The sequence below is a fragment of the Streptomyces sp. NPDC104096 genome (assembly GCF_055584385.1).
The window spans coordinates 1-57671 of the sequence record NZ_JBVJMD010000031.1; the positions used below are offsets into that span (position 1 = coordinate 1).

Genomic DNA, 57671 nt, shown 5'->3' on the forward strand with positions numbered 1-57671 from the left:
TCCGCCTCGCGTCCGCCCGGGTCCGCCTCGCGTCCGCCCGGGTCCGCCTCGCGTCCGCCCGGGTCCGCCTCGCGTCCGCCCGGGTCCGCCTCGCGCCTGCTCCGCGTCCACCTCGCGTCCGCCCGGGTCCGCCTCGCGCCTGCTCCGCGTCCACCTCGCGGGCCCCGGGGATTCCGGGCTTCCCCTAGGGGACACCCCTCCCACCTCGGAGGAGTCCGCTCGGTCCACGGGTGTACGCCGGGTCGGCGCGGGTCGCCCCCTCGACCGATGCCTCTTTCGTCCCGGGAAGGCCACTATGGAGGTATGAGTGCAGCCATAGTCACCCCAGTCCCGAACCGCCCCTCCGGGGCCACCCCGCTCACCGGGAGCCACCCGCACCGCCTCGGCGACGCCCTGCGCGCCGTGAAGGTGTTCCTGGGGGCCGCCTTCGACGTGATCATCCTCGGGGAGTACGGCGAGGAGACGGGCGTCCGCCACAAGTGACACTAGGGTCACTGCGTGACCCGTCGATCACCCTCCGCGACCTCTCTTCTCCTGTCGGCGGTCTCCCTCGCCGCTTTCGTCGCCCTGTGCGTCGTGCAGCGCGCCCCGATGGCCGACGCGCTGGTCTACCGGGCTGAGGGCGCGGCCGTCCTGGACGGTGGCGGCGACCTCTACGGCTTCACCGTCACCCGGTGGCACCTCCCGGCCACCTACCCGCCCTTCGCGGCGCTGCTGTTCACCCCGGCCGCCTGGCTGCCCGTCCCCGCCGTGAAGGCGGTCTTCCTCGCGGGCAACGCACTCCTGCTGGCCCGGCTGGTCCAGCTCTCCGCCCGGCTCGCGGGCCGTCCGCTCGGATCCTCCGCCCTGTGCGCCGCCACGGCCCTGGCGCTCTGGCTGGAGCCGGTGTTCCAGACCGTGCTGTTCGGCCAGGTGAACCTCGCCGTGACCGTCCTGGTGCTGTGGGACCTCACCCGCCCGCCGGGCGCCCCGGGCCGGGGCGTCGCCCTCGGGATCGCGGCGGGGATCAAACTCACCCCCGCGCTCTTCGTCGTCCATCTGCTGCTGCGCGGCAGGCGCCGGGAGGCGGCCACCGCGACGGCCGCGTTCGGCGCCACCGTCCTGCTCGGCGCCCTCGCGCTGCCCGCCGCCAGCGCCGACTTCTGGACCCGCCGCCTCTACGACACCGGCCGCGTCGGCAAGCCGTGGATCGTCGACAACCAGTCCCTCCAGGGCCTGACGGCCCGCCTCCTCGGCGACCCGGCGCCCGGCCTCGCCTGGGCGCTCCCGGCGCTCGCCGTCGCCGTCACCGGTCTCTGGCTCGCCGCGCGCGCCGCACGGGAGCGGCACGCGGTGCTGCTCACCGCGTTCACCGCGCTGCTGGTGTCGCCGGTCAGCTGGTCCCACCACTGGGTGTGGTGCGTCCCGCTGATCGCCGTACTGCTGGCGGACGGCCACCTCCGTACGGCGCTGCTGACCACCGCGCTGTTCACCGCCCGCACGATGTGGCTGCTGCCGCACCAGGGCGATCTGGACCTGCGGCTGCCCTGGTGGCAGCAGCCGCCGGCGGCGCCGTACCCGCTGCTGGGCTGCGCGCTGCTGGCGGGCGCGGCCCTCCTCGGACGGCGGGACGCCCGGGGCGCCGCAGCCCCGTGGCGGCCCGGGACGGCGGTCCGGCCCGGAGTCCCGGCGCGGCGGGGCCGGCCGGCCCCGGATCCGGACCCGGTGGAGTGCTCCCCTCAGCCCTCCGACAGCAGCTCGTCCGCGTCCACGATCCGGTAGGAGTACCCCTGCTCGGCGAGGAACCGCTGCCGGTGGGCCGCGAAGTCCTGGTCGATCGTGTCGCGGGCGACGACCGAGTAGAAGTGGGCCTGGTGGCCGTCCGCCTTGGGCCGCAGGACCCGGCCCAGCCGCTGGGCCTCCTCCTGCCGCGAGCCGAACGTGCCCGACACCTGGATGGCGACGGTCGCCTCCGGCAGGTCGATGGAGAAGTTGGCCACCTTCGACACCACCAGCACGCTGATCTCGCCCTCGCGGAAGGCGTCGAACAGCTTCTCGCGCTGGGCGTTCGACGTCTCGCCCTTGATCACGGGCGCGTTCAAGTGCTCGCCCAGCTCGTCGAGCTGGTCGATGTACTGGCCGATGACGAGGATCTGCTGGCCCGCGAAGCGCCGCACGATCGCCTCGGTCACCTTCCGCTTCGTCGCGGTCGTGGCGCAGAAGCGGTACTTCTCCTCGGTCTCGGCAGTCGCGTAGGCCAGCCGCTCGGAGTCGGTGAGGTTCACCCGGACCTCGACACAGTCCGCGGGCGCGATGTAGCCCTGCGCCTCGATCTCCTTCCACGGCGCGTCGAACCGCTTGGGCCCGATCAGCGAGAAGACGTCCGACTCGCGGCCGTCCTCGCGCACCAGGGTCGCGGTGAGGCCGAGCCGGCGCCGGGCCTGGAGGTCGGCGGTGAACTTGAAGACGGGCGCGGGCAGCAGGTGCACCTCGTCGTAGACGATCAGCCCCCAGTCCCGGGAGTCGAACAGCTCCAGGTGCGGGTAGACGCCCTTCCGCCGGGTGGTGAGCACCTGGTACGTGGCGATGGTGACGGGCCGGATCTCCTTGCGCGTACCGCTGTACTCGCCGATCTCGTCCTCGGTGAGCGAGGTCCGCTTCACCAGCTCGTGCTTCCACTGCCGGGCGGAGACGGTGTTGGTGACCAGGATCAGCGTGGTCGACGCGGCCTGCGCCATCGCCCCGGCCCCGACCAGCGTCTTGCCCGCGCCGCACGGCAGCACGACGACACCGCTGCCGCCGTGCCAGAAGTTCTCCACGGCCTGCTTCTGGTACGGCCGCAGCGCCCAGCCGTCCTCGGCCAGCGCGATCGGGTGCGCCTCGCCGTCGACGTACCCGGCGAGGTCCTCGGCCGGCCAGCCCAGCTTCAGCAGCGTCTGCTTGATCTGGCCCCGCTCGGAGGGGTGCACGACGACCGTGTCCGGGTCGATGCGGCTGCCCACGAGCGGCGCGATCCGCTTGGAGCGCAGCACCTCCTCCAGCACCGGCCGGTCGGTGGTGGTCAGGACCAGCCCGTGCGCCGGGTGCTTGGACAGCGTCAGCCGGCCGTAGCGGTCCATCGTCTCCGCGATGTCGACGAGCAGCGCGTGCGGCACGGGGTAACGGCTGTAGTGCACGAGCGCGTCCACGACCTGCTCGGCGTCATGGCCGGCCGCCCGCGCGTTCCACAGGCCGAGCGGGGTCAGCCGGTAGGTGTGGATGTGCTCCGGCGCCCGCTCCAGCTCCGCGAACGGAGCGATGGCCCGGCGGCAGTCGTCGGCCTGCTCGTGGTCGACTTCGAGGAGCAGGGTCTTGTCGGACTGGACGATCAGCGGACCGTTCACTCGGGGGCTGCCTTTCTGGATGGCGCGGCATGGCCAAACGTCCAGTGTGCCCTACCGGCCGTCGGCGCGATCGGTCCCGGGACGAAGGTCCGCCGGCACCCGGGCACGGCCGACGGAGATGTCCGGACCGTTATGAAAAGTGGTTTGTTCATTCTCCCGCGCAACCCTGCCCGCCCGGCGGCTGTCTGACCAGGACGGAAGCGGCGCGGTCCGGGCGGCGCGGTGAGGAGCTCACGGAATGTCGGTACGCAGATGGGGCACCGGCGTGGGAGCCGCGGCGGTGCTGGTGGCGACGGGCTCGTGGGTCATGACGCGTCCGGCGGGCGTCGACGCCGGGCTGTGGCACGAGGTGGGGCCCGTGATCGAGGCCCGGCTGCTGGCGCAGTCGCAGGGCAGCGGGTACGGGGAGAGCGTGCCCGAGCTGGAGGCGCGCTGGTTCTGCCGGGCGAGGGCGCTGGAGATGGAGCGCAGCGGGGACCGGATCCGGGCCGGTGTGGACACGCTGTGCATGGAGTACGGGGTGCGCGACGGCGCTCTGGTGGAGTGCGGCGGCTCCCACGTCCCGCAGGTGGTCCGGCTGGAGCGGGAGCCGGACGGCGGCTACCGCGTGGTGTCGCAGGAGGAACCGCCGGACGGCGCCGGGTACGGGGAGTGGGAGGAGGACCACTTCGGGTTCTCCTCCCGGTCCGCGCTCGACGGCGCGTCCCGGCCGTCGACGCTGGAGGCCGCCGCCCGCAGACACTTCGGCCTGTCCGACGACACCCGCGTCGAGGACTGCTGACCGCGCCCCCGGGCGAGGACCGCCGGGCCGGGGCGCCGGGCGGTCACCGCTGCGTCACTGCTGTTCGTCGGCGAGTTCCGCCACCCCCGTGATCCGGTGCAGCGGATACGTGCGGACCTCGTCGGCCGTGTGGTCGTACGCCGTGACGAAGCCGCCCTCGACCCGCACCGGCGCGATCACCCGCTGGCTCGCGGCGCCCTCGGCGTTGACGTAGCCGATCCACACGGCCTCGCCGGTGAGGACGGCGGCCTGCATGGTGGCGAGGGTCTCGGCGGACCCGGTGCGCGGGAGTTCGCCGCCGGCCGGCCGGACCGTGTCGCCGGCCGAGGCCTTCCGCGGGGCCGTGGAGGCCAGGTCGCCCGCCCGGACCGCCCGGATCGCCGCCGCCAGCAGCGTCGGGTCGGGCACCGGCGGGCCCTCGGGGACCGGCTCGGGGGCCGTGCGGGGCGGGGTGCGGTGGGCGTGCGCGCGGGCGATCAGCACGTCGCCCTCGGCGGACTCGGCGGCGGGCGCGTACCCCATCGCCCGCAGCCCCTCCAGCAGTGTCGCCGGGTCGGCCTCGGCGGCCAGCACGGTCGGCGCGAGGCGGCGCAGCCGCAGGGCGGCGGCGCGCTTGTCGGCGATGATCTCGTTCAGCAGGGCGTCGTCGTCGCAGCGCACGTACGCCGAGGCCGCACCGACCCGCAGATGACCGTGTCTGCGGGCGACGTCGTCGATCAGGTACGCGAGCGGCTGCGGGACCGGGGTACGGGAGTGGGTGGCGAGGAAGGCGTGCAGATCGCTCGCGGTCCGGCCGGCGTCCAGCGCGCGCCGCACCGAGCCCGGCGTGAACCGGTACACCGTCGCCCCGCCCTTCGACTCGACGTCCGCGAGCACGCCCAGCGTGTCGGCCAGCGGGCGGCGCAGCGGTCCGGGTGCCACCGCCGTGAGGTCGGCCTGGAGCAGCACATGGTCCAGCGGCTCGGGAAGCAGCGGGGCGAGCAGCCGGGCCGCGGCCGCGGAGGCGACGGTCTGCTCGGCGGGGGAGAGGGGTTCGAGGCGGGCGGCCCGGTGGTGCGGGAAGGGCAGCCTGCCGCCCGGCCCGGCGGGACCGTCGGCGTCGGCCGCCCTCGGCCCGGGCGCCCCCAGCAGCGCCCGCCCGTGCGCCGACAGCGCGCCCCGGCCGGTCACACCCAGCGTCTCCGCCTCCGACAGCGTCCAGCGCACCAGCCGGGTGCGCAGGTCGTCGTCCTCGTTCCCGGTCCCGCCGGGGCGGGCGACGGCGCCGCCGCGGGCGCGCAGCGGACGTTCCCAGCGCAGCCGGGCGAGCACCACGTCGGCGGCCGGCGCGGTGCCCTCCGGGAGCCCGGCCAGCAGGGTCAGCACCCGGTGCCGCACCTCGGGCGCGGCGGACCGGTCGAGCCCGGGACCCAGGGCCGACAGCGGCCGCTCCTTCGCGTCCCGTCCGCCGACGACTCCCGCCGTCCGGGTCGCGAGCAGCCATGCCTCGGCGAGCCGCGCCCAGCGTTCGGCCGGCGGCTGCTCCAGCCACTCGTCGTAGGCCGGGGTGGCCGCGTACCGTTCGTCGGCCTCGCCGTCGGAGGCCAGCAGCCCGGCCGCGTAGGCGAGTTCGACCCAGAACGCGGCCATGGGCTCGGACGCGTCCAGGGCGACCGCGGTCCGCTTCAGGTCGCGCACGCTCAGCCCGCCCGCCCGCAGCACGGCGGGCCCGCCCTCGTCCCAGTCCTTCAGTAGCTCCTCCACGGTCGCCAGCGCCGTGTACGCCTGGCCGGCCGCGGTCGAGTCCACCACCGCAGGGGCGTGCGTACCGGCGGGTTCGACGGCGGGCGGCGCGGGCTCCGGCGCGCGGTGCGCCCGCCCGGCCCGCAGATGCAGGGCGACCTCGCGGGGCAGTACGACCGTGCCGGGCGCCGTCGGCAGCAGCAGCCCGCGGTCCAGCAGCCAGCGCAGCCGGGCCGCCGGGTCGGCCGTGACCTGCCCGTACGGCGGGCCCCACACCAGCCGGTCCAGGACGTCGAGCGAGTCGGCGGGGGCCTGGCCGAGCAGCGCGTCCATCCGGGCACGGTCGGTGAACAGCGCGGTGAGCGCGGCGGCCGCGGACACGGCGTCGTGCGTCGAGGCCAGCCCGGCGGTGCCGACGATCTCCTGGATCCGGCCGGGCGACATCCCGGCCGTCACCTCCTGCACCGTCGGGCCCAGGCCGGTCGGCGAGGGGTGCTGCGGCGACGGCGCGAGCAGTTCGCGGGCGGTGCGCACCAGCCGCAGCCGGTCGTCGCCGCCCCACACCAGGGCCTGTTCGCGCAGTCCGGCCACGGCACCGGGCAGGGCCGCGGCGACGGCCGGGTCCCCGTCGTCGCCGCCCATCAGACCGAGCAGTTCGCCGTACGACGCCGGGTCCGCCGCGACCGCGAGCGCCTCCGCCGCCTGGAGGGTGAACCGGTCCAGCCGCTCCAGCGCGCGGACCACCGAGGCGCGGGTGCCCGCCCTGGTCGCGAGCTGGGTGAGATCGGTGGGGACGGGGGTGATGAGGTCGGGGCGGCTGCGCAGGAGGGCGGCCAGGGAGTGGTCGTCCCTGGCGCGGAGCGCTTCCGCGAGGGAGCGAGGGGCGGGGTGGTCCGCGGTGCTCATCTGACCCACGGTAGCGGGTCCCCTCGGGCGGCCGACCCCCGCGCGGGCCTGTCGGGCCCGGCACTCCCGGGGCGGCCGCTCGAACCGCCGCGCGGGCCGGGAGATGCCCCGGCCGCGCCGGGAGCGGTAACGTCTGCCACCACGGGGTCAGCCAATACATCCGCCCCGGAGGGGACTTCGTGGGGATCGAGAGCGACCAGGTCGTCTACGAGTATCTGAGCCGGGTCGGAGACGTGGCGCACCAGCGGCAGTTGCCGTCGTCCGCGCGGATGCGGCTGGTGTCGGAGCTGCGCAACGAGATCGACCGGCGGCGCGCCAGGACGCCGGTGGACAGTCCGGCCGCCGTCCGCCGCATCCTGGACCGCCTCGGCAGCCCGGACGACGTCGTCGCGGCCGCCGCCGGCGGCGGGGGCGCCCCGCAGGCATCGGCCGCCGCCGTGCCCGTACAGCGCGACGCGGCGCCGGAACCGGAGGACGGACGGCCGGGCCGACTGCGCCGCGCGGTCCCGCGACCCCGGTCGGGGCGGAGCTCCGGGACGGACGCGCCGCCGCCCTCGGACGCCGCGTCGCCCCCGCACCGCGCGCCCGCGCACGAGCTCGGCGACAGCGCGACGCAGCCCGACTGGTGGCGCACGGACAGCAGCCCCTTCGGTGTCGGCGACGAGGTGCCGGGCTTCGTCGGCGGGGTGGAGATCCCCGAGCTGCTCAAGCCGCCGCCGCGCAAGGACCTGAAGGACCCGAAGGACCCGAAGGACGCGGAGGACCCGGCGGCATCGGCGGACCGGGGCGCGGAGGCGGCGGCCGACGTGCCGGACGGACCCGCCCCCGCCCGCCGCCGCCTGCCGTCCCTGGGCGCGGGCAACTGGAGCAATCCGCTCCTGCTGGTCGCCGCGGGTGCGCTCGTCGTCGGCGCGGTGCTCGGCAACTGGTTCGCGCTGCTGCTCGGCTGGCTGATCGCCTACGCCTCGCGCCGGCTGACCCGGGCGGAGTCGAAGTGGGCGGTCGTGTGGCTGCCCGGCCTGGCGGTCGCGTCCGGTCTGGTGTGGCTGTGGGGCAGGACCGACGGCCGGTGGGGAACCCCCATCGCCGACGGCCGGATGAACGACGCGGTCGCCCAGACCTGGCCCTGGGTGGTGCGGGGCGCGGCCGTCGCGTCGGCACTGTTCCTGGTGTGGCGCTCCCAGCGCAGCCGCTGACCCGCCCCGGCCGCAGCGGTGGGGCGCCCGCCCCCGTCCGCGGGTCGTCGGCGTGGGCACAATGGCCTGCATGGCCTCCACCACCGCTCCCGCGCTGACCGTCGGATTCGATCTCGACATGACGCTGATCGACTCCCGCCCCGGCATCCACGCCTGCTACCGGGCGCTCACCGAGCGGACGGGGACGTACATCGACGCGGACCTGGTGGTCACCCGGCTGGGGCCGCCGCTGGTGGAGGAGCTGGCCAACTGGTTCCCGGCGGAGGAGGTGCCGGCCGCGGTGGAGCTGTACCGGGAGATGTATCCGGCCTTCGCCGTCGCCGCGACCTCCGCGATGCCGGGGGCCCGCGCCGCCATCGAGGCCGTACGGGCGGCCGGCGGGCGGACGATCGTCGTGACCGCGAAGTACGAGCCCAGCGCCAGGCTGCACCTGGAGCACCTGGGCATCGAACCCGACGAGGTGATCGGCGACCTGTGGGCCGAGGCCAAGGCGCAGGCGCTGCGCGCCCACGCGGCGGACGTCTACGTGGGCGACCACGTCGGGGACGTCCGCGGCGCGCGTACGGCCGGCACGCTGTCGGTGGCGGTCGTCACCGGGCCGTGCAGCGCGGCGGAACTGCGCACGGCCGGCGCGGACGTCGTCCTGCCGGACCTCCTGCACTTCCCGGACTGGCTGGCGTCCTACCGCCCGGCCCCGGCGGCCCGCGCCTGACGGCGGCCGGCCGCGATCGACCGGAGCACGCCCGCACCGGCGATCAGGAAGCCGACGCCCATCAGCATGCTCAGTCCGAACATGTACGTCGGGAAGGGCTTCGTCCCGAGCAGCAGCGGGGTCATGGTGACCAGGGTGGCCACGGCGCCGGCGAAGAAGACGAGGGCGCCGGCACGGATCAGCCGGTCGCCGGGCTCGGCGGAATCGGTTCGGGTTTCGTCACGCACCCGAACAGGGTAGTTCCCGGCGCGCGCGGGCAGCCCGGCGACGTCCGCGCGGACGGACGTGTCGGGCGGAGGCGCCGGGCGAAGGTGTCGGGTGGAGGCGCGGGCGGCGAGATCGAGCCGGTCGTCGGGACCACGACAGGGAATTAGGTCAGGGCGAAGTCCCGGCGTTCCCGAAAAGGCGTGCAGCGGCGCACGGGTAAGGGGCGGAAAGGCGAGGTCTCCCCGCACGGGAATCGCCCGGTCGCTATTCCTTCCCCGGCCTTTGTCCGCGACGGAAGGACCGTTCCGGCATTCGGGAAGCCACCGCAGGTCGTCGGCCGCTGCGTGCGGCCCGGACCCGTCCGGAGCCGGGGCCCGCACTAAACCTCTACAACCACTTTGAGCCCTTCCCGCACAGGTAGGGCCTCGGTCCCGTTTTAAGGCGTGTTCCGCTGGAGAGACCCCCGGTAAGGTGGTTCGACGGCAGTTCAAGTGCGTCCGGGCGCGGCGCGTCCAGGACGGATCGAGGGAGCGTGTGCTTTGCCGACTGGCAAGGTCAAGTGGTTCAACAGCGAGAAGGGCTTCGGCTTTCTCTCCCGTGACGACGGCGGCGACGTCTTCGTCCATTCCTCGGTCCTCCCCGCCGGAGTCGAGACACTCAAGCCGGGGCAGCGAGTGGAGTTCGGAGTCGTCGCCGGACAGCGGGGCGACCAGGCGCTCTCGGTCGTCGTGCTGGACCCGACCCCGTCCGTCGCGGCCGCGCAGCGCAAGAAGCCGGACGAACTGGCCTCCATCGTCCAGGACCTGACGACCCTCCTGGAGAGCGTCTCCCAGACCCTGGAGAACGGCCGCTATCCCGACAGGACCGCCGGGAAGCAGGTCGCGGGCCTGCTCCGCGCGGTCGCCGACCAACTGGACGTCTGACGACCGCCGGAGCCCGTCCCGTGGCCTGTTGCGGCCCTAGGGGAAGGCGAGCGCGTCCGGGCCGAGGGGCGGTACCAGTCCCTCGGCCGCCGCACGGGTGAGCAGTCCCCGCACCGCCGCGTAGCCGTCCTCGCCGAGGTCGGCGGTGAACTCGTTGACGTACAGGCCGATGTGCTGGTCGGCGACGGCCGGATCCATTTCCTGCGCGTGTTCCATGACGTAGGGCCGGGAGGCCTCGGGGTCGTCCCAGGCCGCGCGCACGGACGTACGGATGGAATCGGCGAGCCGGGTGAGCTCCTGGGCGCCCAGGGAACGCTTCGCGATGATCGCGCCCAGCGGGATCGGCAGCCCGGTGGTGCTCTCCCAGTGCTCGCCCATGTCCGCGAGCTTGTGCAGCCCGTAGTTCTGATAGGTGAAACGCGCCTCGTGGATGACGAGGCCCGCGTCGACCTTCCCGTCCCGCACCGCGGGCATGATCTCGTGGAAGGGCATCACGACGATCTCCCCGACCCCGCCGGGGACGGTGTCCGCGGCCCACAGCCGGAACAGCAGATAGGCCGTCGACTTCTCGCTCGGCACCGCGACGGTGCGTCCCGTCAGGTCGCTGTCCCCGTCCCGGGTGAGCACCAGCGGCCCGCAGCCGCGGCCCAGCGCGCCGCCGCAGGGCAGCAGCGCGTACTCGTCGAGCACGTACGGCAGCACGGCGTACGACACCTTCAGCACCTCGGACTCGCCGCGCTCGGCCATGCCGTTGGTGACGTCGATGTCGGCGAAGGTCACGTCGAGGGCGGGCGCCCCGGGGACCCGGCCGTGGGCGAGGGCGTCGAAGACGAAGGTGTCGTTGGGGCAGGGGGAGTACGCGATCCGCAGCTTGGACTGCGCGGGCTCACCGGTCATGCGGGTTCCACTTCTCCAGGACGGGTGCGAGCCCCGCGAAGCCCTCGGTGAGGGCCGCGAGGGCGTCGCCGATGCGCCAGGCGGCACGGTCACGCGGACCGACGGGGTTGGAGACGGCGCGGATCTCCAGCACGGGCGTGCCGTGCGCGGCGGCCGCCTCGGCCACCCCGAAGCCCTCCATGGCCTCGGCCAGGGCCCGCGGGTGCCGGGCGCGCAGCCGGGCCGCGCGGTCGGCGGACCCGGTGACGGTCGAGACGGTCAGTACGGCCCCGACGGGCGCGTCCAGCGCCGCCGCGAGGTCTCGTACGAGTGTTTCCGGCGGACGGTGGGTGACGGTCCCGAAGCCGAGCTCGGTGACCGGCAGGAACCCCTCCGCGGTCTCGGCGCCCAGATCGGCGGCCGTGATCTCGTCGGCGACGACGAGCGAGCCGACGGGCGCGCCGGGCAGGAAGCCGCCGGCGATGCCGGCGCTGACCACGAGACCGTAGGGCTCCCCGCCCAGGGCCGCCGCGGTGAGGGCGGTCGCGGTGGAGGCGGCGGCGAGCGCGGGCCCGACACCGGCCGCCAGCAGGTCGTACCGGCCGGCCGTCCGGCGCAGGCTCACCCCGGGCAGCCGCACCTCGTCGACCGGCCCGGCGAACGCCTGTGCCACCGCGTCCCGTTCGGCGGGAACCGCGGTGGCGACGAGGACACGTACGGAGGACGTGGTCAGGCGTCCTTCTTGAGCTTGAAGGACCACAGACCGGTCACGTCCTTCTCGCCCTCCTTGATCGACACCAGCGTGGAGTCGCCGCTGGCGCCGTACTGGGCGTTGAAGAACACGCTGCCGGGGATCGTGCGGTAGGTCTTGGTGCTGGAGTCGGTCAGCGGCTGACCGTTCATCAGGATGGTCCAGCCGTTGTCCGCGATCTCCGGGTCCACCCCGAACCGCACGGTCGCGTCCGGGTCCACGTCGATCGACTTGATCCCGGTGTCCTTCAGGCAGGCCGCCAGCGACTGGACGTCCAGCGTCTTGCCGTCGTTGTAGCAGGTGGCCTGGGAGCTCACCGAGCTCGTGCCCACGGTGATCGTCGAGATCGGCGTCGGCTTGTCGCAGGCGGACAGAACGAGCAGTCCGGCGGAAACGGCGCCGGCGGCTGCGACGGCGCGGCGGCGTCGCACAACGGATTGCAGCGTCTTCATGGGCGAAGGCTATCGGGCACCTCCCATGCTCCGCCCAAGCGGGGTCCGGCGCGGCCGGGGGTTACGCCACTCGCTGGCCGACCGGGCCCCACGAGCCGGGCCGGGCGGCGCGGTCAGGCCGGTTTCGTACGGCCCGCGCCGCCGCGCCGCGCCGAGGCGAGCAGCCCGCGCGCGGTCGTCAGCCAGCCGACGGCCACGATGCAGGCGGCCACCGCGAGGCCCAGCGTGCCGTTCAGCGGCAGCACGATGCCCACCGCGCCGCCGAACACCCAGGACACCTGCAGCAGCGTCTCGGAGCGCGCGAACGCCGAGGTGCGCACCGGCTCGGGCACGTCCCGCTGGATCAGCGCGTCCAGCGACAGCTTGGCCAGCGCCTGGGCGAACCCGGCGATCGCCGTCAGGCACGCCACCAGGAACGCCCCGAAGAACACCGCGGCGGTGATCGCCGCGCCCAGGACGGTCGCGACGACCGTCACGATGATGATCTCCGGTGCCCGTGACCTGAGCCAGGCCCCGACGGCCGTGCCGAGCGCGTTGCCGACGCCCGCGGCGACCCCGACGATCCCCAGCGACACCGCCGCGCTCTGACCGGTCATCGGATGCTCGCGCAGCAGGAAGGCCAGGAAGAAGATCAGGAAGCCGGTCAGGCAGCGCAGCGCGGCGTTGGCGCCCAGCGCGTGGGTGACCGCCGGTCCGACGGTCCGCAGACCGAGCCGTCTGGCCTCCCGGCGGCGCGGCGCGTGCACATGCTCCTCGTCCGAGGCCAGCAGCGCCACGTCCTCGCCCTTGGCCGAGTCGACCTTGTGCGGCAGCGTGAAGGACAGGAACGTCCCCGCCACGAAGATCACGAAGGCGCCGTAGAGCGGCCAGCGCGGCCCGAGCGCCTGGAGCCCTGCTCCGATCGGCGCGGCGACACCGGTCGCCAGGAGTCCGCCGAGGGTGACCCGCGAGTTCGCCTTGACCAGGGAGAAGCCCGGTGGCAGCAGCCGGGGCACGACCGCGCTGCGGACCACCCCGTACGCCTTCGACGCGACCAGCACGCCGAGCGCGGCCGGGTACAGCTCCAGACTGCCGGTGACCACCGCCCCGGACAGCACCAGCGCCAGCAGCGCGCGGGCCAGCATCGCGGCCGCCATGGCCGCGCGGCGGCCGTGCGGCAGCCGGTCCAGGAGCGGGCCGATCACGGGCGCGAGGACCGTGAAGGGTGCCATCGTGATCGCCAGGTAGAGCGCGACGCGGCCACGCGCCTCGTCGGTCGGCACGGAGAAGAACACGGTGGAGGCGAGCGCCACGGTGATCATGACGTCCCCGGCGCCGTTCACCGCGTGCAGCTCGATCAGCTTGCCGAGGCCGGACTCGCCCGCGCCGTGCGCGTGCGTGACCTTGCGGATGCCCCGGGCGGTTCCGGTGAAGGGGAGGTGCAGGGCACGGCCGACCGCGCGGACGGGACCGCCGACCCGGCCCGAACCGCCACCTCGGCTGCTTCCCCTCACCCCGCCGATCCCGGCGGCGCCCTGGGGTGACCTCGCGGCTGCCACGACGTCATAGTGCCCCGATAAAGCTGTGCCTAGTGCGGTAACCGCGCGTATGGCCGCGTTCCTCATGGCCGTACGGCGTTCTCCCGACGCCTCCACGGCACGGTCCGGCGGCCGGGAAACAGCACGAAACCGCATCGTGAGGCCGCGAACAGTCCCGTCGGTGTAGGCCAAGCACACGCGAACAGGTACCGTGCGTAGCGCGCCGTGGCGAACGTTCTCGGCCGCGCGCCTCTCGGACATCCCGCAGAATGGATGACGTAGGTGCGCCCGAGCGCGTCGGGCGCGGACGTCGACGCGGCCCTTCGGTCCGCTCCGTCCGCCCTGCCGCCTTCAGGCCGGCGCACCCGAGAGACGGCGTAGGAGAGAAGCGATACCTGTGAGCGCAGCGACAACGCGAAGCCGCACCCCCGACCGTCTGTGCGCCGAGGCGGTCGATCTCGCCCGCGCCGCCGCCGAGGAGGCCGCCGCGCCGGGCGTGGTCGGCGAGCATGTGGGGCTGGTCTCCGAGGGTGACCGCGTTGTCACGCACTTCTTCGGGTGCAAGGAGCTCGGGTACCGGGGCTGGCGCTGGGCCGTGACCGTGGCGCGGGCGTCCCGCGCGAAGATCGTCACCCTCGACGAGGTGGTCCTGCTGCCCGGCCCCGACGCGGTGCTCGCGCCGGAGTGGGTGCCGTGGAGCGAACGGCTGCGCCCCGGGGACATGGGCCCCGGCGACCTGCTGCCCACCGAGGCCGACGATCTGCGGCTGGAGCCCGGCTACTCCGGCGAGGACGAGCCCCCGCCGAACGCGCCCGTCTCGCACGAGATGGCCGAGCTGGTGGAGGCGGAGGACGCGGAGGTCACCGCGGGCGCGCCCGCGGCACAGCCCGTCGTCCCCGCCCGCGGCTCCCTCGCCGCGCTGGCCGAGGAGCTCGGGATGCGCCGGGCGCGGGTGCTGTCCCGGTACGGCCTGCACGTCGGCGCGGACCGCTGGGAGGAGGCCTTCGGGTCGAAGACCGCGATGGCCCAGGCGGCCCCCGCGTCCTGTGTGAGCTGCGGCTTCCTGGTGCCCATCGGCGGCTCCCTCGGACAGGCGTTCGGTGTCTGCGCCAATGAGTTCTCCCCGGCCGACGGCCGGGTCGTCTCCCTCGCCTACGGCTGCGGCGGCCACTCCGAGGCCGCGGTCATGCCGAAGCCGCCCCGCCCGGCCGAGCCGGTGATCGACGAGACCCGGGTGGACCCCTTCCCGCTCCGCCCGGCACCCGACTCGGGGTCGGTGCCGGCGGTGACGACGGACGAGGAGACGGCGGAACTGGGGCACTCGTAGCCCCGGCCGCGCCGGACACCCGGACCCGTCCCCCTGGGCGCGCCCGACACCCGGACCCGTCCCGGCTCCGCCCGTGCCCCGGTCCCGGTCCGGTCCCTGCCGGGTCCGTCTCTGCCCGTCCCGGTCCGGACCGGTCCCGTCCGGTCCCTGCCGGTCCCGTCCGGTCACGGCCCTGGCCGGCCCCACCCGGCCCCGACGGGCCTACCCGGTCCCGTCCGGTCCCGGCCCTGCCCGGTGCCGTCGACGTGCCGGCACGCGTGAGGCCCGTCGGGGCCGGGGCGCCGTCGGTGTGCGTGGGTCGGCGCGGTGCTGGTGTCCGGCAGGGGGCCGGTGATCGTGGGGGCGGGGGTGTTCTCCTGTGCTTCGGGGTGTCTGCGGCGGAACCCGGGCGGCCGACGGGCCGGGAGCGCGCTGCGCCCGTCGGTCCCGAGGCGTGCGGGTGCTTGTGGGGCCCGGAGGGGCGTGGGCGCCTGTGGGGCCGGGGATGTCTGGGTACGCGTAGCGCCGCGGGTGTGTCGGGTGTGTCGGGTGTGCGCTCCCGGACGCCCGGTCCGCCCGCGCGGGAAAGGCCGGATCTTCGTCGCCCGCGGCGGCGGGACCGGGCTCGGCCGCGCGGTACCTTCGACCTCACGCCGATGAGGAGAGTGTGAACGTGAGCAAGTTCGTGCGGCCGGCACCCGAGGGCGCGGACCCCTTCGGCACGGCCCGTCTGCGCCGCGGTGTGCTCGACGCCTGGGCCACCAGCCCCGCCCGCTTCCGCGAGGACGCCAACGCCGAGGAGGACCTGGTCCTCGGCGGCTACCGCGACCGGCTCGTCGTCGAGCTCGCCCAGAACGCGGCGGACGCCGCGGCCCGTGCGGGCGTACCCGGCCGGCTGCGCCTCACCCTCCGCGACGGCGTCCTCGCCGCCGCCAACACCGGAGCCCCGCTGGACGCGGTCGGCGTCGAGTCGCTGTCCACCCTGCGCGCCTCCGCCAAGCGCGAGGCCCACGACAGCACGGTGGGCCGGTTCGGTGTCGGCTTCGCCGCCGTCCTCGCCGTCACCGACGAACCCGCGGTCCTCGCCCGTCACGGCGGGGTCCGCTGGTCCCTGGCCGAGGCCCGCGAGCTGGCCGCGGAGACGGCCGGGCGCAGTCCCGGCCTGGGCGACGAGATCCGCCGCCGGGACGGCCATGTCCCGTTGCTGCGCCTGCCGTTCTCCGCCGAGGGCACCGCCCCCGACCCGTACGACACCGTCGTCGTCCTCCCGCTGCGCGACACGGCCGCAGCCGACCTCGCCGAGCGTCTCCTCGGCGCCGTGGACGACGCCCTCCTGCTCGCCCTGCCCGGCCTGGCGGAGGTCGTGGTCGAGATCGGCGACGGCAGTCCGCGCACCCTGCGCCGCCGTACCGACGGCGCGCACACGGTCGTGGAGGACTCCCGCGACGGCACCACCCGCTGGCGTACGTCCGCCGCCCACGGCCCGCTCACCCCGGACCTGCTCGCCGACCGCCCCGTGGAGGAGCGGCTGCGCCCCCACTGGTCGGTCACCTGGGCCGTGCCCGTGGCCGGGGACGGCGCGCCCGGCTACCCCCGGACCAGCCCGTTCGTGCACGCCCCCACCCCCAGCGACGAGCCCCTCGGCGTCCCCGCCCTGCTCATCGCGTCCTTCCCGCTGGACACCACCCGGCGCCACGCCGCCCCCGGCCCGCTCACCGACTTCCTCGTGCAGCGCGCGGCCGACGCCTACACCGAACTCCTCGCCGAGTGGCGCCCGGTGGGCGAGGGCGTCATCGACCTCGTGCCCGGCCCGCTCGGCAAGGGCGGCCTCGACGGCGCCCTGCGCCAGGCGATCCTGGAACGCCTGCCCCGCACGGCCTTCCTGCCGCCCGCGGTCCGGCCCGACGGCACGCCCGACTCCGATCTGCCGGAGGCCCTGCGTCCGCGCGACGCCGAAGTGGTCGAGGGCGCGGGCGGCGACACCGTCCGGGTCCTCGCCGAGGTGCTCCCCACCCTGCTGCCCGCCGGCCTCGAACGCCGGGTCGAGCTGCGCACGCTGGGCGTCGCCCGGGTGCCGCTCGCCGACGCGGTGGACCGGCTGGCCGGGCTGGAGAAGGACCCCGACTGGTGGCGGCGGCTGTACGACAGCCTCGCCGGAGTCGACCCCGACCGGCTCACCGGGCTGCCCGTGCCGCTCGCCGACGGGCGCACCACGGTCGGCCCCCGGCAGGTGCTGCTGCCCTCCCCGGACGGCGCCCGGATCGAACCCGAGGTGCTGGCCCGGCTCGGCCTGAAGGTCGCCCACCCGGACGCCGTCCACCCGCTCCTGGAGAAGCTCGGCGCGCTGCCGGCCCTGGCCCGCGCCGTCCTCACCACCCCCCAGGTGCGGGGCGCCGTCGCCGCCTCCCTCGACGACGTCGGCGGGGCGTGGGACGAGGACGTCCTGGACGCCGAGGAACTCGCCGACATCGTCCTCGCCCTGGTCCGGGACGCCGGTATCGAGCCCGGCGACGAACCCTGGCTCGGCGCCCTCGCCCTGCCCGACGAGGACGGCGAACTCGCCCCGGCCGGCGAGCTGGTGCTGCCCGGCAGCCCCTTCGCCCGGGTGATGCGCGAGGACGAACTCGCCTTCGTCGACGCCGAACTGGCCGACAAGTGGGGCGAACAACCGCTGGCCGCCTGTGGCGTGCTGGCCGGCTTCGCCCTGGTCCGCGCCACGGACGTGGTCCTCGACCCGGACGAACTGGAGCCCCGCGAGGGCGACTTCGCCCAGCCCGACGACGCCGGTCTGCTGGACGCCGTCGACGTGTGGTGCGAGGACGTCCTCGACCGGTTCCCGGACACCCCGGTGCCGCCGGTGGCCACCGAACTCGTCGCCGTACGCGATCTCGACCTGGTCGACGAGGACCGCTGGCCGCAGGCGCTCGCCATGCTGGCCCGGCCGCCGCTGCGCGACGCCATCGTCCAGCCGCTGCGCATCCTGCTGGCCGACGGCACCCACGAGGTCGTACGGCCCTACACGGCCTGGTGGCTGCGCGGGCATCCGGTGATCGACGGCAGGCGTCCGGCCGGTCTGCTCTCGGCCGGCGGCGACCCGCTGCTGCGCGGCCTGTACGACGAGGCCGACGCGACCGGGTTCGACGACGAGCAGGTGCTGCGGGCCCTCGGGGTACGCACCTCGGTGGCCGCTCTGCTCGACGAGCCCGGCGGTGCCGCCGAACTGCTCGACCGGCTCGCCGACCCGGAACGCACCGTCACCGGCGCCCAACTGCACGGGCTGTACTGCGCTTTGTCCGAGCTGGACCCCGAGCAGGTGACCCTGCCCGACGAGGTGCGCGCGGTCGTCGACGGCCGGGTGGAGGTGGTGGACGCGGCCGACGCGGTGGTGGTCGACTCGCCCGATCTGCTGCCCTTCACCGAGGGCGTGCCGCTGCTGCCGGTGCGCCCGGCGCTCGCCGATCGGCTGGCCGAGCTGTTCCAGGTGCGGCGGCTGAGCGAGTCCGTCACCGGCGAGGTCGGTTCCGAGGGCGCCGAGCACGACGTACCGGAGCCGGTGCGGGTGCTGCTCGGGCCGCGGACCCCGCGGTCCTACGTCGAGCACGAGGAACTCCTCGTGGACGGCGTGGAGATCGACTGGCGGCTCACCGACGACGGCGTCCTGCACGCCTCGACCCTGGAGGGCGTCGCCGCGGGCCTGGCCTGGGCGGCCGGCCAGTGGCCGCGCCGCTTCGAGGTCGCGGCGCTGCTGGAGGACCCCTCACGGACGGACGAGCTCGCGCGGGACCGCTGGTTCGACTGAGCGGCCGGAACGCCACGAGGATTTCAACTCGTGCACAACCCTTTACACGCGTCACACATCTGACCATGTGAGTCAGCAGACTCCACGATCGATCGGCCCCTGCCGTCCGTCCTCGCGCACCGCGGGCGACGACGGACGGCGGGGCCTCCTTCCACCGGGGGACCGAATGCGTATCCCAGCCACCGTCGCCGTCGTCTCGGGCGCCCTCGCCCTGTCCGCGTCGGCCGTGCCCGTCGCGTCGGCCGCGGACGAACTGCCGAAGGTCTCCAAGGTCTCGGTCAACTCCGGCGCGACCCTCGTCGTCGGCCCGTCGGCCTCGAAGAAGTTCACGGTGTCGGTGACCGCGAGCCACTCCAGCGGCATCCAGGACATCGACGTCGACCTGTGGCACGGCACCAACCTGGACAGCGGCCTCGACGGGCTGCTGCTGGCGAACGAGGGCAGGGCCACCTGCACCGCTGCCAGTGCCACCACCTCGACCTGCACGCTGACCGTCACCGCCGTCCCGGGCAGCAACCTGACCGCCAACCTCCAGGCGGGCACCTGGCACGTGGCGGTGGGGGTGTTCGCCCGTGACGGGAGGGTCTACTGGAACGACTACCAGACGACCCACCGGGTCCAGCGCGCCTCGACCCTGACGGTCAACGCCACGCCGGAGCCGGTGAAGAAGGGCAGGACCATCACGGTCACCGGCAAGCTGGCCCGCGCCAACTGGGAGACCCTGAAGTACGCGGGGTACAGCGGCCAGCCGGTGAAGCTCCAGTTCAAGAAGAAGGGCGCCACCGCCTACACCACGCTCAAGACGGTCAAGACCAGCTCGACCGGCGCCCTGAGCACCACGGTCAAGGCCTCCGCCGACGGCTACTTCCGCTACGTCTTCGCGGGCACCACGACCACCCCGGCGGTCAGCGCCGCCGCCGACTTCATAGACGTGCGGTAGTCGACGTCGTACGGACTGCGTCTCCGCCCGGTCCCGGGGTCTCCCGGGGCCGGGCGTTTTCTCTGCGCTTCGCCATCGGAGCGTAACGCGAACATAAAAACTCGGGTTCCTCCGCATCACGCGTACAACCAGTCGCCTGTCTCACTGATCTCACCCCACGAGTCAACAGACTCACCGATCACTTGGGTCCCGCGCCGACGACGAACCGTGAGGAACGACCAGCGGCGGGACCCCTTCTCCACCTGGGGAACCCCATGCGTATCCGAGCCACTGTGGCCGCCGTCACCGGCGCCCTGGCCCTCTCCGCCTTCGCCGTCCCGGCCGCGCAGGCCGCCGGCAACCCGCTGTCCGCCGTCACGTTCTCCAACGTCGTGGTCAACGCCGGCAAGAACATCGTGGTCGGCCCCACCACGCAGGTCACGGTCACCGCGACCTACACGGTGACGCACCCCGCGAACGTCGCCGCGAGCTCCTTCGAGAGCGGCCCGGTCCTCTACCGCGGCACCACGCTCAGCGAGCAGAGCGACATCTACGCCGGTGACGCCCCCGGCACCTGCACCGCGTCCTCCTCGACCGTACTCAAGTGCACGGCCAAGATCCAGTTCCGTCCGGCGTCCTCCGACGAGAGCCTGGACCTGTTCAACGCCCAGGCCGGCGCCTGGAAGGTCGGCGCGGTCGCGGTCGCCACCAGCGGCAGCAACATCAAGTGGCAGGGCGACCTGGGCGCCAAGAACGTCCAGCGCCTGTCGAAGCTGACGGTCAACGCCTCGCCGGAGCCGGTCAAGAAGGGCAGGACCATCACGGTCACCGGCGCGCTGACCCGCGCGAACTGGGACAGCGGCAAGTACGCCGGCTACGCCGCGCAGCCGGTGAAGCTCCAGTTCAAGAAGAAGGGCGCCACCGCCTACACCACCGTCAAGACGGTCAAGACCAGCTCCACCGGCGCCCTGAAGACGACGGTCACCGCGTCCGCCGACGGCTACTACCGCTACGTCTTCGCGGGCACCACGACGACCCCGGCCGTCAACGCCGCGGGCGACTTCATCGACGTGCAGTAAGAGCCACCCGCACCACCGCCGACACCGGCAGTACCGCCAGTACTGCCGGTGTCGTCGTTCCGTCAGGCGGGAAAGCGGCGGTCGACCCATTTCCACAGCAGTTCCAGGACGACCGCCGACACCGCCGCGATGCCCACCGCCGTCCACGGCATCGCCGTCCCCACCAGCTTCAGCGCGAAGAAGCTCTGGAGCGACGGCACGACCAGCACCACCAGGAACCCGGCGGCCATCGAGGCGACCAGGACGACCCGCCACCAGGTGTAGGGGCGGGCGACGATCGCCAGCACCCACATCGAGATCAGGAACAGGGTCAGCGTGGCCGCGCTCGTCTCCGCGTCCAGCGAGTCCGCCCCGGTGTAGTGGTGACGGGCGAGCAGGTAGGTGACGAAGGTCGCCGCCCCGGCCACCACCCCGCCCGGGATCGCGTACCGCATGACCAGCCGGACGAAGTGCGGCCGGGCGCGTTCCCTGTTGGGGGCGAGGGCGAGGAAGAACGCCGGGACGCCGATGGTCAGGGTGGACAGCAGGGTCAGGTGCCGGGGCAGGAAGGGGTACTCGACCTGCCAGCACACCACCAGCACGGCCAGCAGGACCGAGTAGACGGTCTTCACCAGGAAGAGCGTGGCCACCCGGGTGATGTTGCCGATCACCCGCCGACCCTCGCCGACCACCGAGGGCAGCGTGGCGAAGCTGTTGTTCATCAGCACGATCTGCGCGACGGCCCGGGTCGCCTCGGACCCCGAGCCCATGGACACACCGATGTCGGCGTCCTTGAGCGCGAGTACGTCGTTCACCCCGTCCCCGGTCATCGCGACCGTGTGGCCGCCGGACTGGAGGGCGCCCACCATGTCCCGCTTCTGCTGCGGGGTGACCCGCCCGAACACGGTGCCCTCGTCGAGGGCCCGCGCCATCTCCCGCCGGTCCGCGGGCAGCCTGCGCGCGTCAACGGCGGTGCCGGCGAGCCCGAGCTTGCCGGCGACCGCCCCGACGGACACCGCGTTGTCACCGGAGATCACCTTGGCGTGGACGTTCTGCTCGGCGAAGTAGCCGAGGGTGTCCGCCGCGTCCGGGCGCAGCCGCTGCTCCAGCACGACGAGGGCGGCGGGCCGGACGTCCGTCGCCACGTCGGGTCCGTCGAGGTCGCGGGTGGCCCGGGCGAGCAGCAGGACCCGCAGCCCCTGCGCGTTGAGCCGCTCGGTCTCGGCGAGGGCGGAGTCGGCCTCGGGCAGCAGCACGTCGGGGGCCCCGAGCAGCCAGGTGCTCGACTCGCCGTTGCCCTCGCTGAAGGAGGCGCCGCTGTACTTGCGGGCGGAGGAGAACGGCAGGGACTCGGTGCAGCGCCACTCCTCGGTGTCCGGGTAGGCGTCGATGACGGCCTGGAGGGAGGCGTTGGGCCGTGGGTCGGACTCGCCGAGCGCGCCGAGCACCCTGCGTACGTAGGTCTCCTCGTGGCCGCCGAGCGGGCGCAGCTCGGTGACGTCCATGCCGCCCTCGGTGAGGGTGCCGGTCTTGTCGAGGCAGACGATGTCGACGCGGGCGAGTCCCTCGATGGCCGGCAGCTCCTGGACGAGGCACTGTTTTCGGCCAAGCCGGATGACGCCGATGGCGAAGGCGACGGAGGTGAGCAGCACCAGCCCCTCCGGGACCATCGGGACGATCCCGCCGACCGCCCTGGCGATGGAGTCCTTGAAGCCGTGCTGCTGGACGAAGAACTGGCTGATGATCAGGCCGATGGCGGTCGGGATCATCATCCAGGTCACGTACTTCAGGATCGTGGAGATGCCGGAGCGCAGCTCGGAGTGGACCAGGGTGAAGCGGGAGGCCTCCTCGGCGAGCTGGGCGGCGTAGGCCTCGCGGCCCACCTTGGTGACCTTGAAGGCCCCGCCGCCGGCCACGACGAAGCTGCCGGACAGCACCGGGTCGCCGGGCCGCTTGACGACCGGGTCGGCCTCACCGGTGAGCAGCGACTCGTCGACCTCCATGCCGTCGGCCTCGGCGCAGACGCCGTCGACGGCGACCTTGTCCCCCGGGCCGATCTCCACGAGGTCGTCGAGCACGAGCTCGGAGGTGGCGATCTGGACGGCCGCGCCGTCCCGCCGGACCGTCGGCCGGGTCTCCCCGATGACGGCGAGCGAGTCCAGGGTCTTCTTCGCCCGCCACTCCTGGACGATGCCGATACCGGTGTTGGCGAGGATCACATAGCCGAACAGGCTGTCCTGGAACGGCGCGACGAACAGCATGATCAGCCAGAGCACGCCGATGATCGCGTTGAACCGGGTGAAGACGTTCGCGCGGGCGATCTCGGCCAGGGACCGACTGCTGCGCACGGGGATGTCGTTGACCTGTCCGCGGGCCACGCGCTCGGCGACCTGGGCGGTGCTGAGTCCGGTCGCCGGGGGCGGGGGCATGGGGACGGGGTGCACGGGATCGAGCTCGGCGCCGGCGTCGATGTGCCTCATGCCTTCGACGGTACGTGCGGATTTGACAGTTCACCCGCCGAGTGGACGGAAGTTCCGACCTGAGGACGAGGAGGGCGCGCGGGGACTGATGCCGTGGTCGTACGGGGCGGGAGACACGGACGACCGGTACGGACGACGCGGGCCCGCGGGTGCGGTGGTGCTACTCGGCGGCCGGGGCCGCCACCGCGGCCGCCCGCTTGATCGCCGCGTCGCGCTTGCGTACGTACCAGATGCCGATCAGGCCCAGCCCGCCGCCGGCCAGACAGGTCCAGATCCACCATGCGTGGCCGCGGTCCGCGTACCAGCCGTAGAAGGGGAGCTGTACGAGGAAGAGGACGAACCAGATGATCGTGCCGCCGGTGATGGTGGCGACCACGGGGCCCTCCAGGGGCTCGGGCGCCTCGTGCGTGGGGGTCCATTTGGTCATGCGCACAGCTTACGAGGCCCGCGGGGCGGTATCGCAGGGAGCGGTGGGTCTCCTGTGACACCGGAGGTCTACGCGCGGAGATAGCTAAATCGACTTCATATGTTCATACTGAAACAGTCCGAGCCTGGCCACTTCTTGTCGTAGGAAACACCAACAGCACCGTGGGGGAGCGCTGAAGGTGACCTGGGAGCGGCGAGGCTCGATCATGTTCCCCACCCCCGTCACCCCCTGAGGTCCCGCATGTCCACCTCGGCCCCCGCCAAGGTTCCCGCGCCCGAGCAGCCGGGCGGTACGCCCGCCTTCGGCGCTCTCGACCGCTACTTCAAGATCTCCGAGCGGGGCAGTTCGCTGTCCCGGGAGGTCCGTGGCGGCTTCGCCACCTTCTTCGCGATGGCCTACATCATCGTGCTGAACCCGATCATTCTGGGCAGCGCGAAGGACATGTACGGGCACCAGCTCGACAACGGCCAGCTGGTCACGGCGACCGTGGTCACGGCCGCCTTCACCACCCTCCTCATGGGTGTCATCGGCAACGTGCCCATCGCGCTCGCCGCGGGCCTGGGCGTGAACTCCGTGGTCGCGCTCCAGCTCGCCCCGCGGATGACCTGGCCGGACGCCATGGGCATGGTGGTCCTGGCCGGCTTCGTCGTGATGCTGCTGGTCGCCACCGGTCTGCGCGAGCGCGTCATGAACGCCGTGCCCTACGGGCTGCGCAAGGCCATCGCCATCGGTATCGGCCTGTTCATCATGCTGATCGGCCTGGTCGACTCCGGCTTCGTCTCCCGGATCCCGGACGCCGCCCACACCACCGTCCCGCTCCAGCTGGGCATCGACGGTCACCTCACCGGCTGGCCGGTGCTGGTCTTCATCCTGGGCACGCTGCTGACCCTGGCGCTCATCGTGCGCAAGGTGCCCGGCGCGATCCTGATCTCGATCGTCGCCATGACCGTGCTGGCGATGATCATCGACGCGGTCGCGACGATCCCGTCCTGGGGTCTGACGACGCCGAAGTGGCCGGGCAACCCCGTCGCCACCCCCGACTTCGGTCTGATCGGCAAGTTCAGCCTGTTCGGCGGTTTCGACAAGGTCGGCGTGCTGACCGGTGTGCTCTTCGTCTTCACGGTCCTGCTGTCGTGCTTCTTCGACGCGATGGGCACGATCATGGGCATCAGCGACGAGGCCAAGCTGACGGACGCGCAGGGTCAGATGCCCGGCATCAACAAGGTCCTCTTCGTCGACGGCATCGCGGTCGCCGCGGGTGGCGCGTCCTCCTCCTCGGCCACCACCTGCTTCGTGGAGTCCACGGCCGGCGTCGGCGAGGGCGCCCGCACCGGCTTCGCGAACGTCGTCACCGGCGCCCTGTTCGCCGTGGCCCTGTTCCTCACCCCGATCGCCACGATGGTCCCGTCCCAGGCGGCCACGCCCGCCCTGATCGCGGTCGGCTTCCTGATCCTGGCCGGCTCGGTCAAGGAGATCGACTGGGCCGACTTCACCATCGCCATCCCGGCCTTCGTCACGATGGTGATGATGCCGTTCACCTACTCGATCACCAACGGCATCGGCATGGGCTTCATCACCTTCGTGGTGATGCGTCTGGCGGCGGGCCGGGCCAAGGAGATCCCGGTCGCGATGTACGTCGTCTCGGCGGTGTTCGCCTTCTACTACCTGATGCCGGCCCTCGGGCTGACCTGATGGCGCGGGGTCGTCACGTGACCCCGTAGAACTTCTCCGTCTCCTCGACGGCGGTCTTGAACCGCTCGTCGAAGTCGTCGCGGATGAGCGTCCGGACTACATAGTCCTGGACGCTCATTCCCCTTTTCGCGGCATGTTCCCGGAGCCTCTCGAGCAGCTCCCCGTCCACACGCAGGCTGAGCACGCTGGTCCCCATGCGTACGAGAGTCGCTGCACGCTTCGGTGTGGCGCGAGATGTTCCGCCTGGGGATCACCCGTATGAGTGATATCCGGATTGAGCCGTCCGGGTCACGGGCATCTCCGCGCGTCCCGTCGGCCCTTCGCGCGTCCGTCGGTCCTCGGTGGTCCTCGGTGCGCCCCTCGGTGGTCTTCGGCGTGTTCCCGTCGGTCCTCGGGGCGCGTCCCATTGGTCTTTAGAAAGAGTAATGAGTTACGCTAAAGACCATGTCGGACCTTACCCATGGCGACGACCTTGCCGCCGTGAACTCCCTGCGATCCGCAGTCATGCGGCTGTCCCGTCGCCTCAAGCACCAGCGAGTCGACGAGTCGCTCAGCCCGACCGAGATGTCGGTGCTGGGCACCCTCTCCCTGTGCGGGAGCGCGACCCCGGGCGAACTCGCCCGCAAGGAGCACGTCCAGCCGCCGTCGATGACCCGCATCGTCGCGCTGCTGGAGGCCAAGGGCCTGGTCCGGCTGGAGCCCCACCCCGAGGACCGGCGTCAGAAGGTCGTCACCCAGACCGAACAGGCCACGGCGATGCTCGAGGAGAGCCGCCGCAAGCGGAACGCCTTCCTGGCCTCCCTGGTCGACGGCCTCGACGAGGACGAGTGGGCGAAACTGCGCGCCGCCGCCCCCGTGCTGGAGAAGCTCGCACACCTGTAAGCCAGCACCACCGCGCCGCGAGGAGGCGAATCCTTTTGAGTTCGGGATCCGGAGCACCTTCCGCCCCCGCACCGACCATCCACGACACTTCCCCCGGCGGGGCCCGCAAGTCCTCGATGTTCAGCTCCCTGAAGGTCAGGAACTACCGCCTGTTCTTCGTCGGCCAGGTCGTCTCCAACACGGGGACCTGGATGCAGCGCATCGCCCAGGACTGGCTGGTCCTCAGCCTCACCGGCTCCTCGACGGCCGTCGGCGTCACGACGGCCCTGCAATTCCTGCCGATGCTGCTCTTCGGCCTGTTCGGCGGGGTCCTCGTCGACCGCCTGCCCAAGCGCGGCACCCTGCTCGTCACCCAGTCCGCGATGGCCGTCACCGGCCTCGTGCTGGCCTTCCTGACCCTGTCCGGACACGTCCAGGTCTGGCACGTCTACCTCGCCGCCTTCGCCGTCGGCCTCGCCACGGTCGTCGACAACCCGGCCCGCCAGTCCTTCGTCACCGAACTGGTCGGCCGCGACCAGCTGCAGAACGCGGTCAGCCTGAACTCCGCGAACTTCCAGTCCGCCCGGCTGGTCGGACCCGCCGTGGCGGGTCTGCTGATCACCGGGGTGGGCACGGGCTGGGCGTTCCTCGCCAACGGCCTGTCCTTCGTCGCGCCCATCGCCGGACTGCTGCTGATGCGCGCCCGCGAACTGCACGTCGTCGAGCGCGCCCCGCGCGGCAAGGGCCAGCTCCGCGAGGGCCTGCACTACGTCGCCGGGCGGCCCGAGCTGATCTGGACGATCGCCCTGGTCGGGTTCATCGGCACCTTCGGCTTCAACTTCCCCGTGTACCTCTCGGCCTTCGCCGACGACGTCTTCCACGCGGGGGCGGGGTCGTACAGCCTCTTCAACACGCTGATGGCGGTCGGCTCACTGGCCGGCGCGCTGCTCGCCGCCCGCCGGGGAACGGCGCGGATGCGGGTGCTGGTCGCGGCGGCGGTGGTCTTCGGCGCGGTCGAGATCGTCGCCGCCCTCAGCCCCTCGCTGTGGGTGTTCGCCCTGCTCATGGCCCCGATCGGGATGTTCGGCATGACGGTCAACGTCACCGCCAACACCAGCGTCCAGATGGCCACCGACCCGGCCATGCGCGGCCGGGTGATGGCCCTGTACATGATGGTGTTCATGGGCGGCTCGCCGGTGGGCGCGCCGATCGCCGGCTGGATCACGGACACCTACGGCGTGCGGGCCGGACTCGCGGCGGGCGGCGCCGTCTCGGCCGTCGCCGCCGTCACCATCGGCCTGGTCATGGCCCGCGTCGGCGGACTGCGGCTGGCGGTGGGCTGGAACCACGGCCATCCGCGGGTGGGCTTCGTCCCGAAGGAGCGTCAGGAGGAACTGGCGGCGGTCTGAGCCGCCGAGGCGTACGTGCCGGGCCCGGGGGAGACCGCTCCCCCGGGCCTCCGCTCTCCCCCGGGCGCCGGCCCCGAGCCTCCCGGGCGGGCGGGAGGCTCGCCGGGCGGTCCGTTCCCTGGAAGGGTGACGTCCATGAGACTCTTCGCCGCCGTGCTGCCCCCGCAGGACGTCACCCGCGAACTGGCCGCCGAGGTCGACGCCCTGCGCGGGCTGCCCGGCGCGCAGGGGCTGCGCTGGACGGGCCGCCCCGGCTGGCACTTCACGCTGGCGTTCTACGGCGAGGTCGACGACGACCTCGTACCCGCGCTGTCGGCCCGCCTGGAGCGCGCCGCGCACCGCACGTCCCCCTTCCCGCTGGCACTGCGCGGCGGCGGACAGTTCGGGCACGGACGGGCGCTGTGGACGGGCGCGGCCGGCGATCTGGAGACGCTGCGGCTGCTGGCCGACCGGAGCGAGGCCGCCGCGCGCAAGGCGGGCGTGCCCATGGGCGAGCACCGCCGGTACCAGGCCCATCTGACGGTGGCCCGCAGTCGTGACTCGATCGACACCCGCCCGTACGTCGAGGCCCTCGCCGGGTTCACCAGCGACACCTGGACGGTGACGGACCTGTGCATGGTCCGCAGCAACCTGCCGAAGTCGGGCGTGCCCGGCGAGCAGCCCCGCTACGAGACGGTCGCCCGCTGGCCGCTGGGCGCCGCCCGGCGGACCGGGGACGACGGGAGCGACGAGAGCACCGCGGGTGACGGGGACCACGTGGCCTGAGCGGTCACGGGGTCCCGGTCGGCGGGCGGACGGGGGAGGAAGCCTGCCGACCGGGCGGCTTCGGGACGGTCCGCCGGACGGGTTCGCGCCGGGGCCGGTTACGCTCGGACGCGTGGACCCGAAAACCCGGAACCGGATCATGGCCGGTGTGCTTGTGCTGCTGTTCGTCGTCGTCGCCCTGGCGGCCGCGCTCGGCAGGTGAGTGCGCGGCCGTGCGAGGCCGCAGCCGTAGGGGTCCGCGACCGGGTGGGGCCAGGACCGGGTGAGCCCGTGCCCCTCCGGGCGCCGTGACCGCGCCGCCGTGCGATCCTGCCGTGGCCGCCGGGCCGACGGCCCGGCCCACCGGGGCGATCCCCGGTGGCCGTCCGTCGGCGTTCGTCGGCCGTCCGACGGCGGGCCGCCTACCAGGCGAAGGCCTCCGGGGACGGGCCCGGCCCCGGGAAGACCTCGTCGAGACCCGCCAGCAGCTCCTCGCCCAGCTCCAGCTCGACGGCGCGCAGTGCCGAGGCGAGCTGGTCGGCGGTGCGCGGGCCGACGATCGGGCCGGTCACGCCCGGCCGGGTGAGCAGCCAGGCCAGCGCGGCCTCGCCGGGCTCCAGGCCGTGCTTGTCGAGCAGGTCCTCGTACGCCTGGATCTGCGCGCGCTTGGCCGGGTCGGCGAGGGTGTCGGCGGTCCGGCCGGAGGCCCGGCGGCCGCCCTCGGCCTCCTTCTTGAGCACGCCGCCCAGCAGACCGCCCTGGAGCGGTGACCAGGGGATGACCCCGAGCCCGTACTCCCGCGCGGCCGGGACGACCTCCATCTCGGCGCGCCGCTCGGCGAGGTTGTAGAGGCACTGCTCGCTGACCAGGCCCATGGTGCCGCGGCGGGCGGCGATCTCGTTGGCCTGGGCGATCTTGTATCCGGGGAAGTTGGAGGAGCCGACGTAGAGGATCTTCCCCTGCTGCACCAGTACGTCCATCGCCTGCCAGATCTCCTCGAAGGGAGTCGAGCGGTCGACGTGGTGGAACTGGTAGACGTCGATGTGGTCGGTCCGCAGCCGCTTCAGGCTGGCGTCGACCGCGCGCCGGATGTTGAGCGCGGAGAGCTTGTCGCTGTTGGGCCAGGGGTCGCCCTCGGCGGCCATGTTGCCGTAGACCTTGGTGGCGAGGACGACCTTGTCGCGCCGATCGCCGCCCTGGGCGAACCAGTTCCCGATGATCTCCTCGGTGCGGCCCTTGTTGTCGCCCCAGCCGTAGACGTTCGCCGTGTCGAAGAAGTTGACGCCGGCGTCGAGCGCCGCGTCCATGATCGTGTGGCTGTCGGCCTCGTCCGTCAGGGGGCCGAAGTTCATGGTGCCGAGGACGAGTCGGCTGACCTTGAGTCCGGTGCGTCCGAGCTGCGTGTACTCCATGGTCTCCAAGCCAACGTCTTGGAGTGCGCTCCAGGCAAGGGCGGCACGAAGGAGGGCGGGCGACAGGGTCAGTCGCGGGGGAATTCGCCGGTCCTGAGGGTGAGGCCGAGAGGGGTCGTGGTCAGGTCGACGTCTCCGCCGTAGGTGACGCGCAGTTCGCTGGTGTAGTCGCCCTTCTTGGGGCTGGTGTACACATGGCAGGTGCCCTGGTAGGGGTCGGCCACGAGATACACCGGGACCTCGGCCAGGGCGTACGCGGTCTTCTTGGGGCCGTAGTCGTTCTGGGCGGTCCCCTTGGAGATGACCTCGGCGACGAACTCGATGTCCTCGTGACGCCAGCGGCCCTCGTCGTCCTTGGTGGCTCCCTCGCGCAGCTTGGCGACATCGGGGCAGAAGCCGTTCTCGGGGCCGGGAAAGTCGATACGGACGTCCGAGAGCACCTGTGCGCGCCTTCCGAAGCGGTCTTCGAGTGCCCACAGGATCTCGCGGATGGTGTTCCAGTGGATGTCCCGCTGCGGCGTCATGAAGACATCGCCCCCCACGATCTCGACCTTGTGACCCTCGGGGACGGGCATCCGCTCGAGCCGCTCGAACCACTGGTCCAGGCGCTCGACGTTGTCGTCAGCCATCTCGATCTCGATCCTGTCGTCCAGGACGGTCATGTGGCGCTCCTCCCCGGCCGCTCTCCGCACGAGGGCCGCCGCGCAGTACAACGATACGCAGGGTGACGAGGTCACGGGAGAAGTGGAATATGCCGGAGGCCACGCCGGGGAGACGCACCGGAGCGGGCGGTGCCTCAGCCCTCGTACTCCCCGCCCAGTCCCCACCCCTGGTGCATCGCCTCCGCGAAGGCCTCGGCGATCTTGTGCTCGCCGCTCGCGTTGGGGTGGGTGCCGTCGTAGGTGTCGTGGTTGATGTCGTACCCGGGCGGCGGCGAGGCCAGCAGCAGGGGCGAGCGGGGCTCGTCGAGGTCGGCGACCGCCTTGGCCAGCAGTTCGTTGAAGGCGGAGACCTCCACCGCGAAGTCGGGGTCCTCCAGCGCGCGGGAGTTGGGTATCACCGGCAGGACGACCATCCGCACCCGCGGGTTCGCCGACCGCGCCTCGGCCACGAAGAGCCGCACGTTGTCCGCCGTCTGCCGGGCGTTCGTGTAGAAGCCCAGGTCGATCAGGCCGAGCGCGACCAGCAGGACGTCCGCCCGGTGCGCGCGGACCGCGTCGCCGACCAGCGGGGCCATGTGCAGCCAGCCCTCGCCCCAGCCGGCCAGGTGCGCGCGCGGGAAGTCCGGTTCGGCGTACTCGTACGACGTGGGCGCGTCCGTCGCCTTGTCGTGGAGCGTCTCGCGCGGGCCGACGACGGCGAACGGGCGGCCGTACGTCGTGCGCAGGTGCTGCCACATCCGGTAACGCCAAGTGTGTTCGCCGGCGCTTCCGATCGTCTGGGAGTCGCCGACGGGCATGAACCTGAGCATCCGCTCATGATGGACGATCGGCGGGCCGTCGGCGGACCGGCCCGGGTGTGAGGCCTGCCACGCGGGCGCGGCGGACCTCGGCTGACGCGGCAACAGGTCCGGGATGGCAGTCTTGGGGGCATGCGTCGACCGTTCGCCCTCCTCGCCGGGGCCCTGCTCACGGGTGTGCTGGCCGCGCCCGCCTCCGCCGCCGACGGCGACGAGGGGTTCACCATCAAGGACCCGCGCATCACCGAGTCCAGCGGCCTGGCCGCCTCCCGTCTGCACCCCGGGATCTACTGGACCCACAACGACAGCGACGACGGGCCGTACATCTACGCCGTGGACAGCGCCACCGGAAAGACGGTCGCCACCCTCACGCTGAGCGGCATCGGTTCGCCGCGCGATGTCGAGGCCGTCTCCATCGGACCCGGCAACCAGATCTACGTCGGCGACATCGGCGACAACCTCGACGGGACCTGGCCGTACGTCTGGATCTACCGGCTGCCCGAGCCCAAGGTCCTCGAGGACCAGACGATCAGGGCCACGCAGTACGTGGTGAAGTACTCCGACGGCGCCCGCAACGCCGAGTCGCTCGTCGTCCACCCGAAGACCGGCCGGGTGTACATCATCGACAAGAAGGAGGACGGCGGGCACCTGTACGAGGGCCCGGCCGAGCTGTCGTCCTCCGGCGCCAACATCTTCGAGCCCGTCGCCACGGTCGACCTCTGGGCCACGGACGCCGCCTTCTCGCCCGACGGCGGGCGACTCGCCGTCCGCGGCTACTTCGGGGGCATCTACTACGACTGGAACGGCGGGAAGATCGAGCGGCTGGGCCGGCTGAACGTGCCGTTGCAGGGACAGGGGGAGTCCGTCACCTACTCCGCCGACGGGACCAAGCTCATGTACGGCAGCGAGGGCGCCGACAGCTCCGTGAAGGCGGAGGATGCGCCCGGCGGGGGGTCGGGCGGCAGCGGGTCCGGCTCCGGCAAGCCGTCCGGCGGCGGCGGTCCGGGCGATTCCGCGACGGGCGGCGGCTCCGGCGGCGGCGGTGTCACCTACGGCGCGCTGGCCGTCGCCGCGGTCTGCGCAGGGCTGTTCGGCCTGCGGCGGCTGCGGCGCCGCGACTGAGGTGACGTCACGCGTCTTGACGGGCCCGTGAGTTCTGACTTCCATGGAAGGCGCGGTGTCGTGGGAGCGCTCCCACCTGTTCCGGACCCGCCGCCCCCCACGAGAGGAAGCAGCGACATGTTCCGCAGTCTGCGCAGAGCGCTGTGTGCCGCCGCCGCGGCGCTCCTGTTATCGCCGGCCGGAGTCCAGGCCGCCCACGCGGCCGACACCCCGGCCGCCGCGGCCGCCGCCGGGGCCGGTTACTGGCACACCAGCGGCCGTCAGATCCTGGACGCGTCCGGACAGCCGGTGCGGATCGCCGGCATCAACTGGTTCGGCTTCGAGACCGCCAACTACGTCGTGCACGGCCTCTGGTCGCGCGACTACAAGAGCATGATCGACCAGATGAAGTCGCTGGGCTACAACACCATCCGCCTCCCCTACAGCGACGACATCTTCAAGAGCGCGACCGTCCCGAACAGCATCGACTTCTCCGGCGGCAAGAACGCCGACCTGGCGGGGCTGAACTCGCTGGGCGTCATGGACAGGATCGTGTCGTACGCGGGCCAGGACGGTCTGAAGGTCATCCTGGACCGGCACCGGCCGGACTCGGGCGGGCAGTCGGCGCTCTGGTACACCTCGGCGGTGCCGGAGTCGACCTGGATCGCCGATCTCAAGGCCCTGGCGGCCCGTTACGCGGGCCAGGACACCGTGATCGGCATCGACCTGCACAACGAGCCGCACGACCCGGCCTGCTGGGGCTGCGGTGACCAGGCCACGGACTGGCGGCTGGCGGCGCAGCGCGCGGGCAACGCCGTGCTGTCCGTCAATCCCGCCCTGCTGTTCTTCGTGGAGGGCGTGCAGTCGTTCAACGGGGTCTCCGGCTGGTGGGGCGGCAACCTGATGGGCGTCGGGCAGTACCCCGTGCAACTCGACGTGCCCAACCGGGTGGTGTACTCCGCCCACGACTACGCGACCAGCGTCGCCCAGCAGAGCTGGTTCAGCGACCCGACGTTCCCCGCCAACATGCCGGGCGTCTGGGACAAGTACTGGGGATACATCTTCAAGCAGAACATCGCACCCGTGTGGGTCGGCGAGTTCGGTACGACGCTCCAGTCGACGGTGGACCAGAAGTGGCTGGCCGCGCTGGTGAGTTATCTGCGGCCGACCGCCACCTACGGCGCCGACGGCTTCCACTGGACGTTCTGGTCGTGGAACCCCGACTCCGGTGACACCGGCGGCATCCTGAAGGACGACTGGGCGACCGTGGACACGGTGAAGGACGGGTATCTCGCGAGCATCAAGGCGCCCGGCTTCCCGGCGGGCGGTGGCGGGGGCGGCGGTGGCGGCGGAGGGGGCGGCGGTACGGCCGCGTGCAGCGCCGTCTACAGCGTCAGCAGCGACTGGGGCAGCGGCTTCAACGCCGACGTCAAGGTCACCAACACCGGGACGACCGCGCTCACCTCCTGGAAGGTGACGTGGTCCTGGAGCGGCTCGCAGCAGGTCACCAACATGTGGAACGCCTCGTACACGCAGAGCGGGTCCACGGTGACCGCCGTCAACGCAGCCCACAACGGCGCTGTCGCGGTGGGCGGTTCGGCGAGCTTCGGGTTCGGCGGAGCGCCGGGCGGCGGGGGAGTGCCGAGCCTGAGCTGCACCGCGACCTGAGACGCGGTGAGGGGCGCCCGGTCGGTACCGGGCGTCCCTCACCGTCGTACGGAAGCCGCAATCGGGTGCGGGAAGCGGTCAGAGCTTCTCGATCACGTAGTCGATGCACTTCGTCAGCGCCTCGACGTCCGCCGGGTCGATCGCCGGGAACATCGCGACGCGCAGCTGGTTGCGGCCGAGCTTGCGGTAGGGCTCGGTGTCGACGATGCCGTTGGCGCGCAGCACCTTGGCGATCGCGGCGGCGTCGATCTCGTCCGCGAAGTCGATCGTGCCGATGACCTGGGAGCGCTTGGCCGGGTCCGAGACGAACGGGGTCGCGTGCTTGGAGTCCTCGGCCCAGGAGTACAGGCGGGTGGAGGAGTCCTTCGTGCGCTCCGTCGACCAGGCCAGGCCGCCCTGGCCGTTGATCCACTCCAGCTGCTGGTTGAGCAGGAAGAGGGTGGACAGCGCCGGGGTGTTGTAGGTCTGGTTCTTGCGGGAGTTGTCGATCGCCGTGGGCAGCGAGAAGAACTCCGGGATGTGCCGGCCGGAGGCGTGGACACGCTCGGCGCGCTCGATCGCGGCCGGGGAGAACACGCCGATCCACAGGCCGCCGTCGGAGGCGAACGACTTCTGCGGGGCGAAGTAGTAGACGTCCGTCTCGGCGATGTCGACCGGGAGGCCGCCGGCGCCGGAGGTGGCGTCCACCAGGACGAGGGAGCCCTCGTCGGCGCCCTGCACGCGCTTGAGGGGCGCGGCGACACCGGTGGAGGTCTCGTTGTGGGTGAAGGCGTAGACGTCGACGCCCTCCTCGGCCCGCGCCTCGGGGTGGGTGCCGGGGTCGGAGGAGATCACGGTCGGTTCGCCCAGCCAGGGCGCCAGCTTGGCGGCCTTGGCGAACTTGGAGCTGAACTCGCCGAAGGTGAGGTGCTGCGACCTGTTCTCGATCAGGCCGTGGGTCGCCACGTCCCAGAACGCGGTGGAGCCGCCGTTGCCGAGGACGACCTCGTAGCCGTCCGGGAGCTGGAACAGCTCGGAGATGCCCGCGCGGACCTGGCCGACCAGGTTCTTGACCGGGGCCTGGCGGTGGGAGGTGCCGAGCAGGGACGTACCGGTGGCGGCCAGGGCGTCCAGCGCCTCCACCCGCACCTTGGAGGGACCCGCGCCGAAACGACCGTCCGCGGGCTTCATGTCAGCAGGAATCTGGATCTCAGCCACGAGCCGGAGCGTATCGCCTCGGTGAAACGGGACGGAACCGTGTCCGTTCGATGAGACGATCGCGCCGCCCCGCGGACCTGTGCGTACCTACAGCACGGCGGCCCCGTTCGGTGTCAGGACGTCACCCGTTCGCCCGCCGGGAGTCATCCGGTCGCCGTCCGGTCGCCACCCGCTCGTTCCCGCCGGTGGTTGTGGGCATCCTGGGCGTATGAGGGATCTCGGTGCACGGAAGGGTCCGGGCGGCGCGGGCGGTTCGGTCGGGCCGGCGGATCCGGCGGGTCTCGCCGAGGAGTTGCGGCGGGTCGTGGGCGGCGAGGTCGGCTTCGACGTCACCTCCCGGGCCCTGGTGACGATGGACGCGTCCAACTACCGGCGGGTCCCGCTCGGCGTGGTGGCCCCGCGGGACGCCGACGACGTGGCGGCGGTGCTGGCCGTGTGCCGGGCGCGCGGGGTGCCGGTGGTGGCGCGGGGCGGGGGCACGTCGATCGCGGGGCAGGCGACGGGGACGGGCGTGGTGCTGGACTTCACCCGGCACATGGACCGGCTCGTCTCGCTGGACCCGCACGCGCGGACGGCCGTCGTGCAGCCGGGGCTCGTCCTCGACCGGCTCCAGGCGGCCGCCGCGCCGCACGGGCTGCGCTTCGGCCCGGACCCGTCCACCCACAGCCGCTGCACGCTCGGCGGGATGATCGGCAACAACTCCTGCGGCGCGCACTCGGTGGCCTGGGGGACCACCGCGGACAGCGTGCGCGAGCTGGACGTGGTCACCGCCCGCGGCGTGCGCTCGCGCCTGGGACCGGGTTGGTCCGGCGCGCCGGACGGTCTGCGGGAGCTGGCCGAGGGCGAACTGGCGCGGCTGCGCACCGGCTTCCCCGATCTGCCCCGCCGCATCTCCGGGTACGCCCTGGACGCGCTGCTGCCCGAGCGCGGCGCCGACGTCGCCCGTTCGTTCTGCGGCTCCGAGGGCACCCTCGGTGTGCTGACGGAGGCGGTCGTACGGCTGGTCGAGGCACCCCGCGCCGTCGCCCTCGCCGTGCTGGGGTACGCCGACGAGGGCGCCGCCGCCGAGGCGGCCGCCGGGCTGCTCCCGCTGGGTCCGCTGACGGTGGAGGGGATGGCGGCCGACCTGGTGCGCGGGACGGCCGGTCTGCCCCGGGGCGGGGCCTGGCTGTTCGTGGAGACGGGCGGGGACACGGCGGCCCAGGCGCACGTGCGGGCCCGGGAGGTCGCGCGGGCGGCCGACGCCGTCGACGCGCTGGTGGTCACGGACCCGGCAGGGCAGCGCGCGCTGTGGCGGGTCCGGGAGGACGCGAGCGGTACGGCCACCCGGATGCCGGACGGCTCCGAGGCCTGGCCCGGCTGGGAGGACTGCGCGGTGCCGCCCGCCCGGCTCGGCGCGTATCTGCGGGACTTCCGGGGGCTGCTGTCCTCCCACGGACTGCGGGGCACCCCGTACGGGCACTTCGGGGACGGCTGCATCCATGTCCGGATCGACTTCGACCTGCTCACCGAGGCGGGCGTCGGCCGCTTCCGCCGCTTCTCCGAGGAGCTCGCCGACCTGGTGGTGGCCCACGGCGGCTCGCTCTCCGGCGAGCACGGCGACGGGCAGGCCCGCGCGGAGCTGCTGCCGAGGATGTACGGAGCACCGATGGTGACGCTCTTCGAGCGCGCCAAGGCGGTCTGGGACCCGGACGACCTGCTCAACCCCGGGATGCTGGTGCGCCCGGCCCCGCTGGACGCGAACCTCCGCTTCTCCGTGCTGCCGCGCGACCCCGTGAACGTGGCCTTCGGCTATCCGGCGGACGGCGGCGACTTCTCGGCCGCGGTGCGCCGCTGCGTCGGGGTGGCGAAGTGCCGTACGACCGAGGCGTCCGGGCCCACCGTGATGTGCCCGTCCTTCCGGGCGACCGGCGAGGAGGCGCACTCGACCCGCGGGCGCGCCCGGCTGCTGCACGAGATGCTGGCCGGCGGGCTGGTGACGGACGGCTGGCGCTCCCCGGAGGTCCGGGACGCGCTGGACCTCTGCCTGTCCTGCAAGGGCTGTCGCTCGGACTGCCCGGTCGGCGTCGACATGGCCACGTACAAGGCGGAGTTCCTGCACCACCACTACGCCGGGCGCCGCCGCCCCATGGCCCACTACACGCTCGGACGGCTGCCGGAGTGGCTGCGCCGGGCCGCCCGGACACGCGCGGTACCGGTGCTCAACGCGCTCGCCCGGGTACGGCCGTTGGCGTGGGCGGCGAAACGGCTCGGCGGGATCACCCCGGAACGGGAGATCCCCCGGCTGGCGGCCGAGCCGTTCAGCCGGTGGTGGCGGGGTCGAGGGGCCACCGGCGGCGCGGGGGCCGGTGACGCGGGGGCGGACGGTGCGGGGGCCGGTGACCTGGTGGTGCTGTGGCCGGACACCTTCACCGAGTACCTCTCGCCCGCCGTGGGACGGGCGGCCGTCCGGGTGCTGGAGGCGGCGGGCCTGCGGGTGGTGCTGCCGCCGACGCTGCGGCTGCCGCGGGGCCGGATCGCGGACGGCGGGACGAGGTCGGCGGCCACCCTGCTGACGGCACGTCACGACCGGGTCTGCTGCGGTCTGACGTACCTGTCCACGGGCCAGCTGGACCGTGCCCGGACCGTGCTGCGCCGCACCCTCGACCTGATGGCGCCGGTGCTGGAGACGGCCGCCCCGGTCGTCGTCCTGGAGCCGAGCTGTGCCGCCGCGCTCCGCGGCGACCTGCCGGAACTGCTGCACGACGACCCGCGCGCGGCCCTCCTCGCCGCCCGCGTCCGCACCTTCGCGGAGGTCCTCGAACGGCACGCTCCCGACTGGGCTCCGCCGCGCGTCGGACGCCCGGCCGTCGGCCAGACCCACTGCCATCAGCACGCGGTGCTCGGCGACGGACCGGACCGCCGGCTGCGCACGGCGGCGGGACTGACGGGCGAGCTCAGCGGCGGCTGCTGCGGGCTGGCCGGCGACTTCGGCTTCGAGAAGGGGCACGAGGAGGTGTCCAGGGCGTGCGCCGAGGAACAGCTCCTGCCGTCGGTGCGGGCCGCGGCGCCCGGGACGGTGGTCCTGGCCGACGGGTTCTCCTGCCGGACGCAGCTGGAGCAGCTGGCCGGGGTGCGGGGGAGGCATCTGGCGGAGGTACTGGCGGAGGGCCTGCCGGACGGCCCGGACGGGCGATCGGCCGGACGGTCGACCCGACCGGACGGGGAGCGGTGAGCGGGCGGCACGGTGAGCGGGCCGGACGGACGCGTGGCGCAGGACGAAGCGGGCGAGTCCTCCTAGGCTGGCCGATAAGCCGTGTACCGCGGTGAACCGCACGAGGGAGCCCCGCGCATGACCTTCCGCGTCCAGCCCATCACCCGCGCCCAGCACCTCGCCTTCGTCTCGGCCCGCCCCTCCGTCAGCCATCTCCAGATCCCGTCCTGGGGCGAGGTGAAGCCCGACTGGCGGGCGGAGAGCCTGGGCTGGTTCGACGAGGACGGGCGGCAGGTCGGAGCGGGCCTGGTGCTGCTGCGGCCGCTGCCCAGGCTGAAGCGGTACCTCGCGTATCTGCCGGAGGGGCCGGTGATCGACTGGTTCGCGTCCGACCTGGAGCGATGGCTGCGGCCGATGCTCGCCCATCTGAAGGCGCGGGGCGCGTTCTCGGTCAAGATGGGGCCGCCCGTGGTCGTACGGCGCTGGAGCGCGGACGCGGTGAAGGCGGCGATCGCGGATCCGGGCACCCGACGGCTGGGCGAGGCCGAGGCGACGTCGTACGAGCCGCTCGCCGCCGGGGTCGCGGACCGGCTGCGCCGGATGGGCTGGCGGCAGGCCGCGGCCGGCGGGGAGGACGGGTTCGCGGCCGGGCAGCCGCGCTACGTCTTCCAGGTGCCGTTCGCCGGGCGGTCGCTGGAGGAGATCCACGCGGGCCTCAACCAGCAGTGGCGGCGCAACGTCAAGAAGGCGGAGAAGGCCGGGGTCAAGGTCGTGCCGGGCGGCCCGGAGGACCTGCCGGTGTTCTACGGGCTGTACACCGAGACCGCCGAGCGCGACCGTTTCGCCCCGCGCCCGCTGTCGTACTTCCGGCGCATGTGGACCGCGCTGAACTCCGAGCACCCCGACCGGATGCGGCTCTACCTCGCCCACCACGACGGCGAGGTGCTGGCCGCGGCCACCATGCTGACCGTCGGCGACCACGTCTGGTACTCCTACGGCGCCTCCACCGCCCGCAGGCGCGAGGTCCAGCCCAGCAACGCCGTGCAGTGGCGGATGATGACCGACGCCCACCGGCTGGGCGCCTCCGTCTACGACCTGCGGGGCATCACCGACACGCTGGAGGAGTCCGACCATCTGCTCGGCCTGCTCCGCTTCAAGGTGGGCACCGGCGGGCAGGCGGTCGAGTACCTCGGCGAGTGGGACTTCCCGCTCAACCGGCTGTTGCACCGGACGCTGGAGCTCTACCTGGCCCGCCGCTGACCCGGCACCGTCGCCCGTCATCCGGGCCCTGGGGTCTCGGCATTCAGAACAGTCCCGTAAAAGGTTCACACTCCTGACGGGGTCCATTACCCTGGACTCGGAAGTCCATCACGATGAACGATCCCTGATCCGAGCCAGCCCCCAGGACCGCCTGTGACCACCCCCAGCGCCACCACCCCGTCGTCCTCGCCCACTTCGGCGACGGGCCCCGTGCCCGTCCCCGCGGGTGGCGCGCCCGGCCGGTTCGGCTCGCTCGGGCCGGTCGGACTGGTCCTGGCCGGGGGCGTCTCGGTCCAGTTCGGCGGAGCCCTCGCCGTGACCCTCATGCCACGGGCCGGCGCGCTCGGCGTGGTGAGCCTGCGGCTGCTGGTGGCGGCGCTGGTCCTGCTGCTCGTCTGCCGTCCGCGACTGCGCGGCCACTCGCGCGCCGACTGGGGCACGGTCGTCGTGTTCGGCATCGCGATGTCCGCGATGAACGGCCTCTTCTACCAGGCCGTCGACCGCATCCCGCTGGGCCCGGCCGTCACGCTGGAGGTCCTCGGCCCGCTCGCGCTCTCGGTGGTCTCCTCCCGTCGCGCGCTCAATTTCGTCTGGGCGGGGCTGGCCCTCGCCGGTGTCTTCCTCCTCGGCGGCGGCGGGTTCGGCGACCTCGACCCCGTGGGTGTCGCCTTCGCCCTGGGCGCGGGCGCGATGTGGGCGGCGTACATCGTCTTCAGCGCCCGTACCGGCCGCCGCTTCCCGCAGGCCGACGGGCTCGCCCTCGCGATGGCGGTCGGAGCGCTGCTGTTCCTGCCCCTGGGGCTCGCCGAGTCGGGGGCGAAGCTGTTCGACCCGGTGACGTTCGGCCTGGGCGCCGGGGTGGCCGTGCTCTCCTCCGTCCTGCCCTACACCCTCGAACTCCTCGCCCTGCGCAGGCTGCCCTCCTCCACCTTCGCGATCCTGATGAGCCTGGAGCCGGCCCTGGCCTGCGCCGCGGGCTTCCTCGTCCTGCACCAGGCCCTCACCGCCCTCCAGGCGGCCGCGATCGCCCTGGTCATCGGCGCGAGCATGGGAGCGGTGCGCACCCAGGTGGGCCGCGGGAAGGCGGCGGTTCCGCCGAGCGCTTCCTGACCGTGGGCCGCGGTCGCGCGGTTCGGTGCGGGCGTGGCGCAGGCGGGCGTCACAGTCTCACCGAAAGGTTCCCCACGGTGGCCGTTATGGTCAGCTCGCCGCCGATCGCGTGCAGGTATGCGGCCATGGTCGAGGTGTCCAGGCGGGCGAGGCCCCGCTCGATCTGGCTGATCCGCCCCTGGGTAACTCCCATGGCCTTGGCGACCTGTGCCTGGGTGAGGCCCTGCGCCTTGCGGAGAGCGGCCAGTTCATGACCCCGCTCGGCGTCGACCGTCTCCGCCTTGACGGCGTCGATGCGCTCGCGCTTCTCCGGGGTGATGTCGGCCGTCAGGTCGGCCATGGTGCCGAGCTTCATCTGCCCTGTCCTTCCTTCTTCTCCTGCTCCAGCGCCTCGAGGCAAGCCGTGTACTTGTCGTCCGCTTCCTTGACCGCCCTGGGATACCAGGCTGCCCACTGCCGTCCCGTCGCCTTGTTGCCGGCCACCAGGAAGATGGCCCGCCGCTCGGGATCGAAGACGAACAGCATTCGGGTGCTCACCGTCCCGCCGCTGCGCGGACGCAGCTCCCGCATGTTCCGGTAACGGCTCTTCTCGATCGCGCCGACCGTTGGACGGCGGAGTGCCGGGCCTGCTTCCTGAAGCCGTTCCAGAGTGGCTGTCACGTGGAGATGACTGTCCGGGTCTTCCTTCGCGAGTGTCTTGATCCAGTCCAGCACATCTTCAAAGAACCGCAGCTCATAAGGTCGGCCACATCAAAAAATTAGCACTGACTAATATCCCCGGGCGAGTGGGTTGATCCGAGTGATGCCATGGGCGTGAGCGGGGGCGCAGCCCGCCGGAATAAATTCATGCAAGCATGCTTGATTGTTTCTGGGGGCGCTGGCATGCTCCCCGGCATGTCCGATCCGACGCCAGTGTTCGATGATCTGCGTGACGAGAGTGATGAACTCGACCGGCTCGTCGCCGAGTTGAGCCCGCAGCGGTGGGCGCTCGCGACTCCCGCGCCCGGGTGGACCGTCGCCCACCAGATCGCCCACCTCGCCTGGACCGACCACTCCGCCCACCTCTCCGTCACGGATGCCGACGCCTTCCACGGCCTGGTCGAGAAGGCCCTCGCGGCGCCGGACTCGTTCGTGGACGAGGGCGCCGAGGAGGGCGCCCGGCAGCCGTCCGACGTGCTGCTGGCGGGGTGGCGGGAGGGGCGCGCCGCGCTCGACCGGGCGCTGCGCGAGGCCCCGGCCGGTGCCCGCTTCCCCTGGTACGGCCCGCCCATGTCGGCCGCCTCCATGGCCACCGCCCGGCTGATGGAGACCTGGGCGCACGCCCAGGACGTGGCCGACGCCCTCGGCGTGGTCCGCGAGCCCACCGACCGGCTGCGCCATGTGGCCCGGCTCGGGGTGCGCACCCGCGACTTCGCCTTCGGCGTGCACGGGCTCACCCCGCCCGCCGACGCCTTCCGCGTCGAGCTGGTCCTGCCCTCCGGCGCCGACTGGGCGTACGGCCCCGAGGACGCCCCGCAGCGGGTGAGCGGCCCCGCCCTCGACTTCTGCCTCCTGGTCACCCAGCGCGCCCACCGGTCCGACCTCGACCTGCGCGTCGAGGGTCCCGACGCCGACCGCTGGCTCGACCTCGCCCAGGCCTTCGCCGGACTGCCCGGCACCGGACGTCCCCCGAAGGGCGCCGTGCGGTGACCCTGCGGATAGGCAACGCCTCCGGCTTCTACGGCGACCGCTTCGACGCCCTGCGCGAGATGCTCACCGGCGGCGAGCTCGACGTGCTGACCGGCGACTACCTCGCCGAACTCACCATGCTCATCCTGGGCCGCGACCGGATGAAGGACCCGGCCGCCGGTTACGCCCGCACCTTCCTGCGCCAGCTGGAGGAGGGCCTCGGCCTCGCCCACGAGCGGGGCGTGAAGATCGTGACGAACGCGGGCGGTCTCAACCCGGCCGGACTCGCCGACGCCGTACGGCAGCTGGCGGACCGGCTGGGCATCCCGGTGCGGGTCGCCCATGTCGAGGGCGACGACCTGCTGGCCCGCCACCCCGGCGCCCTCGCCGCCCACGCCTACCTCGGCGGCTTCGGCATCGCGGAGTGCCTGCGGGCGGGCGCGGACGTCGTGGTCACCGGGCGGGTCACCGACGCGGCCCTGGTCACCGGGCCCGCCGCCGCCCACTTCGGCTGGACGCCCGACGACCACGACCGGCTGGCCGGGGCCGTCGTCGCCGGACACGTCCTGGAGTGCGGAACCCAGGCCACCGGCGGAAACTACGCCTTCTTCGGCGGGCGTGGCCGTGACCACGACCTGCGCCGCCCGGGATTTCCCCTCGCCGAACTCCACGCCGACGGCAGCTTCGTGATCACCAAGCACCCCGGCACCGGTGGCTTCGTCGACGTCGGCACGGTCACCGCCCAGCTCCTCTACGAGACCGGGGGCGCCCGGTACGCGGGCCCCGACGTCACCGCCCGGCTGGACACCGTACGGCTCGCCCAGGACGGCCCCGACCGGGTGCGCGTCGAGGGTGTTACCGGCGAGGCCCCGCCGCCGACCCTCAAGGTCGGCCTCAACCGCTTCGGCGGCTTCCGCAACGAGGTCGTCTTCGTCCTCACCGGCCTCGACATCGAGGCGAAGGCCGCGCTGGTGCGGGAGCAGATGGCGGACGCGTTCGCCAAGGCCCCGCCCGCCGAGGTCCGCTGGGACCTGGTCCGCACCGACCGGCCGGACGCCGACACCGAGGAGACCGCGAGCGCGCTGCTGCGGCTGGTCGTGCGCGACCAGGACCAGACGGCCGTGGGCCGGGCGCTGAGCGGCGCGGCCATCGAGCTGGCCCTCGCGAGCTACCCCGGCTTCCATGTGCTGGCCCCGCCGGGGAAGGGCGCGCCCTACGGGGTCTTCGACGCCGCGTACGTCCCCCAGGACACCGTCGGACACCTGGCGGTGCTCCACGACGGACGCCGGGTCGCCGTGCCCGCCGCCCCCGACACCCTCGTACCCGGCGAGGTGCCGGAGCCCGCCCTGCCCGAGCCGTCGCCGGCGGGCGCGGCGACCCGGCGGGCCCCGCTCGGCCTGGTCGCCGGCGCCCGCAGCGGCGACAAGGGCGGCAACGCCAACATCGGGGTCTGGGTGGAGACGGACGACGCCTGGCGGTGGCTGGCCCACACCCTCACCGTCGAGCGGCTGCGCGAACTGCTGCCGGAGACCGCCGGTCTGCGCGTGGTCCGCCATGTCCTGCCCAACCTGCGCGCCCTGAACTTCGTCGTCGAGGGGATCCTCGGCGAGGGCGTCGCCGCCCAGCACCGCTTCGATCCGCAGGCCAAGGCCCTCGGCGAGTGGCTGCGCTCCCGTCACCTGGACATACCGGAGGTGCTGCTGTGACGGTCCTGCCGTCCGCGCTGGACGTCAACGGCCCGGACCACCGGGCGAACCGCGAGGCCATGCTCGCCAAGCTCGCCGACCTGGACGCCGAGCACGCCAAGGCGCTGGCCGGCGGCGGCCCCAAGTACGTCGACCGGCACCGCGGGCGCGGCAAGCTGCTGGCCCGGGAACGCATCGAGCTGCTGCTCGACCCCGACACCCCGTTCCTGGAGCTGTCGCCGCTGGCCGCCTGGGGCAGCGAGTACGCGGTCGGCGCCTCGCTGGTCACCGGCATCGGGGTGGTCGAGGGCGTGGAGTGCCTGATCACCGCCAACGACCCCACCGTGCGCGGCGGTGCCTCCAACCCGTGGAGCCTGAAGAAGGCCCTGCGCGCCAACGACATCGCGCTCGCCAACCGGCTGCCCTGCATCAGCCTGGTGGAGTCCGGCGGCGCCGATCTGCCCTCCCAGAAGGAGATCTTCATCCCGGGCGGCGCGATCTTCCGGGACCTGACCCGGCTGTCGGCCGCCGGGATCCCCACGGTGGCCGTGGTCTTCGGCAACTCGACCGCCGGAGGCGCCTACGTCCCCGGCATGTCCGACCACGTGATCATGGTCAAGGAGCGGGCGAAGGTCTTCCTCGGCGGGCCGCCGCTGGTGAAGATGGCCACCGGCGAGGAGAGCGACGACGAGTCGCTCGGCGGCGCCGAGATGCACGCCCGGGTGTCGGGGCTCGCGGACTACTTCGCGGTCGACGAGCAGGACGCGCTGCGCCAGGCACGGCGGGTCGTGGCCCGGCTCAACCACCGCAAGGCGTACCCCGATCCGGGCCCGGCCGAGCCCCCCAAGTACGACCCGGAGGAGTTGCTGGGGATCGTCCCCGGCGACCTCAAGACCCCCTTCGACCCGCGCGAGGTCGTCGCCCGGATCGTCGACGGCTCCGACTTCGACGAGTTCAAGCCGCTGTACGGGCCCAGCCTGACCACCGGCTGGGCCACCCTGCACGGCTACCCGGTCGGGATCCTGGCGAACGCCCAGGGGGTGTTGTTCAGCGCCGAGTCCCAGAAGGCCGCCCAGTTCATCCAGTTGGCCAACCAGCGCGACATCCCGCTGCTGTTCCTGCACAACACCACCGGCTACATGGTCGGCCGGGAGTACGAGCAGGGCGGCATCATCAAGCACGGCGCGATGATGATCAACGCGGTCAGCAACTCGAAGGTGCCGCACCTGTCCGTCCTGATGGGCGCCTCCTACGGCGCCGGGCACTACGGCATGTGCGGCCGGGCCTACGACCCGCGCTTCCTGTTCGCCTGGCCCAGCGCCAAGTCGGCGGTGATGGGCCCGCAGCAGCTGGCCGGCGTGCTGTCGATCGTCGCCCGCCAGTCGGCCGTCGCGAAGGGGCTGCCGTACGACGACGAGGCGGACGCCGGACTGCGCGCCATGGTCGAGCAGCAGATCGAGTCCGAGTCGCTGCCGATGTTCCTGTCCGGGCGGCTGTACGACGACGGCGTCATCGACCCGCGCGACACCCGCACCGTCCTCGGCCTGTGCCTGTCGGCCGTCCACACCGCGTCCTACGAGGGCGCGCGCGGTGGCTTCGGCGTCTTCCGGATGTGAGGTCCGCAAACGTGATTTCTTCCGTCCTCGTCGCCAACCGCGGCGAGATCGCCTGCCGTGTCTTCCGCACCTGCCGAGAGGCGGGCGTCCGGACGGTCGCCGTGCACTCGGACGCCGACGCGCACGCCCTGCACACCCGCGTCGCCGACACGGCGGTACGGCTGCCCGGGTCGACCCCCGCGGAGACGTATCTGCGCGGCGACCTGATCGTGAAGGCGGCCGTCGCCGCCGGCGCGGACGCCGTGCACCCCGGCTACGGCTTCCTGTCCGAGAACGCCGACTTCGCGCGCGCCGTCCTGGACGCGGGCCTGGTCTGGATCGGTCCGCCGCCGGAGGCGATCGAGGCCATGGCGTCCAAGACCCGCGCCAAGGAACTGATGGGCCTCGCGCCGCTGGGCGAGGTCACCGAGGCCGACCTGCCCGTCCTGGTGAAGGCGGCGGCGGGCGGCGGCGGGCGCGGGATGCGGATCGTGCGCCGGCTCGCCGACCTCGACGGCGCGCTGGAGGGCGCGCGCGCCGAGGCCGCGAGCGCCTTCGGCGACGGCGAGGTGTTCGTGGAGCCCTACGTCGAGAACGGGCGCCATGTCGAGGTGCAGGTCCTCGCCGACACCCACGGCACGGTGTGGACGCTCGGCACCCGCGACTGCTCCCTCCAGCGCCGCCACCAGAAGGTGATCGAGGAGGCGCCCGCGCCCGGCCTGCCCGAGGAGCTGGAGCGCGAACTGCACACGCTGGCCGTGCGCGCCGCCCGTGCCGTCGACTACGTGGGCGCGGGCACGGTCGAGTTCCTGGTCGCCGACGGCCGGGCGCACTTCCTGGAGATGAACACCCGCCTCCAGGTCGAACACCCCGTCACCGAGGCCGTGTTCGGCATCGACCTGGTCGCCGAGCAGATCAGGATCGCCGAGGGCCACGCCCTGGCGAGCACCCTGCCCCGCCCGGACGGCCACGCAGTCGAGGCCCGCCTGTACGCCGAGGACCCGGCCCGCGAGTGGGCCCCGCAGACCGGCACCCTGCACCGCCTCGCCGTCCCCGAGGGCGTCCGGCTGGACACCGGCTACACCGACGGCGACGAGATCGGCGTCCACTACGACCCGATGCTCGCCAAGGTGGTCGCCCACGCCCCCACCCGCGCCGAGGCGCTCCGCCGGCTGGCCGGCGCCCTGGAGCGGACGGCCGTGCACGGCCCCGCCACCAACCGGGACCTCCTCGTACGCTCCCTGCGCCACGAGGAGTTCACCGCCGCCCGCATGGACACCGGCTTCTACGACCGGAACCTCGCCGCCCTCACCGACGGCGGTCCGGCCGACCCGCACGCCCCGCTGGCCGCCGCCCTGGCCGACGCCCACGGCCGCTCCCGCTTCGGCGGCTGGCGCAACCTGCCGTCCCAGCCGCAGACCAGGCGCTACGCCATGGCCGGCGAGGAGCACGAGGTCCACTACCGGCACACCCGCGACGGCCTGACCGCCGAAGGGGTGCGGGTCGTGCACGCCGACGCCGCTCTCGTCGTACTCGAGGTGGACGGTGTGCAACGCAAGTTCGAGGTCGCGCGGTACGGAGACCGGGTCCACGTCAACGCCACCGCGCTGACCGCCCTGCCCCGCTTCCCCGACCCGACCGCCCAGCAGGCGCCCGGCTCCCTCATCGCCCCCATGCCGGGCACGGTGGTGCGGATCGCCGAGGGGCTGGAGCCCGGCGCGGTCGTCACGGCCGGCCGGCCGATCCTCTGGCTGGAGGCGATGAAGATGCAGCACCACATCTCGGCACCCGCCGACGGAATCCTCACCTCCCTCCCCGTGACCGTGGGCCAGCAGGTGCAGGTCGGCACGCTGCTGGCCGTGGTGCAGCAGGCCTGACGGGACGCGGGACCGCATCCCGGTGCGGTCCCGGCGCGCCCGGCCACGACGAATCCGCACTCGAAGGAGCACCATGAGCACCCTCATCGAGCCCGAGGAGCACCAGGACCTCCGCACCGCGGTGGCCGCCTTCGGCAGGCGCTACGGCCGCGACTACCTCGCCCGGGTCGTCGCGGAAGGCGGCTACCCGGCCGAGCTGTGGCAGGAGGCCGCCAAGCTCGGCTACCTGGGCGTCAACCTGCCGGAGGCGTACGGCGGAGGCGGCGGCGGCATCGCCGAGCTCTCCATCGTCCTCGAGGAGCTCGGGGCGGCCGGCGCCCCCCTGCTGATGATGATCGTCTCGCCCGCCATCTGCGGCACGGTCATCTCCCGCTTCGGCACCGAGGAGCAGAAGCGGGAGTGGCTGCCCGCCCTCGCCGACGGCTCCCGCACGATGGCCTTCGGCATCACCGAGCCCGACGCCGGCTCCAACTCGCACCGGATCACCACCACCGCCCGCCGGGACGGCGACAGCGGGGACTGGCTGCTCTCCGGCCGCAAGGTCTTCGTCTCCGGCGTCGACATCGCCGACGCCACCCTGATCGTCGGCCGTACCGAGGACGCCCGCACCGGCAGCCTCAAGCCCTGTCTGTTCATCGTCCCGCGGGACGCCGAGGGCTTCTCCCGGCGGGCGATCGACATGGAACTGCACGGTGCGGAGAAGCAGTTCGAACTGGTCCTGGACGAGGTGCGGCTGCCCGCCGAGGCGCTCGTCGGCGACGAGGACGCCGGGCTGCTCCAGCTCTTCGCCGGCCTCAACCCGGAGCGGATCATGACGGCCGCGTTCGCCATCGGCATGGGGCGCTTCGCCCTGGCCCGGGCGATCGAGTACGCGCGCGAGCGGACCGTCTTCAAGGTCCCGATCGGCGCCCACCAGGCCATCGCCCACCCCCTCGCACAGGCGCACATCGACCTCGAACTCGCCCGGCTGATGATGCAGAAGGCCGCCGCCCTGTACGACGCGGGGGACGACATCGGCGCGGGCGAGGCCGCCAACATGGCCAAGTACGCGGCCGGGGAGGCCTGTGTGAAGGCGGTCGACCAGGCGGTGCACACCCTCGGCGGCAACGGCCTCACCCGTGAATTCGGTCTCGCCACATTGATAACAGCCTCCCGTGTGGCTCGTATTGCTCCGGTGAGCCGGGAAATGATTCTCAACTACATCTCCCACCAGACCCTGGGTCTGCCCAAGTCGTACTGATCCAGCACAACGTTGTGCGAGGAGGAACCGTGTTCCGCAGCGCGTACGCAGACGTCCCTGCCATCGAACTCCCCATCCACGAGGCGGTACTGGGACGGGCCGCCGAGTTCGGGGACACCCCCGCCCTGGTGGACGGCACCGACGGCACCACCCTCACGTACGAACAGGTCGACCGGTTCCACCGGCGGGTCGCGGCCGCGCTGGCCGAGGCGGGGGTGCGCAAGGGCGACGTGCTCGCCCTGCACAGCCCCAACACGGTCGCCTTCCCGGTCGCGTTCTACGGCGCCACGCGCGCGGGGGCCTCCGTCACCACCGTGCACCCGCTCGCCACGGCCGAGGAGTTCGCCAAGCAGCTCCGCGACTCGGCGGCCCGCTGGATCGTCACCGTGTCACCGCTGCTGGCGAGCGCGCGCGAGGCCGCCGAGCTGGCCGGCGGCGTGCGGGAGATCTTCGTCTGCGACAGCGCGCCGGGGCACCGCTCGCTGATCGACATGCTCGCCTCCCAGGCGCCGGAGCCCGAGGTCGCCGTCGACCCGGCCGAGGACGTCGCGGCCCTGCCGTACTCCTCCGGGACCACGGGCGTCCCCAAGGGCGTGATGCTCACCCACCGGCAGATCGCCACCAACCTGGCGCAGCTGGAGCCCGCGGTCGACACCGGCCCCGGCGAACGCATCCTCGCCGTGCTGCCCTTCTTCCACATCTACGGCCTGACCGCGCTGATGAACGCGCCGCTGCGCAAGGGCGCCACCGTCGTCGTCCTCCAGCGCTTCGAGCTGGAGTCCTTCCTCGCGGCGATCCAGAACCACCGCATCACCGGCCTGTACGTGGCCCCGCCGATCGTCCTCGCCCTCGCCAAGCACCCGGCCGTCGCGCAGTACGACCTGTCGTCGCTGAAGTACATCGTCAGCGCCGCCGCCCCGCTGGACGCCGAGCTCGCCGAGGCCTGCTCCCGGCGGCTGGGCCTGCCGCCGGTCGGCCAGGCGTACGGGATGACGGAGCTGTCGCCCGGCACCCATGTCGTCCCACTGGACGCCATGGCCGACGCGCCCCCCGGGACCGTCGGCCGGCTCATCGCGGGCACCGAGATGCGGATCGTCTCCCTCGCCGACCCCGGCAAGGACCTCGGCGTCGGCGAGCCCGGCGAGATCCTGATCCGCGGCCCCCAGGTCATGAAGGGCTACCTGGGCCGCCCCGACGCCACCGCCGAGATGATCGACGCCGACGGCTGGCTGCACACCGGGGACGTCGGCCATGTCGACGACGACGGCTGGCTGTTCGTCGTGGACCGGGTCAAGGAGCTCATCAAGTACAAGGGCTTCCAGGTGGCGCCCGCCGAGCTGGAGGCCATCCTGCTCACCCATCCCGGCATCGCCGACGCCGCCGTCGTCGGCGTCCGCGACGACGACGGCAACGAGATACCGCACGCCTTCGTGGTCGCCCAGCAGGCCGCCGCGGACCTCTCCGAGGGCGAGGTCATGATGTACGTCGCCGAGCGCGTCGCCCCCTACAAGCGGGTCCGGCAGGTCACCTTCATCGACGCGGTGCCGCGGGCCGCCTCCGGGAAGACCCTGCGCCGAGAGCTGAAGGAGCGCGCATGACCCTGGTCGGACGGACCCGCGAGCGGGGCGTGCAGACGCTCAGCCTCGACGCGACGGACACCCGCAACGCGCTCTCCGCGGCGCTCGTCGGCGAGCTCGCCGACGCGCTGGCCGGCTGCGCCGAGGACGACGGCGTGCGCGCGGTCGTCCTCACCCACACCGGCAACACCTTCTGCGCCGGCGCCGACCTGCGCGACCCGCCGCACCCGGACGCGCTGGTCGCCCTGTTGCGGGGGATCGTCGAGCTGCCCAAGCCGGTCGTGGCCCGGGTCACCGGGCACGTACGGGCGGGCGGCCTGGGACTGCTCGGCGCCTGCGACATCGCGGCCGCCTCCGACAGCGCCACGTTCGCGCTCACGGAGGTGCGGATCGGGGTGGCCCCGGCCGTCATCTCGCTCACCCTGCTGCCCCGCGCCGACCCGCGCGCCGTCGCCCGCTACTACCTCACCGGCGAGCGGTTCGACGCCGCCGAGGCGGTCAGGACCGGACTGCTGACCGTGGCGGGCGACGACGTGGACGTCGTGCTGGAACCCGTCCTTGAGGGGCTGCGCAAGGCCGCCCCGGGGGCGCTGGCCGAGACGAAGGCGCTGCTCACGGCTAGGGTGCTGGAGGCATTCGACCAGGACGCGGCCGACCTCACCGCGCTCTCGGCCCGGCTGTTCTCCTCCACGCAGGCCAGGGAGGGGATGACGGCCTTCCTCGAACGACGGGATCCCGCATGGGTGCTGTGACCACAGCCGACCGCGACCGCGCCCCCAAGCAGGACCGCAGCCGGGCCACCCGGCAGCGGCTGCTGGAGGCCGCGGTCGCCTGCCTCGCCGAGCACGGCTGGGCGGGCTCCACGGTCCTGGCCGTCGCCGAGCGCGCCGGGGTCTCCCGGGGCGCCGCCCAGCACCACTTCCCGACCCGCGAGGACCTGTTCACGGCGGCCGTCGAGTACGTCGCCGAGGAACGCTCCGGCGCGCTGCGCGCCCTCTTCCCCGAGGGCGCCGCCCAGGACCGGCGGGAGGTGGTGGCGGTCCTCGTCGACCTCTACACAGGCCCGCTGTTCCGGGCCGCGCTGCACCTGTGGGTGGCCGCCTCGAACGAGGAGCAGCTCAGCCCGCGGGTGACCGAGCTGGAGGCCCGCGTCGGCCGGGAGACCCACCGGATAGCCGTCGACCTGCTGGGCGCGGACGAGTCCCGGCCCGGGGTGCGCGAGACGGTCCAGGGCCTGCTGGACATGGCCCGCGGCCTGGGCCTGGCCAATCTGCTCACCGACGACCGCCAGCGCCGCGAACGGGTCGTGGCGCAGTGGGCGGCCGTCCTCGACGGGGCGCTGCGGGACTGAGGCCCGGGACGCCGGACGGGACCCGGACCGCTCAGGGGCTGAGCCGTTCCGTCCGCCAGCTTCCGTCCGCCTCCGCCACGTACCGCAACCGGTCGTGCAGCCGGTTCTCCCGGCCCTGCCAGAACTCCACCGTGCTCGGGGCCACCCGGAAACCGCCCCAGTGCGGCGGGACCGGGACCTGCTCGCCCTGCGGATAGCGGGCCTCCAGCTCGGCGTACGAGGCGTCGAACTCGGTGCGGGAGGGGACGACGCTGGACTGGGTGCTGGCCCAGGCGCCGAGCTGGGAGCCGTGCGGCCGGGTGCGGAAGTAGGCGGCCGTCTCGTCCCGGCCGGTACGCCGTGCCACGCCCTGGACGATGACCTGGCGGGCCATCGGATGCCAGGGGAACAGCAGCGAGATGTTCGGGTTCCCGGCCAGGTCACGGCCCTTGCGGGAGTCGTAGTTGGTGTAGAAGACGAAACCGTGCTCGTCGAACTGCTTCAGCAGCACCGTACGGGAGCTGGGCCTGCCCTCCGCGTCCACCGTCGAGACGATCATGGCGTTCGGCTCGAACAGGTGCGCCTCCGCGGCGGCCTGCCTGAACCAGTGTGCGAACTGTTCGACGGGCGTGGCGGCCAGATCGGATTCGGCGAGACCCTCGGCCCGGTACTGCTTGCGCATCGAGGCGGGGTCCGGGGCGGTGGCGTCGTGGGCGGCGTTCACGCGGTCATCTTGCCGTATGCGTGTCCACCGCCGGGTGCCGTCCCGCATCATCGAGGTGGCACTCAGTGCCGCAAGCACTCCCCAAAGGTGACACTCGGGGATATGGTGCTGATGGCGTCCTGGTTGGGTGACCGCCGACCGCACGGGGCATCACCAGGGTGGGCGCCCAGGACCGCGAGCCGTCGCAGACGACCGTGGATCCGTGGGGCGTACGCCGACTCAACCGTTCCGCCCGGTCCCCGGTCCCGGTTCCCGGCCCCACAACATCATCCGTCGCACACATCATGAGGAGCCGCCTGATGTCCGACTTCGTACCCGGACTCGAAGGAGTCGTAGCGTTCGAGACGGAGATCGCCGAACCGGACAAGGAGGGCGGCGCGCTGCGGTACCGGGGCGTCGACATCGAGGATCTGGTCGGCCACGTCTCGTTCGGCAATGTCTGGGGCCTCCTCGTCGACGGCGCCTTCAACCCGGGCCTGCCGCCCGCCGAGCCGTTCCCGATCCCGGTGCACTCCGGTGACATCCGGGTGGACGTCCAGTCCGCGCTCGCCATGCTCGCCCCCGTCTGGGGCCTCGAACCGCTGCTGGACATCGATGCCGAGCAGGCGCGCGACGACCTCGCCCGCGCCGCCGTCATGGCGCTGTCCTACGTCGCCCAGTCGGCCCGCGGCCAGGGTCGTCCGATGGTCCCGCAGCGCGAGATCGACAAGGCGCAGTCCGTCGTCGAGCGGTTCATGATCCGCTGGCGTGGCGAGCCCGACCCCAAGCACGTGGCGGCGGTCGACGCCTACTGGACGTCGGCGGCCGAGCACGGCATGAACGCCTCCACCTTCACCGCCCGGGTCATCGCCTCCACCGGCGCGGACGTGGCCGCCGCCCTCTCCGGCGCGGTGGGCGCCATGTCCGGCCCGCTGCACGGCGGCGCCCCCTCCCGGGTGCTCGGCATGATCGAGGAGATCGAGCGCACGGGCGACGCCGAGGCGTACGTCAAGCAGGCCCTCGACCGCGGCGAGCGCCTCATGGGCTTCGGCCACCGCGTCTACCGGGCCGAGGACCCCCGCGCGAGGGTGCTGCGCCGTACGGCCCGCGAGCTCGGCGCCCCGCGCTACGAGATCGCCGAGGCCCTGGAGAAGGCGGCGCTGGAGGAGCTGCACAACCGTCGCCCGGACCGCGTCCTCGCGACCAACGTCGAGTTCTGGGCGGCCATCATGCTGGACTTCGCCGAGGTCCCGGCCCACATGTTCACGTCGATGTTCACCTGCGCCCGTACGGCCGGCTGGTCGGCGCACATCCTGGAGCAGAAGCGCACCGGACGCCTGGTGCGTCCCTCCGCCCGCTACATCGGCCCGGGCTCCCGCGACCCGCGCGAGATCGAGGGCTACGAGGACATCGGCCACTGAGAACGCGGACGACCCGCGAGTCTGGCCCTCCGAAAGAGGGGCCGGCCGGACGTACCGGCGACTCGCGGGTCGGGTGACTGCCTGGGATTGGGCCGGCCGCACGCTTCTGTCACGCGCTGGTCCGGCACCGCACTCGGTGTGGTGACGGGCCGCTAGCCCGCAGCCACCTCACGCGTCCGGGTTTCACTCATGTACCCGATCACCTCCCTTCGGTGTAATCCCCACCCTAAGAAGGCCGTGGCGGACCTTCAACCCCTTTTCCGCGGTCCCCCGCCGTCCCTTGCCGTCCTCCGCCGTCGCGCGCGGGGCAATCCCGTTGACCGGCGGGCGGGGCCACGATTTTCTGCTGCCATGACGGATCAGGTGGATCAGGCGAACCAGACGGACGAGGCGGCCGAGGCGGGCCGGGCCGGGCTTCGGATAGCGCCGGTGGCGGGCGAGGCGATGGTGGAGGAATGGCGGCACGTCCACAACGTGGTGGTGCCGCCCGCGGCGATGTCCCCGGCCGAGGCGCTGGAGCGCGTCGGCCGCTACCGCCTGGAGAACGCCTATCTCGGTGACACGCTGGTCGGCTGCTCGACCGTACGGCCGCCCGAGGGCACGGAGGCGGTCGCCACCGTCATCGCCCGGGTGCTGCCCGCGTTCCGGCGGCGGGGGTTCGGCACGGCGCTGTACGAGCACGGGCTGGCCCACGCGCGGACGCTGGGGGCCCGGAAGGTCGAGGCCGTCGTCCTGGCGGCCAACGAGGACGGCGTCCGGTTCGCCGAGGCGCGCGGGTTCGTCGAGGTCGAGCGCTACGTCCTGGACGGGGAGAGCGACCTGTGGCTGACGTTGCGCCGCGAGTCCTGTGCCGGATAGGCCCCCGCGTACAACGATTCCTTCAATCTTGTGGGAACTCGATGTGTGCTGCATCACGTTCGAGTTGAATGAGGGCAAGTGACGCAGCCGGCAGGGGGTCCAGGTGAGTGCTTCCCGGCGTAGTGGGACCACCGACGAGCTGGGGCCGGACGAGCCCGTGCAGCCCGAGCGGGAGGCCCCGGGCGGTTCGGATCTGCTCGCCGCGCTGCTGGACGGCATGGACGCGGCCCTGTGCGCCTTCGACGCGGACGGGGTCGTCACCCACTGGAACCGGGAGGCCGAGCGGATCCTGGGCTGGACGGCGGCCGAGGCCGTGGGACGGCACGGGTTCGCCGGGTGGGCCGTGCGCCCCGCGGACGCCCAGGAGGTCCAGGCGCGGCTGATGGCCGCCATGCGGGCCCCCGGCCGCCAGGTGCACGAGTTCGCGCTGCTGACCAAGGACGGCGGCCGGGTGCTCGTACGGACCCAGTCGGCCGCCGTGCGCGGCCCCGACGGCGGGCCCGCGGGCCTGTACTGCGCCTTCAGCGAGGTGCACGCGCAGATCGACCTGGAGCGTTCCATCGCGCTGAGCGAGGCCCTGTTCGAGAACGCGAGCTGGGGTGTCGTCCTGGTCGACGCCGATCTGCGGCCCGCCGTCGTGAACGCGCACGCGGCCCGCGCGCTGGGCATCGGGCGCACGGCGGCGCTGGGGCGGCCGCTCGGCGAACTGCTCGCCCAGGGTGTCGAGGAACTGGAGAGCGCGCTCACCCACGTGCTGGCCGAGGGCGCGCCGCCCGCGCCCGCCGAGCTCTGGGTGGCCGTGCGCACGCCCGAGGGCGAGCGTCGGCGCTGCTGGCGCAGCGGCTTCCTGCGGCTGGCCTCGCCGCTCGCGGAGGAGCCGGTCCCGCTCGGCGTCGGCTGGCTGTTCCAGGACGTCACCGAGTCCCGGCAGGGCGAGCAGGAGGCGGCGCTGCTGCGCTTCCGCGGCAACCAGCTGCACCGGGCGGCCCGCGCGGCCGCCGAGTGCGAGGACCCGGCCGAGGCGGTCACCGTCCATCTCGACTTCGCGCTCGCCGGGTTCGCCGACCAGGCCCTGATCGACCGGGTGACGGAGCCGGCCGACGGGCCCGTACGGCTGGTGCGGATCGCCCAGACGCCCGCCGGCACCCCGGGTCCCGCCCTGCTCACCGGGCAGGCCGGGCTGCCCGTGTGCTACGGCCCGGGACATCCGGCGTTGCAGTGCGTGGAGCGGACCGGGTCGGTGCGGTCCGCCGCCGGGACCGTTCCGGCCGAAGAGGCGCGGGAGTGGGCGCTGACCCGGCAGTGGCCGTCCGACACGGTGCACGCGCTGTGCGCGGTGCTGCGCAGCCGGGGGCGGACGCTGGGCGTGGTGACGTTCCTGCGCGCCGGCGGCCGCAGCGCCTTCGAGCGCTCCGACACGGTGTACGCGGAGGACGTCGCGGTACGGATCGCGGGCGCCCTCGACCTCGCGGGACTGCTCGGGACGAAGTAGGCCGTGCCGCGGGAGCGCGCCGAGCCGGTCCGGCCGCTCCCGTCAGTGCTGGTAGAAGATCCGGTCCCGGTACTCCTGCATGATCCGGCGGTTCCAGTCGTGGCCCCCGTCGACGTTGCCGGAGCGCAGCAGCGGCGGCTCGATGCCCCGCTCGGCGAGGGCGCAGGCCGTGGTGGCCATGACCGCCTGGAGCAGCGCCGTGGTGACGACGGTGGAGGCCGGGGCGAAGGGGGCCGGGATGGTGTCCAGGCTGAGTTCGGCGTCGCCGACCGCGATCTTCGAGTCGAGGACGAGGTCGCAGTGGTCCTTGAGGTAGGTCCCCGAGGCGTGCCGGGACGACGTCTGGGCGGCGTACGCCACCGAGGTCACGCCGATGACCTTCACGCCGCGGGCGCGGGCGCTCATGGCCATCTCCACGGGGAGGGCGTTGCGGCCCGAGAGGGAGACGATCACGAGGACGTCGCCCGCGCGCAGCGGGGAGGAGTCCAGGACGGCGTCGGCCAGCCCGTCGACGAGCTCCAGGCGGGAGCCGAGGGTGGCCGGTCTGACGTCGACGCCGACCATGCCCGGCACGGGGAGCAGGTTCATCAGGGCCAGGCCGCCGGCCCGGTAGACGAGGTCCTGGGCGGCGAGCGAGGAGTGTCCGGCGCCGAAGGCGAAGAGCCGGCCGCCGTCGGCCACCGCGTCGGCGAGGAGCGTGCCGGCCGCCTCGACGGCCTCGCCCTCCTCGTCGCGGACCCGTTGCAGCAGGGTGATCGCGGCGTCGAAGAACTGGCCGGCCGGTGTGCTGTCGCCCATGCGATGCCCCTTCACAGCGTCTGTCGGCGTCTGTGCCGCCGATCACCGTGCGGTCTGGACCAGTGCCCTGTCAATACGGCGGCGCGGGGTCGTGCCGACCGGGTGTCCCCGGGGTCCGCGCCTCCCGGGTGTCCGTGCCTCCCGGCCGGGCCGCGGGTGGCCGCGCGCCCCGGCCGGCCGGCGTTCGCCGTGGGTGAGCCCCGCGCACTCCCGCGTGACCGTCCTGTTTCACCGGCGCGGCACGGTTGTCAGTGCTATGCGTCAGAATTGAGCCCAGGGCCAGCGCACGCGCCGCGGAGCCAGCCGCGCTTCCGGCAGATCTCATTTAGGGGCAGGTATGTCCGGACTGATCGACACCACGGAGATGTATCTCCGCACCATCCTCGAGCTGGAGGAGGAAGGCGTGGTCCCGATGCGCGCCCGGATCGCCGAACGGCTCGACCAGAGCGGGCCGACCGTCAGCCAGACGGTGGCACGGATGGAGCGCGACGGACTGGTGTCCGTGGCCAGTGACCGGCACCTGGAGCTGACGGACGAGGGCCGCAGGCTGGCCACCCGGGTGATGCGCAAGCACCGGCTCGCGGAGTGTCTCCTGGTGGACGTGATCGGTCTGGAGTGGGAGCAGGTGCACGCCGAGGCGTGTCGCTGGGAGCACGTGATGAGCGAGGCCGTGGAGCGGCGCGTGCTGGAGCTGCTGCGCCACCCGACCGAGTCGCCCTACGGCAACCCGATCCCCGGTCTGGAGGAGCTCGGCGAGAAGGACGGCGCCGACCCGTTCCTGGACGAGGGCATGGTGTCCCTGGCCGAACTCGACCCGGGCCTGGAGGGCAAGACGGTCGTGGTGCGCCGGATCGGCGAGCCGATCCAGACGGACGCGCAGCTCATGTACACGCTGCGCCGGGCGGGCGTGCAGCCCGGCTCGGTGGT

The 57671-nt window shown here is 73.1% G+C and carries 49 protein-coding genes (1 of these 49 running past the window's edge); 31 read left to right on the forward strand and 18 right to left on the reverse strand.

The window, feature by feature from the left end:
* The first annotated feature begins 303 nt into the window (after positions 1-303).
* Together ACZ60B_RS27100 and ACZ60B_RS27105 are read left to right on the forward strand one after the other, a co-directional pair.
* Complete coding sequence (locus ACZ60B_RS27100; RefSeq protein WP_469391286.1) at positions 304-483, forward strand: hypothetical protein; 180 nt, start codon at positions 304-306, stop codon at positions 481-483.
* Between the two features lie 15 nt (positions 484-498).
* Complete coding sequence (locus ACZ60B_RS27105; RefSeq protein WP_469391288.1) at positions 499-1761, forward strand: glycosyltransferase 87 family protein; 1263 nt, start codon at positions 499-501, stop codon at positions 1759-1761.
* Here ACZ60B_RS27105 and ACZ60B_RS27110 read toward each other — a convergent pair.
* Complete coding sequence (locus ACZ60B_RS27110) at positions 1719-3362, reverse strand: DNA repair helicase XPB (protein WP_469391290.1); 1644 nt, start codon at positions 3360-3362, stop codon at positions 1719-1721. The two genes, ACZ60B_RS27105 and ACZ60B_RS27110, sit on opposite strands and share 43 nt — an antisense overlap.
* A 238-nt stretch (positions 3363-3600) precedes the next feature.
* Here ACZ60B_RS27110 and ACZ60B_RS27115 point away from each other — a divergent pair, with 238 nt between their 5' ends.
* A complete protein-coding gene (locus tag ACZ60B_RS27115; RefSeq protein WP_469391292.1) occupies positions 3601-4143 on the forward strand; it encodes a hypothetical protein in 543 nt (180 codons plus the stop codon).
* 54 nt (positions 4144-4197) lie between these two features.
* Here the strand turns inward: ACZ60B_RS27115 and ACZ60B_RS27120 are convergent, their stop codons facing one another.
* Positions 4198-6771: a helicase-associated domain-containing protein gene (locus ACZ60B_RS27120; RefSeq protein ID WP_469391294.1), complete on the reverse strand. Its 2574-nt coding sequence runs from the start codon at positions 6769-6771 to the stop codon at positions 4198-4200.
* A 179-nt stretch (positions 6772-6950) separates the two neighbouring features.
* Between ACZ60B_RS27120 and ACZ60B_RS27125 the strand changes: the two genes are divergently transcribed.
* Positions 6951-7967, forward strand: a complete 1017-nt coding sequence (locus ACZ60B_RS27125; RefSeq protein WP_469391296.1) for a hypothetical protein — start codon at positions 6951-6953, stop codon at positions 7965-7967.
* A 70-nt stretch (positions 7968-8037) separates the two neighbouring features.
* On the forward strand, positions 8038-8679 hold the full coding sequence (locus ACZ60B_RS27130; RefSeq protein WP_469391298.1) for an HAD family hydrolase: 642 nt from the start codon (positions 8038-8040) through the stop codon (positions 8677-8679).
* Here the strand turns inward: ACZ60B_RS27130 and ACZ60B_RS27135 are convergent.
* Positions 8649-8906 (reverse strand): hypothetical protein, encoded by a 258-nt coding sequence (locus ACZ60B_RS27135; protein ID WP_469391300.1) that lies wholly within the window; start codon positions 8904-8906, stop codon positions 8649-8651. The two genes, ACZ60B_RS27130 and ACZ60B_RS27135, sit on opposite strands and share 31 nt — an antisense overlap.
* Positions 8907-9425: 519 nt before the next feature.
* Here ACZ60B_RS27135 and ACZ60B_RS27140 point away from each other — a divergent pair.
* Complete coding sequence (locus tag ACZ60B_RS27140) at positions 9426-9809, forward strand: cold-shock protein (protein WP_469391302.1); 384 nt, start codon at positions 9426-9428, stop codon at positions 9807-9809.
* Positions 9810-9845: 36 nt separating this feature from the next.
* Here ACZ60B_RS27140 and ACZ60B_RS27145 read toward each other — a convergent pair whose 3' ends face one another.
* From ACZ60B_RS27145 to ACZ60B_RS27160, 4 genes are all read right to left on the reverse strand, one after another.
* Complete coding sequence (locus ACZ60B_RS27145; RefSeq protein WP_469391304.1) at positions 9846-10706, reverse strand: 1,4-dihydroxy-6-naphthoate synthase; 861 nt, start codon at positions 10704-10706, stop codon at positions 9846-9848.
* Entirely contained in the window at positions 10696-11445 is a 750-nt protein-coding gene (locus ACZ60B_RS27150; RefSeq protein WP_469391306.1) for a futalosine hydrolase, read from the reverse strand. Before ACZ60B_RS27150 ends, ACZ60B_RS27145 begins: the two co-directional genes overlap by 11 nt.
* Positions 11415-11888, reverse strand: coding sequence for a DUF2771 domain-containing protein (locus ACZ60B_RS27155; RefSeq protein ID WP_469391307.1), 474 nt, complete (start codon positions 11886-11888; stop codon positions 11415-11417). The genes ACZ60B_RS27150 and ACZ60B_RS27155 overlap by 31 nt, the downstream gene beginning before the upstream one ends.
* Before the next feature lie 113 nt (positions 11889-12001).
* Positions 12002-13426 carry an MFS transporter gene (locus tag ACZ60B_RS27160; RefSeq protein ID WP_469391310.1) on the reverse strand — a complete coding sequence of 475 codons (1425 nt, stop codon included), beginning with the start codon at positions 13424-13426 and terminating at the stop codon, positions 12002-12004.
* A gap of 376 nt (positions 13427-13802) precedes the next feature.
* On the opposite strand from ACZ60B_RS27160, the gene ACZ60B_RS27165 reads away from it, so the two are divergent.
* The 4 genes from ACZ60B_RS27165 (at position 13803) to ACZ60B_RS27180 (ending at position 20508) form a co-directional block, all read left to right on the forward strand.
* Positions 13803-14732 carry a DUF3027 domain-containing protein gene (locus ACZ60B_RS27165; protein ID WP_469391312.1) on the forward strand — a complete coding sequence of 310 codons (930 nt, stop codon included), beginning with the start codon at positions 13803-13805 and terminating at the stop codon, positions 14730-14732.
* A 652-nt stretch (positions 14733-15384) separates the two neighbouring features.
* Complete coding sequence (locus tag ACZ60B_RS27170; protein ID WP_469391314.1) at positions 15385-18510, forward strand: sacsin N-terminal ATP-binding-like domain-containing protein; 3126 nt, start codon at positions 15385-15387, stop codon at positions 18508-18510.
* A gap of 166 nt (positions 18511-18676) precedes the next feature.
* On the forward strand, positions 18677-19450 hold the full coding sequence (locus tag ACZ60B_RS27175; RefSeq protein WP_469391316.1) for a DUF5707 domain-containing protein: 774 nt from the start codon (positions 18677-18679) through the stop codon (positions 19448-19450).
* 254 nt (positions 19451-19704) lie between these two features.
* Entirely contained in the window at positions 19705-20508 is an 804-nt protein-coding gene (locus ACZ60B_RS27180) for a hypothetical protein (RefSeq protein WP_469391318.1), read from the forward strand.
* A 62-nt stretch (positions 20509-20570) separates the two neighbouring features.
* Here the strand turns inward: ACZ60B_RS27180 and ACZ60B_RS27185 are convergent, their stop codons facing one another.
* Both ACZ60B_RS27185 and ACZ60B_RS27190 read right to left on the reverse strand, forming a co-directional pair.
* On the reverse strand, positions 20571-22967 hold the full coding sequence (locus ACZ60B_RS27185) for a cation-translocating P-type ATPase (protein ID WP_469391320.1): 2397 nt from the start codon (positions 22965-22967) through the stop codon (positions 20571-20573).
* 160 nt (positions 22968-23127) lie between these two features.
* Positions 23128-23394, reverse strand: coding sequence for a DUF2530 domain-containing protein (locus ACZ60B_RS27190; protein WP_469391321.1), 267 nt, complete (start codon positions 23392-23394; stop codon positions 23128-23130).
* Between the two features lie 240 nt (positions 23395-23634).
* Here ACZ60B_RS27190 and ACZ60B_RS27195 point away from each other — a divergent pair, with 240 nt between their 5' ends.
* A complete protein-coding gene (locus ACZ60B_RS27195) occupies positions 23635-25086 on the forward strand; it encodes an NCS2 family permease (RefSeq protein WP_469391323.1) in 1452 nt (483 codons plus the stop codon).
* A 13-nt stretch (positions 25087-25099) separates the two neighbouring features.
* Here ACZ60B_RS27195 and ACZ60B_RS27200 read toward each other — a convergent pair whose 3' ends face one another.
* Positions 25100-25282 carry a ribbon-helix-helix protein, CopG family gene (locus ACZ60B_RS27200; protein WP_469391325.1) on the reverse strand — a complete coding sequence of 61 codons (183 nt, stop codon included), beginning with the start codon at positions 25280-25282 and terminating at the stop codon, positions 25100-25102.
* A gap of 248 nt (positions 25283-25530) precedes the next feature.
* Between ACZ60B_RS27200 and ACZ60B_RS27205 the strand changes: the two genes are divergently transcribed.
* The 3 genes from ACZ60B_RS27205 (at position 25531) to thpR (ending at position 28121) form a co-directional block, all read left to right on the forward strand.
* Complete coding sequence (locus tag ACZ60B_RS27205; RefSeq protein ID WP_469391327.1) at positions 25531-25968, forward strand: MarR family winged helix-turn-helix transcriptional regulator; 438 nt, start codon at positions 25531-25533, stop codon at positions 25966-25968.
* A 35-nt stretch (positions 25969-26003) separates the two neighbouring features.
* Positions 26004-27356: an MFS transporter gene (locus ACZ60B_RS27210; RefSeq protein WP_469391329.1), complete on the forward strand. Its 1353-nt coding sequence runs from the start codon at positions 26004-26006 to the stop codon at positions 27354-27356.
* Between the two features lie 135 nt (positions 27357-27491).
* Complete coding sequence (gene thpR / locus ACZ60B_RS27215) at positions 27492-28121, forward strand: RNA 2',3'-cyclic phosphodiesterase (RefSeq protein ID WP_469391332.1); 630 nt, start codon at positions 27492-27494, stop codon at positions 28119-28121.
* 401 nt (positions 28122-28522) lie between these two features.
* On the opposite strand, the gene ACZ60B_RS27220 is transcribed toward thpR, so the two are convergent.
* The 3 genes from ACZ60B_RS27220 to ACZ60B_RS27230 form a co-directional block, all read right to left on the reverse strand.
* Positions 28523-29512, reverse strand: coding sequence for an aldo/keto reductase (locus ACZ60B_RS27220; RefSeq protein ID WP_469391334.1), 990 nt, complete (start codon positions 29510-29512; stop codon positions 28523-28525).
* A 68-nt stretch (positions 29513-29580) separates the two neighbouring features.
* Entirely contained in the window at positions 29581-30174 is a 594-nt protein-coding gene (locus ACZ60B_RS27225) for a Uma2 family endonuclease (RefSeq protein ID WP_469391336.1), read from the reverse strand.
* A gap of 134 nt (positions 30175-30308) precedes the next feature.
* The gene (locus ACZ60B_RS27230; RefSeq protein ID WP_469391338.1) at positions 30309-30983 is read right to left on the reverse strand and encodes an SGNH/GDSL hydrolase family protein; all 675 of its coding nucleotides are present in this window, start codon (positions 30981-30983) and stop codon (positions 30309-30311) included.
* Between the two features lie 120 nt (positions 30984-31103).
* On the opposite strand from ACZ60B_RS27230, the gene ACZ60B_RS27235 reads away from it, so the two are divergent.
* Both ACZ60B_RS27235 and ACZ60B_RS27240 read left to right on the forward strand, forming a co-directional pair.
* Positions 31104-32093, forward strand: coding sequence for a WD40 repeat domain-containing protein (locus ACZ60B_RS27235; protein ID WP_469391340.1), 990 nt, complete (start codon positions 31104-31106; stop codon positions 32091-32093).
* A 117-nt stretch (positions 32094-32210) separates the two neighbouring features.
* Entirely contained in the window at positions 32211-33740 is a 1530-nt protein-coding gene (locus tag ACZ60B_RS27240; protein WP_469391342.1) for a cellulase family glycosylhydrolase, read from the forward strand.
* 78 nt (positions 33741-33818) lie between these two features.
* On the opposite strand, the gene serC is transcribed toward ACZ60B_RS27240, so the two are convergent.
* On the reverse strand, positions 33819-34937 hold the full coding sequence (gene serC, locus ACZ60B_RS27245) for a phosphoserine transaminase (RefSeq protein WP_469391344.1): 1119 nt from the start codon (positions 34935-34937) through the stop codon (positions 33819-33821).
* A gap of 208 nt (positions 34938-35145) precedes the next feature.
* On the opposite strand from serC, the gene ACZ60B_RS27250 reads away from it, so the two are divergent.
* The 3 genes from ACZ60B_RS27250 (at position 35146) to ACZ60B_RS27260 (ending at position 40500) form a co-directional block, all read left to right on the forward strand.
* Positions 35146-38151 carry an FAD-binding and (Fe-S)-binding domain-containing protein gene (locus ACZ60B_RS27250; RefSeq protein ID WP_469391347.1) on the forward strand — a complete coding sequence of 1002 codons (3006 nt, stop codon included), beginning with the start codon at positions 35146-35148 and terminating at the stop codon, positions 38149-38151.
* Between the two features lie 117 nt (positions 38152-38268).
* Positions 38269-39390, forward strand: a complete 1122-nt coding sequence (locus ACZ60B_RS27255) for a lipid II:glycine glycyltransferase FemX (protein WP_469391349.1) — start codon at positions 38269-38271, stop codon at positions 39388-39390.
* 153 nt (positions 39391-39543) lie between these two features.
* Positions 39544-40500, forward strand: a complete 957-nt coding sequence (locus ACZ60B_RS27260; RefSeq protein WP_469391351.1) for an EamA family transporter — start codon at positions 39544-39546, stop codon at positions 40498-40500.
* 49 nt (positions 40501-40549) lie between these two features.
* On the opposite strand, the gene ACZ60B_RS27265 is transcribed toward ACZ60B_RS27260, so the two are convergent.
* Both ACZ60B_RS27265 and ACZ60B_RS27270 read right to left on the reverse strand, forming a co-directional pair.
* A complete protein-coding gene (locus ACZ60B_RS27265) occupies positions 40550-40855 on the reverse strand; it encodes a helix-turn-helix domain-containing protein (RefSeq protein WP_469391353.1) in 306 nt (101 codons plus the stop codon).
* Complete coding sequence (locus ACZ60B_RS27270; RefSeq protein WP_469391356.1) at positions 40852-41214, reverse strand: type II toxin-antitoxin system RelE/ParE family toxin; 363 nt, start codon at positions 41212-41214, stop codon at positions 40852-40854. The genes ACZ60B_RS27265 and ACZ60B_RS27270 overlap by 4 nt, the downstream gene beginning before the upstream one ends.
* 180 nt (positions 41215-41394) lie before the next feature.
* Between ACZ60B_RS27270 and ACZ60B_RS27275 the strand changes: the two genes are divergently transcribed.
* From ACZ60B_RS27275 to ACZ60B_RS27310, 8 genes are all read left to right on the forward strand, one after another.
* Positions 41395-42189: a TIGR03084 family metal-binding protein gene (locus ACZ60B_RS27275; RefSeq protein WP_469391357.1), complete on the forward strand. Its 795-nt coding sequence runs from the start codon at positions 41395-41397 to the stop codon at positions 42187-42189.
* A complete protein-coding gene (locus ACZ60B_RS27280) occupies positions 42186-43874 on the forward strand; it encodes an acyclic terpene utilization AtuA family protein (RefSeq protein ID WP_469391359.1) in 1689 nt (562 codons plus the stop codon). Before ACZ60B_RS27275 ends, ACZ60B_RS27280 begins: the two co-directional genes overlap by 4 nt.
* A complete protein-coding gene (locus ACZ60B_RS27285) occupies positions 43871-45469 on the forward strand; it encodes an acyl-CoA carboxylase subunit beta (protein WP_469391361.1) in 1599 nt (532 codons plus the stop codon). Before ACZ60B_RS27280 ends, ACZ60B_RS27285 begins: the two co-directional genes overlap by 4 nt.
* 11 nt (positions 45470-45480) lie before the next feature.
* A complete protein-coding gene (locus ACZ60B_RS27290) occupies positions 45481-47325 on the forward strand; it encodes an acetyl/propionyl/methylcrotonyl-CoA carboxylase subunit alpha (RefSeq protein ID WP_469391364.1) in 1845 nt (614 codons plus the stop codon).
* A 73-nt stretch (positions 47326-47398) separates the two neighbouring features.
* Positions 47399-48565, forward strand: coding sequence for an acyl-CoA dehydrogenase family protein (locus ACZ60B_RS27295; RefSeq protein ID WP_469391366.1), 1167 nt, complete (start codon positions 47399-47401; stop codon positions 48563-48565).
* Between the two features lie 29 nt (positions 48566-48594).
* Positions 48595-50163, forward strand: a complete 1569-nt coding sequence (locus ACZ60B_RS27300) for a 4-coumarate--CoA ligase family protein (protein WP_469391368.1) — start codon at positions 48595-48597, stop codon at positions 50161-50163.
* The gene (locus tag ACZ60B_RS27305; protein ID WP_469391370.1) at positions 50160-50894 is read left to right on the forward strand and encodes an enoyl-CoA hydratase family protein; all 735 of its coding nucleotides are present in this window, start codon (positions 50160-50162) and stop codon (positions 50892-50894) included. The genes ACZ60B_RS27300 and ACZ60B_RS27305 overlap by 4 nt, the downstream gene beginning before the upstream one ends.
* On the forward strand, positions 50882-51493 hold the full coding sequence (locus tag ACZ60B_RS27310) for a TetR/AcrR family transcriptional regulator (protein WP_469391372.1): 612 nt from the start codon (positions 50882-50884) through the stop codon (positions 51491-51493). The genes ACZ60B_RS27305 and ACZ60B_RS27310 overlap by 13 nt, the downstream gene beginning before the upstream one ends.
* Before the next feature lie 31 nt (positions 51494-51524).
* On the opposite strand, the gene pdxH is transcribed toward ACZ60B_RS27310, so the two are convergent.
* Entirely contained in the window at positions 51525-52154 is a 630-nt protein-coding gene (gene pdxH / locus ACZ60B_RS27315) for a pyridoxamine 5'-phosphate oxidase (RefSeq protein WP_469391445.1), read from the reverse strand.
* Positions 52155-52495: 341 nt separating this feature from the next.
* Between pdxH and ACZ60B_RS27320 the strand changes: the two genes are divergently transcribed.
* From ACZ60B_RS27320 to ACZ60B_RS27330, 3 genes are all read left to right on the forward strand, one after another.
* Complete coding sequence (locus tag ACZ60B_RS27320; protein ID WP_469391374.1) at positions 52496-53596, forward strand: citrate synthase 2; 1101 nt, start codon at positions 52496-52498, stop codon at positions 53594-53596.
* A gap of 444 nt (positions 53597-54040) precedes the next feature.
* Positions 54041-54454, forward strand: a complete 414-nt coding sequence (locus ACZ60B_RS27325; protein ID WP_469391447.1) for a GNAT family N-acetyltransferase — start codon at positions 54041-54043, stop codon at positions 54452-54454.
* A gap of 103 nt (positions 54455-54557) precedes the next feature.
* Positions 54558-55946 carry a PAS domain-containing protein gene (locus tag ACZ60B_RS27330; RefSeq protein ID WP_469391376.1) on the forward strand — a complete coding sequence of 463 codons (1389 nt, stop codon included), beginning with the start codon at positions 54558-54560 and terminating at the stop codon, positions 55944-55946.
* A gap of 42 nt (positions 55947-55988) precedes the next feature.
* Here ACZ60B_RS27330 and ACZ60B_RS27335 read toward each other — a convergent pair whose 3' ends face one another.
* Entirely contained in the window at positions 55989-56744 is a 756-nt protein-coding gene (locus tag ACZ60B_RS27335) for an SIS domain-containing protein (RefSeq protein WP_469391378.1), read from the reverse strand.
* A 337-nt stretch (positions 56745-57081) separates the two neighbouring features.
* On the opposite strand from ACZ60B_RS27335, the gene ACZ60B_RS27340 reads away from it, so the two are divergent.
* On the forward strand, positions 57082-57671 hold the 5' portion of the coding sequence (locus tag ACZ60B_RS27340) for a metal-dependent transcriptional regulator (RefSeq protein ID WP_469391381.1). Its footprint extends 103 nt past the window's final position; 590 of the gene's 693 nt are visible here — the first part of the coding sequence; it begins with the start codon at positions 57082-57084; the stop codon falls past the right edge of the window.

Coding starts and splice junctions, on each gene's coding strand:
- ACZ60B_RS27295 (WP_469391366.1), top strand. CDS start 47,399: ATGAGCACCCTCATCGAGCCCGAGGAGCACCAGGACCTCCGCACCGCG.
- ACZ60B_RS27185 (WP_469391320.1), bottom strand. CDS start 22,967: ATGAGGCACATCGACGCCGGCGCCGAGCTCGATCCCGTGCACCCCGTC.
- ACZ60B_RS27155 (WP_469391307.1), bottom strand. CDS start 11,888: ATGAAGACGCTGCAATCCGTTGTGCGACGCCGCCGCGCCGTCGCAGCC.
- ACZ60B_RS27320 (WP_469391374.1), top strand. CDS start 52,496: ATGTCCGACTTCGTACCCGGACTCGAAGGAGTCGTAGCGTTCGAGACG.
- ACZ60B_RS27265 (WP_469391353.1), bottom strand. CDS start 40,855: ATGAAGCTCGGCACCATGGCCGACCTGACGGCCGACATCACCCCGGAG.
- ACZ60B_RS27255 (WP_469391349.1), top strand. CDS start 38,269: ATGACCTTCCGCGTCCAGCCCATCACCCGCGCCCAGCACCTCGCCTTC.
- ACZ60B_RS27275 (WP_469391357.1), top strand. CDS start 41,395: ATGTCCGATCCGACGCCAGTGTTCGATGATCTGCGTGACGAGAGTGAT.
- ACZ60B_RS27325 (WP_469391447.1), top strand. CDS start 54,041: ATGGTGGAGGAATGGCGGCACGTCCACAACGTGGTGGTGCCGCCCGCG.
- ACZ60B_RS27130 (WP_469391298.1), top strand. CDS start 8,038: ATGGCCTCCACCACCGCTCCCGCGCTGACCGTCGGATTCGATCTCGAC.
- ACZ60B_RS27220 (WP_469391334.1), bottom strand. CDS start 29,512: ATGGAGTACACGCAGCTCGGACGCACCGGACTCAAGGTCAGCCGACTC.
- ACZ60B_RS27205 (WP_469391327.1), top strand. CDS start 25,531: ATGTCGGACCTTACCCATGGCGACGACCTTGCCGCCGTGAACTCCCTG.
- ACZ60B_RS27310 (WP_469391372.1), top strand. CDS start 50,882: ATGGGTGCTGTGACCACAGCCGACCGCGACCGCGCCCCCAAGCAGGAC.
- ACZ60B_RS27120 (WP_469391294.1), bottom strand. CDS start 6,771: ATGAGCACCGCGGACCACCCCGCCCCTCGCTCCCTCGCGGAAGCGCTC.
- ACZ60B_RS27195 (WP_469391323.1), top strand. CDS start 23,635: ATGTCCACCTCGGCCCCCGCCAAGGTTCCCGCGCCCGAGCAGCCGGGC.
- ACZ60B_RS27305 (WP_469391370.1), top strand. CDS start 50,160: ATGACCCTGGTCGGACGGACCCGCGAGCGGGGCGTGCAGACGCTCAGC.
- ACZ60B_RS27180 (WP_469391318.1), top strand. CDS start 19,705: ATGCGTATCCGAGCCACTGTGGCCGCCGTCACCGGCGCCCTGGCCCTC.
- ACZ60B_RS27145 (WP_469391304.1), bottom strand. CDS start 10,706: ATGACCGGTGAGCCCGCGCAGTCCAAGCTGCGGATCGCGTACTCCCCC.
- ACZ60B_RS27175 (WP_469391316.1), top strand. CDS start 18,677: ATGCGTATCCCAGCCACCGTCGCCGTCGTCTCGGGCGCCCTCGCCCTG.
- ACZ60B_RS27235 (WP_469391340.1), top strand. CDS start 31,104: ATGCGTCGACCGTTCGCCCTCCTCGCCGGGGCCCTGCTCACGGGTGTG.
- thpR (WP_469391332.1), top strand. CDS start 27,492: ATGAGACTCTTCGCCGCCGTGCTGCCCCCGCAGGACGTCACCCGCGAA.
- ACZ60B_RS27240 (WP_469391342.1), top strand. CDS start 32,211: ATGTTCCGCAGTCTGCGCAGAGCGCTGTGTGCCGCCGCCGCGGCGCTC.
- ACZ60B_RS27190 (WP_469391321.1), bottom strand. CDS start 23,394: ATGACCAAATGGACCCCCACGCACGAGGCGCCCGAGCCCCTGGAGGGC.
- ACZ60B_RS27100 (WP_469391286.1), top strand. CDS start 304: ATGAGTGCAGCCATAGTCACCCCAGTCCCGAACCGCCCCTCCGGGGCC.
- ACZ60B_RS27335 (WP_469391378.1), bottom strand. CDS start 56,744: ATGGGCGACAGCACACCGGCCGGCCAGTTCTTCGACGCCGCGATCACC.
- ACZ60B_RS27230 (WP_469391338.1), bottom strand. CDS start 30,983: ATGCTCAGGTTCATGCCCGTCGGCGACTCCCAGACGATCGGAAGCGCC.
- ACZ60B_RS27250 (WP_469391347.1), top strand. CDS start 35,146: ATGAGGGATCTCGGTGCACGGAAGGGTCCGGGCGGCGCGGGCGGTTCG.
- ACZ60B_RS27225 (WP_469391336.1), bottom strand. CDS start 30,174: ATGACCGTCCTGGACGACAGGATCGAGATCGAGATGGCTGACGACAAC.
- pdxH (WP_469391445.1), bottom strand. CDS start 52,154: ATGCGCAAGCAGTACCGGGCCGAGGGTCTCGCCGAATCCGATCTGGCC.
- ACZ60B_RS27200 (WP_469391325.1), bottom strand. CDS start 25,282: ATGGGGACCAGCGTGCTCAGCCTGCGTGTGGACGGGGAGCTGCTCGAG.
- ACZ60B_RS27115 (WP_469391292.1), top strand. CDS start 3,601: ATGTCGGTACGCAGATGGGGCACCGGCGTGGGAGCCGCGGCGGTGCTG.